A 57671-nucleotide genomic window follows, 5' to 3' on the forward strand; every position below is an offset into this window, starting at 1 on the left:
CACTAAGCTATGCGCGAAGCAACAGCCTTACGTTTTTGCACTTCTAATAGAATCGGCGTTTTTACTTTAAGATTTTCATCCAATTGTACCACTCTTGATTTTTCCAACGTATTCAGTGCACCATTAATATCAGCATGGATACATGTTCCTGCTTTACTTTGGTACAGACCACGCGTCATTCGTTTGCCACTAAAGTAATAATGGGTCCTATCATCCTTAGACCAAACTGGAACCGGATCTTTATCCAGAAAACTAGCTTTTGAAGTATAGCTTTCTTCTTGTTTTAAAAATCGGATGCCTTCTTTTACACATTTATTCTCAATTGCCACAATCAGTTTATGAAATGGGATTTGAACAAATTGTTGATTATTCTTTTTCCCCATACCAGATTTTTGTTTCCAACCAGCGTTATACCCTACGACAACCGTATCAATGTTAAATGCTTTCATCTTTTTGAACAACAGGCCTACAGTTTGTGAAATGTAACCATTTATTTGTCGTTCTCGTTTATGCCAAAGTACAGCCATTTTGTTCGTTACAACGCGTTTTGAAATTCCATTTTCTATATTTTTTTGCTGTAAATTACGTATCTTTTTGTTGAAGTACTGGTTAATAGATTTTAATTTCTTCCCATCCATTAAAAATGCATCCCCTGTATTCGTTACGCAACTTACTAATCTATCTACACCTAAATCGCAACTCAAAGCATTACTCGTGGTCGTAGATTGTTTCTTCATTTGAGATACGTGCATTTCATATGTGTAATGCACCTCAAAGAACCGACCTTTTTGCTTCGGTACAATCTCAATGTAGGAGATTTTTTTATTTCTTAAGTTTTTTGGCATACGTATTTGAATGGAACCGAATTTTTTTCTGAATGCAACACTCATTGGAATCACCCAATACCCGTTCTCATCCACTTTTGGAACTTGATAGATTTCAATAATTCGTTTGTCAGTCGAACGAGAATAATTCGGAAACTTAGGACGACCTGTGAAGGTTTCAGGTTTTTTCTTCCATTGTTCCAATGCCTTAAAAAAGCTTTTTACTTCTGTAAATAAGGCTCTACGAATAGCCTGCACAGAGTTTGATTGCATGCCCCAGTAGTTCATATCGGCTTGCATAGCAGTGTCCACTTCTTTTACAGTAGCTATATTGTTATGATTCAAGTAACTTTGTTTAATCGTATACAATCCAACATTTCGCAACGCTTTGGAACTATGTGACATACGTTGCAGTAAGCGGAATTCTTTAGCCGTGAGACAAGCTCGTCCGATATTTTGTTTCTGCGTGAATCGTTGCATAGTTTCTCTTTTCTTTTGTTTACGTAATACTTTCACTGCTTTCTTTCTAGCCATTGTTTTCACCACCTTTCTTAGAGAGTTCATTAAAATTATTAATTACTTTTGACAAATCAATACTTGGAACGAAACGGAACAAAATATGAATGTGGTCTTCAGCGTAATTCCTTTTGGTTCAAGTAACTGAATGATGATTATTATCCAATTTCGTTATCTTAAGATATATTCCCTCCTTATTTCCGACATATCGTAAGACAAAAGAAACAAATATTCTCCCTTGGAAAATTGTTATGGACGAAACCAAAGAGTTCAGCCTTATTGACTGACGGCAATTCATCTCCACCTGAATTGTTGGGTTTCACCCATAACACAAATCAGATGGAGTCTTCTTGCCGAAAAGGATAAAATTATTATGTAACAGTAGAAAGAGGCTTGTCCTCCTCTTTCTACTGTAGGGATTTAAATTAAGAACATCTTGGTACACCGAAAGCTAAGAATAAACCTGCTACTCCCGCTGTAATCGGTACTTTCAAAGTAATTACATCGTCCACTTTCGTTACTAAAAAGTAAGCATTACCTTCTTGTAACACACAATTCACTAACAATTGAAATTCCATTCAAATCTCCTCCTTTCAATCGATATACTATACTTTATGAAATCTCGTTAAAAACGTAATAGGAAATATATCTATTTTTCTTTATATATAAAATAAATGTTTATGAGTCTATTAAAAATACTAATTTTCTAAATTTATATAAATCGTGTAATATCCAATAAGTTCCTATATAATCAATAGTGAAAATCTTACAAATGGAGGTATAAAAATGGCGATTTTGAGTAATATTGGTGCAGCTTTATTTTTTATTGCTTTTATTCTTTTAATTTTATGTATCATTTCATTCTTTAAGAAAAATGGAAAAGCAAAACAATACGGTCGTCCTGCTGTTATTCTTTTTATGATTTCAATTCTCTTAACAGGAATGGGCACTACAAAATCTGAACACCCAGTCATCAATTTTTTTGCTACTTTAAGTTTCATTTTATTTATTTTCTTCCTAGTGCTAGCAATCTTATCTGTAATTAAAAAGACAGGTGTAGCAAAAAAACAATTTATTATCACTGCTATTTTATTTGTCATTTTTGTTGCATTATTAAGTATTTCAGCGCCTTCTTCTGAAAAGACGACAGCAACTAGTAAAAAAGTTGCTTCTAACAATGCAGAACAAAAAGAGAACGAGAAGAACAAAGAACTAGAAAAGAAAGAAGCGGACGAAAAGACTCAAAAACAAGAAGACGAGAAGCGTCTAGCCGAGGAACAAGCTCGTAAGCAAGAGGATGAAAAACGCCAAGCCGAAGAGCAAACTCGCAAACAACAAGAAGAGCAAAAACGTCTAGCTGATGAAGAGGCCCGTAAACAACAAGAAGAGCAAAAACGTCTAGCTGATGAAGAGGCCCGTAAACAACAAGAAGAACAAAAACGTCTAGCTGATGAACAAGCTCGTAAACAACAAGAGGAGCAAAAACGTCTAGCTGATGAACAAGCTCGTAAACAACAAGAAGAGCAAAAACGTCTAGCTGATGAACAAGCTCGTAAACAACAACAAGAAGAGCAAAAACGCCAGGCTGATGAACAGGCTCGTAAACAACAAGAGGAACAGAAAAAAGCACAGCAAGCTCAAACACAACCAGCTGCAAGTAACAATAGTAATGTAACTTACGCAAACTGTGCCGCAGTTAGAAGTGCCGGGAAAGCACCTTTATATAGAGATCAACCAGGATATAGTCGGAAACTAGATAGAGATGGCGATGGAGTTGCATGTGAATAATAATAGTAAAAAAGAAGCTTCTAGTAAGCTTCTTTTTTACTATTACGTATAGTTAGTACTCTTCCATTCTTGTAAGCCATATATCAATTCAAATTGGCATCTTTTTTTTTAAAAATGCTTGTAATATTAATCATTAACGGGATCAATACTCCAATTAATGATTTCAATATTTTTCACCTCCACTTTTCCTTTGACAAGAACATGTGGAATTAGGTGAAACATCCCGAATCTTCTACCCTTTTCATATTCCTCTCTGTAATATTCTTTTGTGCAGATATTTAATTGCTTTAATTCTCTATATTCATTAAAGTTGATGAATTCTATTTCACTTTCTTTTAATTCTCTATTTGGTCCACCCCAATTATGCTTTGAGTACTTGTATATTGCCATACACTGACCATTCAGTGCGCTAATAGGCATTTTATAAAATAGTTTATTTGTATGAATGTTTACTCCTATTTCCAACAATACTTTATAAATCTCATAAGGGTGCAGTGGTAAAAAATGCACAACATCATTCCATAAACATTCTAGTTTTGGTATTTTACGTGTTAATAAGTTCTCCCTTTGAGGATGATCTTTATATTTTTGTATATACTCACCGTATAAATTTGGATATACACTTTTCAATTCATTTAATGGGATTAAATATTCTCCTTTTAGTTCTTCTGGTACCATATGATAAATATATTCCATAAAAACCTCCTATAAAAGATATACTTCCTACTCAAAAGCGATCTTAGATTGACAGAAAATAAATTTGTAAACCATCTATATCATAATAATACTCTTTGAATAATTTCCCAACTCAAAAAACCTTCGCTATCGGTTCTGTAAAGTCCTCTGTTGAATAACAAGCCTATTATTCTCAAAACTGACACACTAAAAGTGATTTCAATCACTACATTGTTTTTCAATTATCACTATTCTTAATTTAGATATTACATTAAAACTTTATGGAGGCATTCATATGGAACATACATTTACTGAAACTTCAATTGTTGGTGAGATTGTTACACAATTTCCGAAAGCTAGTGATCTTTTTAAATCATATAGAATAGATTTTTGTTGTGGTGGTAATAAGCCGCTTATTGATGCAATTCATGAAAGAAATTTTTCGGCGGATGAAGTAATTACAGAGTTAAATACACTTTATCATAATGCGAAACGATTAAATGAATCTGAAATTGATTGGAAAAATGCTTCTTATCGCGAATTGATTGATTATGTGATTAATAAGCATCATCGTTATTTAAATGAAGAGTTACCGCAACTAAGTCCATATGTGATGAAAGTATTACGCGTTCATGGAGCGAATCAGCCTCACTTAGCTCAAATTCATAAGCTATTTCATGAACTTAAAATGGAATTAGAACAACATTTAATTAAAGAAGAAATGGAAGATTTTCCATTAATTTTAGAATTTGAACAAAATCCAACTGATGAAAACTATGCAAAGTTACTTCAAGTAGTAGATGAACTAGAAAATGAGCACAATCATGCTGGAAATATTATAAAAGAACTTCGTAAAGTGACAAATGACTTTACTCCTCCAGAAGGCGCTTGCGGCACTTATCGACTTGTTTACCAACGTCTTGAAGCTCTAGAGTCTGATTTATTTGAGCATATTCATTTAGAAAATAATATTTTATTTCCGCGTGCGATTACGAAAGCATAAATAAAAGCAGGATATGAGCATTTCTACTCATGTCCTGCTTTTTCATTACATGAATAACATTCACACTTCTCCCCTTCACATAAACCCGAATTTTAATAATTTGTGAATCATTATAGAAATGTGATAAATATCACATCTCCCCCTTTTTTGATTTTCTATAATAGAAATATAATCCTTTGTTCAACATTTCACATAAAAAGGGGAAACAAAAATGAAAAAACGTTTAGTTATGATCGGAAATGGTATGGCTGGCATTCGCTGTATGGAAGAAATCTTAAAACATGATAGTGATTCATATGAGATTACTATTTTTGGAGATGAACCGCATCCAAACTACAACCGCATTATGCTCTCTCATGTTTTACAAGGCAAAACAAATATGCAAGATATCATTATGAATGAATACAGTTGGTATGAAGAGAACGAAATAACTTTGTATACGAATGAAAGAGTTCAAAGTATTAACAGAAAAGAAAAAATTATTATTACAGAAAAGAATCGTATTGTTACATATGACAAACTCATTATAGCAACAGGTTCTAGTGCTTTTATTTTACCTGTTGAAGGTTCCACTCTTCCTGGTGTAACAGGATTTCGAACTATTGAAGATACACAATTTATGATCGATACCGCTAAAGAAAAGAAAAAGGCCGTTGTCATTGGTGGTGGGTTACTTGGTTTAGAGGCAGCAAGAGGTCTTATTGACTTAGGAATGGACGTGCATGTTGTTCATTTAATGCCTAGCTTAATGGAGCAACAACTAGATACGAAAGCAGCTTCTCTATTGCGTGAAGATTTAGAAGCACAAGGCATGAAGTTTCTAATGGAAAAGAAAACTGTAAAAATTCTTGGTACAGACCATGTTGAGGGCATTCAATTTGAAGATGGTGAAGTTGTAGATTGTGATTTAATCGTAATGGCTGTCGGAATACGACCAAATACGCAAATAGCAAAAGATGCTGGTCTAATTGTCAATCGCGGCATTGTAGTCAATGACTATATGCTAACAAACGATGAATCCATTTATGCAGTTGGCGAATGTGCGGAACATGATGGTATCGCATATGGACTTGTTGCCCCTCTTTATGAACAAGGTGCAATATTAGCTAAGCATATAACAAATTTACTAACGAATGGATATACGGGCAGTATCGTCGGTACGCAATTAAAAGTTGCTGGTTGTGATTTATTCTCTGCTGGCCAAATTTATGAAGATGATCAGACGAAAGCAATATCAATCTTTGATGAATGTAAACGCTCCTATAAAAAAGTTTTAATTCGTGATAATAAAGTCGTCGGTATCGTTTTATATGGTGACACAGCTGATGGTACACGCCTCTTTAGCATGTTAAAGAAAGTAGAAGATATTCAAGACTATACAGCCGCTTCCCTTCTTCACAAAGCTGGTGAAGAAAGTGAACTTGACGTTGTTACAATGAGTGCGGATGATACGATTTGTGGATGTAACGGTGTTACGAAAGGTACCATCGTTCATGCCATTTTAGAACAAGAGCTAACTACTTTTGAAGAAGTAAAAGGATGCACGAAAGCCGCTGGTTCTTGTGGTAAATGTCGTCCGCTTGTGGAACAAGTTTTATCTCATACACTCGGAGATGCTTTTGATGCTTCAGCGCAGTCTGCTGGTATGTGCGGATGTACAACTTTATCACGTGATGAAGTCGTAGCAGCCATTCACGAGAAAGGTTTAAAATCTCCAAAAGAAGTACGAAATGTTCTTGGTTTTGCACATGAAGACGGCTGTTCAAAATGTCGCCCTGCTTTGAACTATTATTTACGTATGGCGATTCCAGAAGAATATGAAGATGATAAATCATCCCGTTACGTTAATGAAAGAATGAATGGTAACATCCAGCACGATGGTACATTCTCTGTTATTCCACGTATGTATGGTGGCGTTACAACAGCAGATGATTTAATGAAAATTGCAGAAGTTGCGAAAAAATATGATGTTCCACTTGTGAAAATTACAGGTGCCAGCCGAATCGGCTTATACGGTGTTAAGAAACAAGATTTACCTAACGTATGGGCTGACTTACATATGACTTCCGGATATGCGTATTCAAAATCGCTTCGTAATGTAAAATCATGTGTCGGTTCTCGTTTCTGCCGTTTCGGTACGAAAGATTCATTAGGACTTGGTATGTTACTTGAACAATCGTTAGAAATGGTAGATACACCACATAAAATGAAGATGGGTGTAACGGGTTGTCCACGTAACTGTGCGGAAGTATTAACGAAAGATTTTGGCGTTGTATGTGTCGAAAATGGATACCAACTTTATATTGGCGGAAATGGTGGTACGGAAGTACGCGAAGCTGATTTTGTAATGATCGTCCCTACTGAAGATGATGTCCTTCGCATCGCTACAGCTTACATGCAATATTATCGTGAAACTGGTATTTACGGAGAGCGTACTGCCTACTGGACAGAACGTTTAGGATTCGATCACATAAAGGAAATACTTCAGGATGAAAGCATGGTTACTACGCTAAATGAACGCTTCCAAACAGCTCGTAGCACATATACGGAAGCATGGGGACAAGCACTAGAAACGAAGTCATTAAAAGCGATGTATGAAGTAGAAACTGTGAAATAAGGAGCTGTGATCTATATGATACAAACGAAAGAAAAAATAAAAGTTATGCGCGAGGAAGACCTTCCTATTCAAATCGGTAAAGAAGTAATAATGAAAGGTATGTCTATCGCCCTATTCCGCCTTTCAAATGGAGATATTCGAGCTGTAGAAAATCGTTGTCCTCATAAAAACGGACCGTTAGCAGAAGGAATTGTATCTGGAGAATTCGTCTTTTGTCCACTGCATGATTGGAAAATCTCATTAATATCAGGTGAAGTTCAAAAACCTGATGACGGCTGTATCCAAACTTACGAAGTAGAAGTTATTGATGGTGACATTTATTTATACATGTAATTTTCGAAAGGAAGCCTCCTCTGGCTTCCTTTTAAATAAAAATTGATGAGGTGCGATTATGAACGGATATGTATATTTAGTTGGTGCAGGACCAGGTGATGAAGGGCTTATTACAAAGAAAGCGATAGATTGTTTAAAGCGTGCAGATATTGTCTTATATGACCGTTTATTAAACCCTTCCTTTCTTCGTTATACAAAAGAAACATGTGAACTTATTTATTGTGGAAAAATGCCAAAGAATCATATTATGCGACAAGAAATGATTAACGTCCACCTCCTTCAATTTGCGAAAGAAGGAAAAATCGTTGTCCGATTAAAAGGCGGAGATCCATCTATTTTTGGCCGTGTTGGTGAAGAAGCAGAAACGTTAGCAGCAGCGAACATTCCATATGAAATTGTACCAGGTATTACATCTAGCATCGCTGCTAGTAGCTATGCAGGTATCCTCCTCACCCACCGTAACTACAGTAACAGCGTTACTTTATTAACCGGGCATGCGAAAGGTCCTTTAAGCGATCATGGAAAATTTAATTCATCCCATAATAGCGACACAATCGCCTACTACATGGGTATAAAAAACTTACCTACAATTTGCGAAAACTTACTACAAGCAGGAAAAAAAGATGATACACCAATAGCAGTCATTGAATGGGGTACAACTGGAAAGCAGCGCGTTGTCACAGGAACACTTTCAACCATTGTTCCTATCGTCAAAAACGAAAATATTTCTAATCCATCCATGACAATTGTTGGTGATGTCGTTTCCTTACGAGATCAAATAGCTTGGAAAGAGCATAAACCATTACATGGTAAAAAGGTTTTATTTGCATCCGCAACAAATAAAACCTTTTTAATGAAGCAAAAGTTACAAGAATCCGGTGCAGAAATATATCAAATTCCAACTTTCAAAAAGGAAGAATACACATTAACCTCTGAACAAATCAATGAAATTTTTAACGTTGATCGCCTTGTTTTTTGTTCAGCTGACAGTGTAGAAATATTGATGCGATCATGTAGTAAACATCAGAAAGATATCCGTTCCTTACAGGCGCAACTGCAGCATATGAACGTTGCCACTCAAGAAAAACTCATGCAATATGGGCTACTAAGTAAACAAGCAGAGTTCTCTTCCGATACTACTGTTTATTTAGGCAGAAATATTAATCGAATTGCTTTTATTCAAAAGAAAATTGGTGCCGGCTCCTATATGATGACTCATGCGTATACAATTGACCATCGTTTCGATGAAGTGCATTCTCGTATGCTTTCTGAATTCTCATGGGATAGTATTGTGTTTGAAGGGCGTGCCTCAATTGATACATTTTTATCAGAAATAAAACGCCTTGGCTTTAGCGATATCCTTACTCTCCCCTTCTCGTATACCGACATTTCAACTTTACACTATGCGAATAAAGTCGGATTTCATCATATAGATGAGCAATTACAAGAAATGATTATGAAGAAAGATTTGGTGCTGCGATGAAAGGTATTGTATATATTGGACACGGGAGTCGCCTGCAAGAAGGTAATGAACAATTCATTCACTTTATTCAATCTGTTATGAAAGAACGTAACGAAAGAATTCAAAAAATAGCTTTTTTAGAACTAACAACACCTACCATTTCGGATGCAGTTACAGAAACAATTCTAGAGGGCGCAACTGAAATAATGATTGTACCTGTTTTATTATTTGCAGCAGCTCACTATAAACGTGATATTCCTTTTGAATTAGAGCAGCTACAAAAGAAATATCCACAAATAACATTTTCAGTTGCATCACCCTTTAGTACACACCCACATATGGTGGAACTTGTAGTAAAAAGAATACGTGAAGCTACGCCAATGCAAGGTAGTAGTATTTTACTCGTAGGACGAGGTAGTAGTGATCCACAGCCGATATATGAGTTACAACAAATCGGAGCAGCTGTCGAACGAAAACTCGGTATGCCAGTATGTTGCTCCTTTTTAACGAAAGGAACGCCCTATTTTACTACTGAACTCAAGGCTATATCATCGACTGCGTCCCATGTATATGTCATGCCGTACCTTCTCTTTACCGGATTGTTGCTTCAAAAAATTAAATTGCATACGAAAAAATATGATCACGTTACGACTTGTAACTGCCTACAATTTGATCCATATATGAAATTAACATTGTTAGAACGAATGGAGGAATGTGTGTATGTATGACATGTACCCTCTTATACTTAATTTAAATAAAAAAGTGGTCGTTATTATTGGTGGCGGTAAAATTGCATATCGAAAAGCGTCTGGATTAAAAAATACAGGCGCTTTTGTCACCGTTATCAGCCCAGAAATTTGCGAGGAAATGAAGGAACTTTCTTATATTACCTGGAGGCAAAAAACCTTTAGTAATGATGATATTAAAAATGCTCACCTTATTTACGCAGCTACAAATCAACATGATGTAAATATGATGGTCAAACAGGCCGCTCATGATTTTCAATGGGTTAACGTTGTAAGTGATGGTACAGAATCATCGTTTCACACACCAGGTATCATCCGAAATGATAAATATGTTATAACGATTTCAACTTCAGGTAAGGATCCATCGTTTACGAAGCTTTTGAAGCAGGAATTTATATCTATACTTCCTAATCTTATAAAAAAGCTTTCTCGTACTCACAAATAATAATCTATTTCTTAGCTAAAATGGTAATTACCTTTGGACAAACGTTTTTTAGAAGCGTTTGTTCTTTTTATTTTGGTTTCTTTTTTGAATTAAGTCGCTTGATTATCAGACATAGTACAATTGTCAACGACACCTAATATATCAAAGACAGTTTTCCTCTTACATCGATGGGATTTCCATCCATCATTTACCGCCTCAAATCCATTCGGTTTTAAACGTATATTCAAAACAACATATATGACAAATAAATAACGACAGTTACTGTAATAATGCTGAAAAGTGTTGAAAATAAAACGATTTGCGCATGTAGTTCAGGCTCTATTTGATACTCCATAGCAATGGTTGATGTATTTCTTGAAGTAGGAAAAGAACTTGCAATAAATAATGATTGCGCAACAATTCCATTAATGTTTAATAAGTAGATCATGGCAAGTGCTAATAATGGTCCCATCAATAATCTTCCAATTAGAGCCCATGTTATGACTCGATGGAAAAAATTAAGCTTAATATTGGATAATTGCGCTCCTAGCAATATGAGTGCTATGGCAACAAAACTATTCGCAAGCTGATTAAGAGGTAGAAAGATAGAATTAGGTATTTGAATTGTAAAAGATTGAAAGAGAACCCCTAATATGAGTGCATGAAATACAGGCAGTCTTAGAAATGATTGAATAATACTTCCGATTGTTTTTGTCGCTGATAGTAAGTTATATATCCCATACGAATAAGTTAAAAGATTCTGGAAAATCACAATAAAAATTTGAATGGAAACCCCCACTGGATTGTGACTGAAAATCAATTGACTGACTGGTAATCCATAATTACCGGAATTCATTAACGAAATACTATTTTTTAGAGCTGCACTTTCTCCTTTTTCTAACTTTAATGTTTTTGAAATGAAATGACTTACTAGCATTAGACTCAGACTATACAGCATTAAATAATACATGATCTGGAGCAACAAACCTGTTTCTATACTAATATCATATATATTCAAAAATACAGCCGCTGGCATCAAGCAATAATTAATAAGTGTAGATAGCTGCTTTAAGTTAAATTGGAACTTCCTTTGTAAGATTGCACCAATTAGCATCAATATTAATATTGGTAATATTACGTCTAATATAATGAAAATAAACATTTAATACCTCATTCTACATATATTTTAGTTGGATTAAACGCTCTCTTTTCTTTAACATATCAATTATGACTCACAAAGAAAATTATGGATTATTTATAAAAATTCATAATTTTATCTTATCGACCTAAACTGTATTCTTTATTTTAAGTGTACTTTTTCACAATATCCATTAGCCTTACCCAAAAATCTGGGCCTAAAAAATATGCATTTTTTCCTTATTATAGGTACCTCTATATGTTTTTTTAATTTCGGAACATTTCAAGCTATTGATATATTTTTTATACATATTAATAGCTAGCTTTTAGAAAGGCGCGACTATTTATCGATTCGTTAGCGACCAATAGTCATCGTTTCATTCAAAAGTTATTATTTTCGTTCTCGATATATTCCGACAAAGGCAACGTCCCTGTCTAGTACGCTAAACGTGTAAGAGGCGAAGTACCTTTAGTTACTCATTCCTTTAAAGTTCCTCATTGTGGAATTCGATTTAATTTTATACATTTATCGCTTAATTTCTTTATCTGTAGGCAAAACAATCGCAGCTATTATATAAAGTAACACCGTAAATCCACTAGTAAAAAAGGCTGATAATGCAGTTACTATACGAAGGATACTAACATCAATTCCATACTTATCGCTTAAACCACCTAATACACCGGATACTTGTTTATCTTTAGTGGACTTATATAATTTTTTCATCTAAACACCCCGATCCAATTAAATATTTGTATGCTAGAAATTAGTTTGATCTTTGTTTTTGAGCTAACTTGCCCTTTAATTGAATAACATCTGATATCTATATTTTAACATAAAATCCCATAAGGCTTCTGGTTTTCATTTTAATACCACATTATTTTAGAAAACAAGCATTTGTTAAGATAGCAATATAACATATTGAAGCCTATTACTAAAAGAACCATCCTAGATTACTTTAGGATGGTTCTTTTTCTTTATTAATGATTCTTTAACATCACTAACAGCTTTTCTTGACTATACATCCACACTGTAATGATTAAACAAGCAAGTGCGACTTCTGATAATGCCATAAATCCAATTGCATAATGACCTGTTAGTTGGAATAGTAAAGTTAAAATTAATGGCGGGAAGAACCCTCCTAGTCCACCTAAAGCTGAAACGAGTCCATTTACAATACCAGCTTGCTCTGAGAAGTACATGGGAACGAGTTTGAAGATTGTACCATTACCAATCCCTGCACAAAATGCGACTAGTAGGCAACCAAATGTATACACGTTCATACTAGGCATAAATGATAAGATAATACCTGAAAGTGTTAAACCGATAAATACGAAGATTAATATTTTAAACGGGTTAAACTTATCACCAAGCCAACCACCAATCGGACGCATCATTGTTGCGAGTACAATGAATCCGGCTGTCCGCATACCTGCATCTACTTTTTCTAATCCGAAGTGAGATACTAAAAAGTTTGGTAAGTATACTGTAAATGCGACAAATGATCCGAATGTTAAAAAGTAAAAGATACATAAAAACCAAAGTTTTTCATTTTTATATACACCTTTTATTTGTTCCATTAATGGTGTATTCACCTTTTTCTCCTTACGATCGCCTAATAAAAAGTTCATAAGTGCAAATGCTGCAAGTAAAATTAAATAACACTGTACTGTCGTTCTCCAGCCAACTGAAGTTGCAATGACAGGTGCTAAAAACGAAGTAATTGCTGTTCCGGCGTTACCGACACCGTAAATACCATTTACAAAACCGTGACTCTCTTTCGGAAAGTATTTCGGTAAAGAAGTTACACCTACAGAGAATACGGCTCCGCCGATCCCGACAAATAATCCACCAATAATTAAATCCATCATTGAATTGGCAACACTAATATAAAAGACAGGAAATAATAATAGAATAAAACTAATAAAGAATAATTTTCTTGCTCCGAAACGATTTGTCCAATAACCAATTGGAATACGAAGAACAGAACCTAAAATAACCGGTACTGCTGTTACCATTGAAATTTGTCCCGCAGTTAATGGAATATCCGCTTTAATATAAGGCATTAATGATGATAAAATGACCCATACCATAAAACCGATAACTAGATTAGAAGTTTGTAAACTTAATTGAAAATTAGGACTTTTCATCCTGTTCCCTCCTATGTATGCATAGTTATATTCATTCCCTCCAGCCTAATCACGTCCTAACATGATTAGGCTGAAAAGAATCAACCACCACTTACTGGCGGAATCATTGCTATAACATCGCCAGTTTGAATGATGTCATCCTCATTTGCATACTCTTCATTGATAGCAACCATGATCTCGCTTGAAATCGCTACGTTGTATTTTTTAGTGAGCACTTCCTTTAGTTCAGCAACCGTAATATTTTCACAATCTATGTGTAATACTGGCTTACTTACTTCTTCTTGTAAATGTGCAAATAATAGTACTTCAATCATATGCTCATCTCCTTTCCAGGCTCACCATTTGCATACACTACCTTCTCTAACTGATCACCAATCCATGATTCACCATCTTCCCAGAACTCTTTCTTCCAAATGGGAACAATTTGTTTTATACGCTCCATAATATATTCGTTCGCCTCATAGGCAGCCTTCCGGTGTGGTGTAGAAACAGCGACGACAACAGCAAGGTCAGAAATTTGTAATGTACCAATGCGGTGTGTAATAGCGACAGATGTCCCAGGCCACTTCTCTTTTACTTCGGTGCCAATTTTCTCAAGTTGTTTTTCTGCCATTGTTTTATATGCTACATACTCTAAATATAGCGTACGACGGCCTTTCGTAAATTCCCTCACAGTACCAATGAAAGTAGTAACTGCGCCGCACTCACGACGAACTACTTTATTTGTAACTTCTTCAATTGAAATAGGTGTATCAATTACTTCATAATACGTATGTGTCATCTTGCACCTCTGATCTTTGTATAAGTTAGCAATCTATTTTTCTATTACTTATATGATCGAAACTGTTCTTCCCACGGCCACTCACTTCCGGCACTTGATTCTAGTAACAGTACCGAAACAGTTATTCCTGCTTCAAATCCTCTCGTTCCGCCTGGCAAGACGATACATGCATTCGCCTCTGCAAGTGAAGAAATAGCACTAGATTTATCTAAACCAACTGGTGTAGCTTGCAATTTTCCATCTATAATTACCACTCTTCCTCTTACAAAACGAGTAAATGGGTTTGCTTTCGAAAAGTCTTTCTGTAAAATTGCGTCTGTACGAAATACGTGCGGATCTTGTCTATGCAAGTATGTTCGAATGACTGGGCGAACAAATAATTCACAACCGACATAACAAGCAGAAGGATTACCAGATAGACCAAATAGTAGTTTTCCTTCTACCTCAGCTACAGTTGTCACACTTCCTGGTCGCATCGCTATTTTGTTAAAAAGTACATTAGCTTGTAATCTCTCATAAATAGCAGGTAAATAGTCATAGTCTCCTACCGAAACGCCACCAGTTGTAATTAATATATCGACTTCTTTCATCGCTTTTTTCACAGTGTTATAACACGTCTCTAAATCATCAGCGAATTGTCCATAATACCGTACAACCCCGCCCGCTCGTTCAATTTGAGCAGCAATCATATAGGAGTTACTATTTCGAATCTTCCCTGGCTTTAATTGTTCATGTACTTCAAGCAGTTCACTCCCTGTCGTTACAATTCCAATAACTGGCTGTTTTACAACATGGACTGCACTATAACCAAACGTAGCAAGAAGTGCTGCTACTCCAGGATTAATAACAGTCCCTTTCCTCACAAGAATGCTATTTTGTTTTACATCTTCTCCTTTAAAAGAAATGTTATCCCCAGAAGAGAAAGAGCGTTTTAATACCATATAAGTCTTTTCGTTTTCTTCAAACCCTTCCGTTAGTTCTAACATAACAACTGCATTACACCCTTTCGGGATTGCGGCACCTGTCATAATACGTACAGCTTGAAATGCTTTCACTTCTTCTGTAAAAACAAAACCTGCTCCAATTTCGCCAATCACTTCAAACTTAATGAAATTACTGCTACTTGCTTCTTTTGTATCTTCCGCTCGAATTGCAAACCCGTCGTATGGAGAGCGATCAAAATGCGGAACGTCATAATCTGCAATAACATCTTCTCCAAGCGTTCTACCGTAGCTTTCTATAAGAGAAACCTTTTCTATTTCACCCTGGTAGGCATATTCCATTACACGTGCAACTGCTTCTGCCACTGGAATTGGTATACGTTTTTCTAACATTCTTTTTCACCTCATTTTAATAAGCAGAAACTCTCTTTCTCTTCATCCTATATATTTTGCGTATAATCGTTTTGCTATGTTCACATCATTTGTTCCATGAATAAATGCCCTACCATCTGTAAATAAAACGAAACGATATTCATCAATTAGAAATGATAGTAAGTAAAGCGTTTTTTGGACATGTACACTTTTTTGTAATCGTTTTTGAATTTCGTTTAAATTAAGATCTCTCTTTATTCCTGAACGGATTTGAACTGTATTCCGTCCGCATAGCACTTCCGTTTTCATCTGCGCTTCAAATGCTAGACTTGGATACGTTCGTGATGTCCCACAAGATGGACATGTACTTTTTTTCTGTCTATTTACTTTTAATGAGAGATGTTGATTGTTCCAAATATCAAATGATAACATCGTACCTCTGAGCGACTCATAATCATCCACCAATATTTTCATCGCCTCTGTCACTTGATGAGCAACGACCATCTGTACAGCTGGCTGAATAATTCCGGCTGTATCACATGTTGCACCGCCCATAGGATGATCCATTAGACAGCGAAAACATGGTGTTTCCCCAGGAAGAATTGTATACGTTACACCGTAACTCCCAATACATCCGCCGTATATCCAAGGTATATTCTCTTTTTGTGAAATGTCATTTATAAGTAGACGCGTATCGAAATTGTCGGTCGCATCTATTATGAGATTCACTTCTTTTATTAACCCTTCTATCTCTTGCATCGTGACATCTGTTACAACTGGTACAATTTCCACTTCAGAATTAATCTTTCTTAAATGTTCTGTCGCTGCAATTGCTTTCGGTTTGCACTGCTGTGCATCTTCTTCTGTATATAACTGTTGCCGCTGTAAATTACTCCATTCGACGTAGTCACGATCGGCAATTGTTAATTTCCCAATTCCCATCCTAACGAGCGCTTCTGCATTCGCAGCCCCTAGTGCACCCGCACCGATTAGGAGCACATGCTTTTCTCTCATTTTTCTTTGTCCTATTTCACCAATCCCAGAAAACAATACTTGCCTTGAATATCGCTCTTGCATAGAGAATCCTCCTTTCGCTATCCGCCAATGTATGACATTTCAACTTTTGGACGTTTATTTGTACTTTCCGCCGTTCTTTCATCTGAATATCGATCTGCTCTATATCGCCACGTATGTTGTAAAATTTTTAATAGTGATGCATCAGAAATATTTTCTCGAAGAAGCGCTCGTAAATCCGTTCCTTTCGTTCCAAATAGGCACGTAAAAAACTTGCCGTCTGCCGAAATACGAGCTCTCGTACAAGAAGAACAAAATGACTCTGATACTGAAGTAATAAATCCAACTTCTGAATCGCTCCCTACATATCGATACAATTTCGCAACTTCTCCAAAGTAACGAGGTGGAACAGGCTCAATTGGATATACTCGATTAATCTTCTCTATTAATTGTTCCTTCGTAATAACTTGTTCAAAATTCCATCCGTTCGTACTGCCTACATCCATAAACTCGATAAAACGGAGCTGGGTTTCTTGTTCTTTAAAATAACGGGCCATATGAAGGATTTGACTATCATTCATTCCTTTTTTTACGACCATATTTACCTTTACTTCTAATCCAGCAGCCTTTGCTGCTTCAATTCCTTTCAGTACAGGTTTTGTACTTACATTTCTTCCGTTAATTTTTTTGAAGGCGTGGTCCTCTATCGCATCTAAACTAATATTTACACGTTTTAATCCCGCCTCTTTTAGCGCCTTAGCGTGTTTTGCTAAATGAATACCGTTTGTTGTGAGCCCAATGTCTTTTAAACCTTCTAACTTTGTAAGTCTTGCGATTAACTGCGGTAAGTCTTTACGCAATAAAGGTTCGCCGCCAGTAAGCCTAATTTTATTGACTCCCATACTTATAAACAGTCTTGCTAATCTTTCTATTTCATCGAACGTTAATAAAAACTCTTCTTGTAAAAAAGCGTAATCAGGCCCGAACACTTCAGCAGGCATACAATATGTGCACCTAAAATTACAACGATCAATAACTGAAATACGTAAATCTTGAAGTGGCCGTTCTAAAGAATCTTTCATTTTCTCGTGCATCTATATCCCTTCTTTTCTGCTGCAATCCTTAGTAAGCTTTCAATTTTTTATTTGCCTTTATTATAAAAAATAAGCTACACATTCAATGTGACTTTTCTCACATCACTTTCCCCATTCAAAAATTCTTCACAAATCTGTTCGAATTTTGTTCACATCTTCAGCCCCTACTCCTTACGGTCATTGAAATTTCACTTTTTTTCAAAAATATCTCTTGCATTTTCATCATAATTACATTCAAAATAAGAAATATATTGTTAACGAGAAGAAAGGTGATCGCTGTGGCAAACAGTATGACATTATCTCAAGATTTAAAGGAATTACTTGCATCTGTTGAATATAAAATGCAAATTAAAAAAGGAAGTTTTATTTTTCAAGAAGGTATGGAGGCAACCGAACTCTATATCATCCACACAGGAAAAGTACAAATTAGTAAATTAAGTGCTGATGGGCAGGAATTGACACTCCGCATTTGTTCGGCATATGACATTATTGGAGAATTAACATTGTTCACGGACAATGCGAAGTATTTATTAAATTCAAAATGCCTTGAAGATGTGGAAGTAGGCGTTATAAAGCGTGAAGCATTAGAAAAAGAATTACTCCAAAAGCCGGCACTTGTATTTGAATTTATGAAATGGATTAGTGAACATTTAAGAAGAATGCAGACGAAGTTTCGAGATTTAGTATTACATGGCAAAAAAGGTGCCCTGTATTCTACTCTCATTCGAATGACAAATAGTTATGGTGTGTTAAAAGAAAATGGTATTCTCATCGATTTACCTTTAACGAATCAAGAACTTGCTAATTTCTGTGCAACTTCACGTGAAAGTGTAAATCGAATGTTAAATGAATTAAAAAAGCAAGGTACACTTTCTATTCATAAAGGAAAGATTACAATCCACGATTTACAATTTTTAAAACGTGAAATTGCTTGTGAAGATTGCTCTGCTTCTGTTTGTAGCATTGATTAGCATCTTATTTAAGTACTTATACTTATAAAGAAAGCCGAGGTCTCCAATTAGATCTCGGCTTTCTTTATAAGTTACTAAACATATAGAACAAAATTATTTTTTCAATTCATTTGGAATACGTCTTCTGTAAATTACATAACTACGGCTTACGTATTTAATTGGAGCACTAAATACATGTACTAGTCTAGTAAATGGCCATACTGCGAATAGACCCATACCTGCAATTATATGAATTTTAAACCATACTGGCACTTCCGTCATATACTCAACTTTCGGTTGAAAAATAAAGAGACTTCGGAACCAAGGACCGATCGTTGTACGATAATCAAACCCTTTTGAGTCAATGTTTAAAAATGTTGAAGAAAGTCCTGCTAGCATTACGATAAGTAATAATATAAGCGCAATATAATCTCCCTTTGTACTCGTTGCAATGATACGTTTTACTGTTACGCGGCGGTACGTTAATATAATTAAACCGATAATAGAAGCAATACCAGCCGGAAGTCCAAAACTAATTGCCATTATGTGATACATATGCTCAGAAATACCTATTGAACGGTATACAGCTTCTGGAATTAAAATCCCCATGACATGACCGCCAATTACGAACATAATCCCAAAATGGAATAGTAGACTTCCGATTCGGAGCATTTTCTTTTCTAATAGTTCACTAGATTTTGATGTCCATCCAAATTGATCATAGTTGTATCTGAAAATATGTCCACCGATAAAGATTGTAAAAATGATATAGGGAAACAATACCCATAGAAATTGATCCATCATTTTGACAACTCTCCTTTCTAATTTGTCTGTACACCCCATGTATCGATAGCGAGTAGAACAGCCGCAAGAATTGGTTCATACATACTATCTGCTTCTTTTAACTGAACGTGTAATGCTTGTATGTTTTCCTTGTATTTACTCATAATTGGTTCACTGTCTTGCTCATTTGCATTTGCAAAAAACTCTAGTAAAAGAGGTAAATAATCAGGTAGTTCTTTATCTGTTACTTCAAAACCAGATTTTTTATAATGCTGCTTTAACTCTAGTAATTCAATACCTCTTTCTCTTTGTTCACCAGTGTTCATATACGTTAAATACATATTAGTCTTTTTACCAAAATCAAATGTATATACGTAACTATCAATAAGTTGATCGTTCGTTTTATTTAGTACTTGTTCTATAAATGTTGTAAGTGGAGCTCTAACTTCGTCCTGCTCAATTGCTTCAACCTCTTCTTGTAATTCAACTAAAGCTTCTCTCCACCCGATTTCCGGGTAGGAGAGAAGGAATGAAGAACACGAAAAAGCAGTTTGTAAACTTTGTTTCATATTTTTCCGCCCCCATTATTTAAGAAATTGTCATACAAGATCCTGGGCCACCTGCGAAGGATAAACCACAGCTTCCTTGTTCGTTATATAAATCTGCAACTTGTTCGCGGTGAGACGTTGGGATTACGAAGCGATCTTTATATTTTGCAATCGCAAGAAGTCGATACATATCTTCTACATCCTGTTTCGTTAAACCGATTTCTTTTAATACAGCTTCATTTGGTTCTTTATTAATTTGAAGTGCTCTCATATGTGTTCGCATAACAGCCATTTTTTTCAATGTAAGACGAATATGTGATTCATCTCCTGCAGTGAGTAAATTCGCTAAATATTGAATTGGAATACGCATATTATCAATAGCAGGGAAAATTTCTTCTGCTTTCCAGTTACTACCTTTTCCCTCCACCATGTTCATAATCGGGCTAAGCGGCGGGATATACCAAACCATCGGCATAGTACGATACTCCGGGTGAAGAGGTAGAGCGATTTTCCAATCAATAATCATTTTATAGATTGGTGACTGTTGTGCCGCTTTAATCCATTCTTCAGGAATCCCTTGCTTTTTCGCTTCAGCTGCTACTTCTGGATCATTTGGATCTAAGAAAACCGTAAGCTGAGATTCATATAAATCTGTTTCATTTTCAACAGAAGCCGCTTCTTTTACTTTGTCAGCGTCATATAGCATTACCCCAATGTATCGAATACGCCCTACACATGTTTCCGAACAAATTGTAGGCATACCCGCTTCAATACGAGGGAAACACATTGTACATTTTTCAGCTTTATTCGTTTGCCAGTTAAAGTACACTTTTTTATATGGACAAGAAGATACGCAGAATCTCCATGCACGACATGCATTTTGATCGACAAGAACAATCCCATCTTCTTCACGTTTATACATCGCACCAGATGGACAAGAGGATACACAAGATGGATTCATACAATGTTCGCATATGCGCGGTAAATACATCATAAAGACATTTTCAAAATCTGTTTTAATTTCTTCTTCCATTTTCTTTACGTTCGGATCTTGTAATCCTGTTATATGTCCACCAGCTAAATCATCTTCCCAGTTTGGACCCCATTCAATTTTGTCGATAAATTCACCCGTAATTGCTGATTTCGGACGAGCAACTGGCTGATGCTTACGCTGCGGACTATTTGTTAACGTTTCATAATCATAGTTCCAAGGTTCAAAGTAATCATCAATGGTTGGTTGATCTGGATTATGGAAAATATTCATAAGGCGCTTCATTTTCGAACCGGATTTCAGCTGAATTTCACCATTTTTCAATTCCCAGCCGCCTTTATATTTCTCCTGATCTTCCCATTGTTTCGGATAACCAATACCAGGTTTCGTTTCTACGTTATTGAAGTACATATATTCAGCACCTGGACGATTTGTCCAGGTGTTTTTGCATGTTACACTACAAGTATGGCAGCCGATGCATTTATCTAGGTTCATTACCATTCCGACTTGTGCTTTAATCTTCAAGCCAATCTACCTCCTTCAGTTTACGAATTACTACGTTTAGGTCACGCTGATTACCAGTCGGACCATAATAGTTAAATCCATAGCTTAATTGGCCATATCCACCAATCATATGTGTCGGTTTTACGTGAATACGAGTTGGACTATTATGCGTTCCCCCGCGGTTACTTGTTAATTTCGTACCAGGTACGTTTATATGACGATCTTGCGCATGGTGCATAAACGCCATTCCTCTCGGTATACGATGCGTTACAACAGCACGTGCTACAACAACACCGTTACGGTTAAAGCACTCGATCCAATCATTATCCGCAACGCCAGCTTCTTCAGCATCCTCTTTATTCATCCAAACGGTTGGACCACCTCTAAACAGCGTTAACATCGGTAATGAATCGAAATACATACTATGAATTGACCACTTATTATGCGGCGTTAAATAATTTAATGTAATCTCTTTTCCTTCTACTTCAGGTCGTGATTTACGGAACGGTTTATGTTGCAGAATTGGTTTAAATGTAGCCATCGTTTCACCAAATTCTTTCATCATGTCATGATCTAAATAGAAAGATTGTCGTCCAGTGATTGTTCTCCAAGGAATAAGGCGTTCCACATTTGTTGTAAATGGTGAGTAACGGCGTCCACCTTTTTCTGAACCTGTAAAGGCCGGAGAAGTAATTACCGTTTTTGGCTGCGCTGTAATTTGTTCAAATGTGAAGCATTCTTCTTCACGTTCTTCTGCTAAATCACGCAGTTTTAAATCCGTTTGTTTTTCAAGTGCTTCCCATGCTTTTACAGCCATATGACCGTTTGTTGTAGAAGAAAGTGTTAATACCGCTTCGGCAGCATTAATTGCTTCTTTTATGTCTGGGCAACCTTTCGCAATAGAATCCGTTCGAACGACTCCTAATCGGCTCTTTAATTGCTCATATTCTTTTTCTGCAGACCAAGAAATCCCTTTCGTACCAATCGGTTGTTTTCCGGTATTTGGTCCTAGCGCAGTCATTTTGTCATAAATCGTTTTATAATCCCTTTCGACAACATGAATTTGCGGCATCGTTTTACCCGGAATTGGTTCACACTCACCTTTACTCCAGTCTTTAATTTTGCCAAGTGGTTGCGCTAATTCTTGCGGTGTATCGTGAAGAAGTGGTGTTGCAACAACTTCTTTCATTGGTTCAAGATCGATTTTCTTCGCTAAATCAGACACAGCTTTAGAAAGAGAAGTGAAAATGTCCCAGTCAGAGCGTGCTTCCCACGGTGAACCGATTGCTGGATTAAATGGATGTACAAATGGATGCATATCTGTACTACTTAAATCATGCTTTTCATACCAAGTTGAAGTTGGTAAGACGATATCAGAATAAAGCGCTGTTCCAGCCATACGGAAATCTAAGTTAATGAGTAAATCAAGCTTCCCTTCTGGCGCTTCTTCATGCCACTTTATTTCTTCTGGTCGTAACGAATCACTATCGTCATTCATTAATCCATTCGTTGTACCTAACAAATGCTTTAAGAAATACTCGTGACCTTTACCAGAACTTGAAATTAAGTTTGCACGCCATACGAATAAGTTGCGCGGGAAGTTATTTTTATTATCAGGATCTTCAATTGCGAATTTCAGTTCTTTATTTTTTAATTTTTGCGCAACGTATTTTCCGATTTCTTCTTGCGTTGTTGCACCAGCAGCAACAGCTTCTTTATATAATTCAATTCCATTTTTCTCGAATGTTGGATACGAGGGTAACCAGCCAAGCCTTGCTGCTAATACGTTGTAATCACCGTGATGTTGATAACGAGAATTGCCTTCAACTGGTGATGCTAAATGTCCAACTGGTGTATCTTCATAGCGCCATTGATCAGTTACGAAATAGAAGAAAGATGTACCGTTTTGTAATTTCGGTGGCCCTTGCCAATCTTTTGCCATCGCGATTGTTTGCCATCCTTCCGCTGGTCGCAATTTTTCTTGACCAACATAATGCGCCCAACCACCGCCGTTTACACCTTGCGCTCCGACGAGAAGTACAAGATTTAAAACGGCGCGATAAATCGTATCAGAGTTAAACCAATGGTTAATACCAGCTCCCATAATAATCATTGAGCGACCATTCGTATCAACAGCATTTTGTGCGAACTCACGAGCGATTTGAATAATAAGTTCTCGTTTCACTCCTGTCATTTTTTCTTGCCATGCAGGTGTAAACGGTACGTCATCATTGAAATCTTTCGGTTCTTGTCCGCCGAGTCCTCGGTTCACGCCGTAATTCGCTAACGTTAAGTCGTATACAGTTGTAACGAACACTTCACCTTCTTCTGTCATAACCTTTTTCACTGGAATTGTACGTTCTAATATTGTATTTCCATCATCAGAGAAGTACGGAATTTGTACAGTTTGAACACTATCTTCCATTCCAAGTAAAGAAAGACGCGGATTAATCTTTTCACCGGTTTCTTCATCTTCTAAACGTAAGTTCCATTTCTTTTCGTTATCCCAACGTGACCCCATTGTACCGTGAGGTGTTGCAAAATCATTCGTGTTCTCGTTCCAAAGTACAGGTTTCCATTCTCCTAACTTCGTTTCGCGTCCAATATCAGAAGCATTTAAGAATCGATCAGCAACGAATTGGTCTCCTTTTTGTTTCAATGTGACGAAGAAAGGAAAATCAGTATATTGCTTTGCATAGTTTGTGAAGTATTCCACTTGATTATCTACGTAAAATTCTTGTAAGATTACGTGCCCCATTGCCATCGCAAGTGCACCATCTGTACCTTGTTTCACACTAATCCAATCATCCGCAAACTTTGTAGATTCAGCGAAGTCAGGACTGACAGAAACGACTTTCGTTCCTTTATATCGAACCTCTGCTAAAAAGTGTGCATCTGGTGTTCTCGTCATCGGTACATTTGAACCCCACGTCATAATGTAACCAGAGTTATACCAATCGCTACTTTCTGGTACATCTGTTTGATCACCCCAAATTTGCGGAGAAGCTGGTGGTAAATCTGCGTACCAATCATAGAAGCTAAGCATCGGTCCACCCATAAGTTGCATAAAGCGACTACCAGCTGCATGACTTAACATCGACATAGCTGGAATTGGTGAGAAACCAACATTTCGGTCTGGACCGTATTTCATAACTGTGTATAGTAAAGAAGCTGAAACGAGTTGTAACACTTCATCCCAATTCGCACGAATGAATCCCCCTTTACCACGCGCCTGCTTATACGTACGTGCCTTTTCAGGGTTTTCCACAATGCTCTTCCAAGCATCTAATGGTGACTCGTTATTTTGCAGTTCCTCTTGCCACATATTCCAAAGAACACCACGTACATACGGATATTTCACACGAAGTGGACTGTAAATGTACCAAGAGAAACTTGCTCCACGTGGGCATCCTCGCGGTTCAAAATCAGGCATATCAGGACCTGTAGTCGGATAGTTAAGTTCCTGCCCTTCCCAAGTTACAATTCCATCTTTCACATATATATTCCAGCTACATGAACCAGTACAGTTCACGCCGTGTGTAGAACGAATTACTTTATCATGCTGCCAACGCTTTCTGTACACATTCTCCCATTCGCGATCTTCATATGTTTCTTGTGTATGATTATCGTTATAACGATCTATTGGTGAAAAATATTTTAAACGTCTCATTAGTGCTGAAGATTTCTTCTTCATACTGTTCACTCCTTTAATACGTCTCTCTTACATACCCTTACTATAAGAGAGGTTGTAAAATACAGATGTGACATTTCGCACAGTTCAAGAGATTGTCAAAATTTCAGTAAAAAATAATTTTGTGAGAAAATCTTTTGTTCCGTTGTGAAGATTTATGGTTAATCTTAATTATTAGGAGAATAGTATTTTGAGGGATCGACTATTTTGCAAAAGAAAAAACGCAGGAGATATTCCTACGTTTTTCTTTATAAATATATGAAACAGAGTTTTGAATTTTCTCTTCACGATATTATTTTATATCAAGACATATTTCACATTAAACTACAAATCATTATTTACCATATTGCCCTTAGTTACGGAAACAATTATACTAGATGTAATCAGAATAAATAATCTGAATATTCTTAGAATTAAAGATAAAATCTTTATACCCGTAATTAGATTGATACATTCTATTTTCCACTAAATAGATTAAAAAACGATAATAACATTAGGAGGATTACGATGCACCAGCTTGATTCATTACATCCCATTATAGAAAAAATAATTAATAATATTGAAAAGTTAATGGTCGGAAAGCGAAAAGAAACGATCTTAGCTTTGACAGCTCTGTTAGCGGAAGGTCATGTACTATTAGAAGATGTTCCTGGCGTTGGGAAAACAATGTTAGTTCGCGCTCTTTCTAAATCTATTGATGCTGATTACAAGCGCATTCAATTCACACCTGATTTACTGCCGTCAGATGTAACAGGTGTTTCTATTTATAATCCGAAAGAGCTCCAATTTGAGTTCAAACCTGGACCAATCATGGGGAATTTTATACTTGCTGATGAAATTAATCGTACATCTCCCAAAACACAATCTGCCTTACTTGAAAGTATGGAAGAAGGCAATATTACAATAGATGGCAGGACAAGACCGTTGCCAAAACCGTTCTTTGTAATGGCTACACAGAATCCGGTCGAATATGAGGGAACATACCCTTTACCAGAAGCACAGCTCGATCGTTTCTTATTGAAACTAAAAATGGGATATCCTACACAAGAAGAAGAATTTGAAATTTTAAACAGGATGGAAAAAACAAATCCCCTCTCCCATTTACAAGCTATTACAACAATAGAAGAATTACTTTATTTACAACAGAGCGTACGGGAAATAAGTATGGACAAAGCAATCAAACATTACATTGTAAAGCTTGTTAGTCAGACTCGTTCTTATAGTTCTATACAGCTTGGTGCAAGTCCACGTGGCTCGATTGCTTTAATGAAAGCTTCACAAGCATATGCATTCATCCATGGCAGAAATTATGTTATTCCAGACGATGTTAAATTTTTAGCTCCTTACGTATTAGCTCACAGACTCATTCTAAAAATGGAGGCAAAATTTGAAGGAATTACAGGAGAACAAGTTATCACAAAAATCGTTGCGCGAACTACCGTACCTACTCAAAGGAAGATGAACCTTTGATGAAACGGATACTACGAACACTCTATCATTTTACTAAGTTATCACTCATTCCGTTATGCCTAGTCTTAACATTTGTATACGCTATGCTTCAAGGAGGATTTGTAAGTTGGTTTTTGTTTTACAGTATGATTCCTATTGGACTTTATTCACTACTGCTTCCCTTCTATGCTTTACGGAACGCCGAGGTAAAACGAATAACAAATCAAGACGAATATGTAGCAGGAGAACCATTTTTAAGTACGATTACAATAAAAAGAAGTTTTCCTTTTCCCTTACTTTATTTAATTATAGAAGATGTACTGCCATCACAATTTACAAATTGTAAACAAATAAAGATGAATAAAGTAATACTCTTTCCAGGATTGAAACGAAATATTTCGTTTCAATATGCAATTGATACAATCCCTAGAGGAGAGCACTCTTTTTCAAGCGTACGTGTCAAAACTGGTGATTTATTCGGTATGATGGAGAAAGAAATAACTTTTTCAGTTCCAGATACATTTTTAGTCTATCCCCAGTATGTAGATATAACATATCGACAAATGGAAAATCATTTCGAACAAGGAGCACTTTCAGCAAATATAAATTTAGTAAAAGACTCTACCATTTCTGTCGGTGTGAGAGACTATAAACCTGGTGACCGCTTTTCATGGATTGATTGGAAAGCAACTGCCCGAACAAACAACATTATGACGAAAGAGTTTGAACAACAGCGCAGCCATAATATTATGATATTCATGGACAGAACCCCATCCCCTCTATTCGAATCAGTCGTCACATTTACCGCCTCTATTGTCAGGTCTGTCTTGAAGCAAAATTCACCAGCGTCATTCGTATCTGTCGGAAAAGAACGAACTTTTTTCCCTTTAGACAATGGAGATAGTCAGTTGCATCAAATCTTTTGTCATTTAGCGAAAGTACAAGCGGACAGTGCATTCCCGCTCTCCCGGAGTGTAGAAATGGAATTAAGAAAAATTTATGAGCCCGTCACGATTATACTCGTAACAAGCGATCTTTCTCCCGATATTCAAAAGGCGGCTGACTTTGCTGCTATTAAAAATAGAAAATTAATGGTGTTTGTCGTAAAAGAAAAAGCAAATCAACTCTCACATCGAGAACTCAGTATTCTAGAAACTCTACAAAAACGAAAAATATTTGTAAAAGCGGTTTATGAAAACCACTATACAAACGTATTTTTTGAGGTGAGCAAATGATAACATTACAAACAAAAAAACAATGGGATATGAACAGATTTTTCATGCATGCATGCGCATTTCTACTTTTACTAGAATGGCTAAGACCCCTCATAGGTATTACAAACGTAGGTAGATTAGATATTTTTGTAATATTTATAGGGATTTGCTTCACTCTCTCTTTTTTTCAAACAAAGTGGCAGATTCCAATAAAGATCATCACAATTTTATTCATTATTCATTTCCTATATTATAAAAATGCTTTTATAAATCCATCTTGGCTAACGAAATTTTTTACTGATATTTCTCTAAATTCCTCCCTGTTATTTAAGGGGAATTTACTAGATATCTCTCCAGTTTTTCCAACACTTTTATTTTTTTTATCATTTTGGTTTTTGAGTGCTTTCATTTCTTTTTGGATGATTCATAGAAAGCGCGGTTTGTTATTTCTTATATTGACTATTATTTATATCACCGTTTTTCATAACTTACATTTATACAATGCAAACTTCGCTATTATTCGTACTGTTGTCATCGGCTTTTTTATGCTTAGCCTTCTTCGCATAGAACGAATAAAAGAGATGGAACACTTACAAAATTATGCTAAAGAAATCTCAAAATTACTTAGACCTCTTACAGTGTTTATTGTATTGTCAGCAACCATCGCATACTTCGCACCAAAATTTGGTCCTCAATGGCCCAACCCAATGGATTTTTTAAAATTCAACACATCCGAAGCAAGTAAACAGCAAGAAGTTTCTAAAATTGGGTATGGTTTAGATGACTCGAGATTAGGTGGTCCTTTTAAGGCTGATCCTACAATTGTTTTCACAGTACAAACGCAAAACAAACAATATTGGAGAGTTGAAACGAAAGATTTTTATACTGGAAAAGGATGGGAGGTTTCTGAAAATCAAAAAAAGATTTCTTTTAAAAATAAAAACGACGTCTTGAGCTGGTACGAACAAAATACAAAAACGGAGACAACAAAGTCAACAATTAACATGCAAAAAAGTTATCCTCACCTTACCTATCCAGCAGGGTTAATATCAGTTGAGGCTTCTTCAGATGCATCATACAGCGTTAATCCATTTTCTGAAAAAATCTATACGATGGACGGAGACTCCTCCACTACTTTACATTCATATAAAGTAACGTATGAGGTCCCCGAGTTTTCCATAGAAAAATTGAAAGCTGTAAAAACGAATGAAGGCCAAGAAACAAATCCTTACTTCATGACAAAGTACACACAACTTCCCGAATCATTACCGCAGCGAGTAAAAGACTTAGCTGCTAATCTAACAAATGATAAAGACAACCGATATGAGAAAGTATTAGCTATTGAAAACTACTTTACCGACCATTCTTTCGTATATGAAACAACGAATGTGTTGTTCCCTGCCAAAAACCAAGATTATGTAGATCAATTTCTTTTTGATACAAAAAGCGGATACTGTAATAATTTCTCAACATCTATGATCGTGTTACTTCGTTCTGCCGGGATTCCTGCTCGCTGGGTAAAAGGGTATACGGAAGGAACTCTTGATAATACGCTTGCCTCTGCAGAAGGTGAGGATGTTTATAAAATCGCGAACGATAACGCACACTCTTGGGTCGAAGTATACTTCCCTGGATACGGATGGATTCCATTCGAACCAACAAAAGGATTTACTAATCCCTATAATTTTACAAATAATACTCCTGCTCCCACAATACAAAATAGCGAAGAAACTAATTCTCAAAACGCGCAAATGCACCAAAGAAACAATGAAGCAAAGCTCAAAAGTTTAATAGAAGATACAGAAGAAGCTCCTACTAAAAAGATTACAAATGCTAAAAATGTATTTTCTTGGTGGTACGTATTCCTCTCTTCGATACTAATTAGTATTATAGGATATACTCTCTTCGCTACTAGAATGAAATGGATTACATTTTTTATCATTCTTTTCTATAAATACCGAAAAGATGATGCTGTTTATAGCAAAGCTTATGGCGCACTTTTAAAACAATTTGCGCGAATCGGTATACGACGAGGTGAAAGTCAAACATTCCGAGAATATGCTCTCCACATCGATACACTTTACAACTCGAATGATATGCAACAACTTACTTTCAGTTATGAGAACGCTATGTATCAAAAGGGACAGGCTACAGTAGAATGGAAAAAATCCGTACACTTATGGGAAGTGCTTATGAAAAAAGCAGCTTCTCCGCCTAAATCAAATGACTTCCATTCAGCGATTTAATCTTGATAATGTGAGTTAAATAAAAGAAAAAGCCTCAAAGAACAACATTGTTCTTTGAGGCTTTTTTTAATATAGTGAAACTTTAATCAGTGGGGGTTTTGTTCATCCCCCACTGATTATTAGTTGAACCAATCGGGCTTTTACGGGCAGTTGATCCCCCACCTAACTTCTTTGCTTTCACTGAATTTTGAGCTGGGGGTCTTACTGCCCGTTAATGCGGGATAAAGTGAAACTTCTAGTTATTACCCAAGTACCTTCTCAATCTCAGCCTCTAAATCCACCGGCTTCGTTTGCGGCGCAAAACGCCCTACTACTTTCCCGTCTTTTCCGATTAGAAACTTAGTAAAGTTCCATTTCACTGCTTTCATACCGAGTAAACCTGGTGCTTGTTCTGTCATGTATGTATAAAGCGGATGTGCCTTATCACCTTTCACATCAACCTTTGCAAACATCGGGAAATTCACACCGTAGTTTAACTCACAAAAACTAGTAATATCTGCTTCTGTACCTGGTTCTTGTCCTCCGAATTGATTACAAGGGAAACCGAGTATTTCTAGTCCTTGGTCTTTATATTTATCATATACTTCTTGTAAACCTTTATATTGCGGTGTAAAACCACACTTGCTAGCTACATTTACAATAAGAAGTGCTTTTCCTTCGTAATCTTTTAACGACTTATCTTCTCCTGTTATCGTTTTAGCTGAAAAATCATAAACTGTCATGGTCCTTGCCCCTCTCTTCACTATCATTCTATGTTTATACTATACTACATTCGTGAATATACAGCTCTTATTACGTATTCTCCTCCGAAATGAGAGCGCTTTATTTCTGTTCAAAAATTCGACACAAAATACTAGACTTTTATGTTGGAAAGTTTTACAATTAAATTGTGGACAAAATGTGACAGTTTATATTCCATTATAAAAGAAAAGGATGGTGTTCATTATGAAAACTGCACAACATGAAACGATTTCAAATCGCGAGTTTTATTTCGTACTATATATGATGTTATTGTATGTGATTGGCTGGATAATCGATGTAAATGGTTTATTTTTAAGCTCCTACTTTAATTTAGCAGGAGAGATTATGCTGCCAATCGTTGGTGGCATAGTTGGACTGTTCGTTATGTCTATCAATAAAGAACAAACGAAATAATAACACTTTAAAAAGGCAGAAGACGAGCTTTCGTTTTCTGCTTTTTTCTATTTTAGCGTATAATAGAAACATACAGTAAATAAGGAGTGGTAATGATGAAAAAAGTAGAGCAATTATCTTCTCACCTATATCTTATTGATGATTTCGATTTACAACATAATGAACGAACTGGTACGTACGTTTTATTAGGTGACGATATTACTTTAATTGAAACTTGTGCAGCCCCTTCTCTTCCGTATATTTTAGACGGCTTACAACAATTACATATTGATTTAAACGATGTAAAAAACATTATCGTAACACACGTTCATTTAGATCATGCCGGGGCTGCTGGTTTAATGATGGAAAAGTGCCCAAATGCTACTTTATATGTGCATTCTCGCGGTGCTCGTCATATGATTGATCCAACAAAACTCATTTTAGGCGCAAAAGCTGTATACAAAGAAGATTTCGATAAACTGTTTGATCCCATTCTTCCTATAGAAGAAGAACGTGTTCGTATTGTACAACATGGTGATACATTACAAATTGCCGAAGACCGCATCCTTACATTTTACGATACACCGGGACATGCGAAGCACCATATTAGCATTCACGATTCATTAACAAACGGCATTTTTACTGGCGATACAATTGGCATTTATTATAGAGAACTCGCAGACGTTGGTATAGAACTATATCTCCCATCAACGTCTCCTTCACAATTCCAACCAGATGCGATGATTGCTTCAAAAAATCACATTCAAAGTATGAATGTAGATACTATTTATTTCGGTCATTACGGTGCATCATCTAATGTTACAGAAGTATATAACCAGCTTGAACATTGGCTACCTATTTTCGTTCATACTGGTAAAGAGGTCTTTGAACAGTATAATGATTTCGATGAAGCGACTAAAGCTTTACAAACTGTATTAATGGATAAGATCTCTTCCCACCTTACAAAGTTAAACGTTCCATCAGATCATTCCGTTTATAACATTTTACATCTAGACATAGAAATTAGTGCGATGGGCATTATTGATTATTTCACGAAGCAAGAAAAAGCAAAACCCACTATTAACTAACCGTAAAAGAAGAGATATACAACAGTAGTTATTGTATATCTCTTTTTTCTTTGAATATATCTTTAATAAAGGATGGTGGAATACAATGCAAAAAGTGATGTTATACCTCTGTTTTACATTATTTATCGTCTTATTATTATTTGTCGGAGTGAAAATTCAATTTTATTTAGATACAGACGCCCAGGTAAACTTTAACGTATATCCAAGATTATTCTACTTTACACTCTTCCCTCTTATCGTTGGCATATTATTACGATTCCTTCAATCGATTAATCGCGAAACGAGTAAACAAAGCTGGAGCTTTCAACCAGATAAGTTTATCGCAATTACAGTGCCTACAATATTAATTTCCTTTTCTCCAGCTCTACTCTTTTCACCGCTTGGCCAATATTTACCTTATTTAGCTAATATTATTCTTATAAATACAACCTTTGTTACGATAATTAGTTTAATAGCTGGTTATTCCCTTTTAGATTGTTTTATACAAAAAGATAATGCAACTATGAAAAAATATAATTGAGTACTCTATTGAATCTTGCAAGCCAAGGTTTGTACTTCCTTGGCTTGTTGTTAGAATAATTGCATTCCAGTATAATACAGTAATCGAATAAAATTTAGAGGAATGATACAATGTTTTTTCAACTTTTTCTACTAGCAATCATTATGTCTTTCATCAGTGGTCGGCTAATTGGTACAAAACTAAATTTCTTCAAACAAGCAAGTGCGGCCACTTTAGGTGTTTCAATTACGTCAGCTATGTATTGGTTTTTATTCTTACGCTATCAAGATGAATCGATTATCGGTGTTGATAGATATTTTTGGCTAGGAAGCTCATTAATCGTATCAATGCTTTGTTACCTAGTTTTTGAACTATTTGATCCTATTAAGCGTGGCGAAATGGATGAGCTAGTAATAGAAAGCCGAAATCCTATTTCAAAATTCTTCGCTAAGATTGGTAGACAAAAAAGATATATGCGCGTCTCTTCTATTGCAATAAAGCACGGGATGGGAAAATATTTAGCATTAAAGCGCTCGCCAGAAGCAGATCGTAAGCTCGCCACTTCACTTCGAAATACACTAGAAGAATGCGGTGGTGTATTTATTAAATTCGGACAAGTTTTATCAACTCGATCTGATTTATTACCATCTGTTTTTATTCACGAGTTATGTAACCTTCAGGAAAATGTAACACGTTTATCACAAAAACAAGTGGAAGAGATATTGATAAAGGAACTACATATACCAAAAGATGAAATTTTCAGCTTCTTTGAAATGGAACCGTTAGCTGCCGCCTCTATTGGACAAGTACATAAAGCAAAGCTAAAAGAAAGCGACCAGGATGTCGTCGTTAAACTACTACGGCCTAATATTTCTGAAACAATTAAACGTGACTTAGATATTTTAATTCACTTTGCTTTATGGATTTCCAACAAATCAACTTGGGCTAAAAACATCGGCTTTCTTGATTTAGCACATGGCTTCTCTACCGCAATGAAAGAAGAAATTGATTTCAAAATCGAGGCTCGTAACTTCGAACAAGTGTCTGATTCACTAAAAAATAGTGAAACGAAAGTAAAAATACCGAAAGTATATCAAGAATACAGTAATTCAAAAATACTTGTGCTTGAATTTTTGGATGGGGTAAGTGTTAAAAGCGGGTCAGCTTTATTAAATGAATTACAAATTGATACGAAAAAAGTACAACGACAACTCTTCGATTGTATTTTAGAGCAAATTTTCTTTAAAGGTATTTTCCATGCAGATCCTCATCCAGGTAACGTATATATTCTCCGTGATGGCACTCCTGCATTACTTGATTTCGGCTCTGTCGGACGATTAGGAACACTACAACAAGATGCATTCAAGCGACTGCTTATCGGCTTTGAGCGCAAAAATTCATATGTCTTGCTTGATGGACTGCTTCAATTAGTTGAAAAGAAACCAAATGTTGATAAAGAAGGATTAGAACAAGCTATCAGTCAATTATTAATCCAAAGTACGTATGTTTCTACAAATAGTTCTGAAGAATTCATGCAAGGATTATTTCAAATAATCGCTGAGTTTGAATTGGCTTTTTATCCAATGGTTGCAGGAGCTTTCCGCTCTTTAATTACGCTAGAAGGAACGATGCTACAACTAAATCCCGAATTCAATTTAATGAACGAAGCGAAACGCTTTGCGAAAGATCATGCAGCTAGTTTTATGCCGGTTAACAATTATTCTAGTCTAAAAGAAGCTGCAACAAACGAATTACTCTCTATGTTACCTGCCATACGACGCATTCCTAGAAAACTAGATGATTTAAGTTCAAAACTAGAAAACGGAGAATTATCTGTAAAAGTCGGCTTTTTCTCTGACGAAACAAATGCATCATTCATTACTACGTTTATCTCGCAATTCCTCATTGCATTTATTGGAACTGCATTTGGTGGGATTTCAGTAGGCGTATTGCATTTAGCAAACAATGCGAAAGAGCCAAATAATCAATTTTTAAGTGTCGTTGGTTACGGTGGTTTATTTATAAGTGCGATATTACTTGTAAGAGTCGCTATTCATGCGGTAAGGAAATTTAAATAATAATAAAATGAGTATACAATCACATAGATTGTATACTCGTTTTTTATTGTTTACTTATTCAATATATACTAGGAAATTTATGTTAAACTAAAGAAAATCGTGTACTAAGTTAAATGCCATTTCAACTAAGGGAGCATTATTATGTATAAACTTTTTGGATTCTCGTGTCTAATGTTTCTCGCAAGTATATGTTCTTTCTTTATTTTAAGAGGGCCTAATGCAAATTTAACTTTAATTGTTGCGATTCTAGCTCCCCTTTCATTACTCGGAATTATTTTTGCGATAGCATCAAAAAATTGGTTATTCGGAATAGTTGGCACTGCATTAAATGGCGTAATACTAGTAGTTGTATATTTTCTATTGCTAGCAAAAGGAATAGGTGGTTAATACAATTAATAAAGCTCACAGCTAAAGCTATGAGCTTTCCTACTTATCGTACTTTTTCGTCTACATACTCCATAAACTGCTCCGCTTTAATAAATCTTTCTTTGTATGCCTCAGGTACTTCGTTTACTGTTATCCCACCACTTGATTTCGTTTTTACTAATACGGTTTGATATGACATTAATGCTTCCATATATTGTTCATACTCTTCAGGAGTTAATACTTCTTTACTAGATTTATGGCCATTTAATTTATCAAAATATGGCTGAAGCTCCATCTCTACTTTTTTCATTTCTTCTTTTTTAACTGGTGATAATTGATCGTAATCAATATTACCGTTCGAATCTCCGTACTCAAGCTTAGCATTTGTTAATTTTTTTAGTTCTTTTGTAAACTCTTCATATTCCTTTGCACCCATTTCATCTTTCGCTTGTGACAACTTTGCATTAAAACGCATATACGCTTCTAATGTCATCGCTCCGGCATGTTTTTTTAAATTCTCAAAAGATCCGTATATACCATCTGCCATGATAGATTGATAAGCAAAACCCGTCGTAGGGATTAAAAATGCTGCTGCAAGCACTCCTGCGATAAGGCGTTTCTTCACCTTACTTCCCCCGCGCTTCATTTTTATTTGAACGATTATTTTTTCTTTTAACTCCGGCGGGGCTACAACCCCCTTCGCTTCTTCTTGTATAGATTCTCTAACTCTACAATCTAAACTCATTTCACATTCCCTACCTCTCCTAAAAAGATTTCTTCTACTTGCTCTTTTTGACGTAGTTTCCTTAAGGCCGCATGAATTCTAGATTTCACAGTACCAAGTGGAATATGTAATATTTTTGCTACTTCTTCTTGTGAGTAGTCGTGTAAGTATCTTAAAATAATTACTTGTTTCAATTTATACGGTAATTTATGAATGAGTTCGACTAGTTTTTGGTTTGATATTTTACTTACAACATCGTTTGAAAAATCAATTTGTACTGGTTTTCTTTGCTCTTCTGCTTTTTTTATAATTCGTAGTCGCATCCACCTCTTTCTTCTATAAGAATGAATTTGTTTAATCGCAAGTCCAATTAACCAAGGACGAAATGGCTTCTCGCTATCATACTTACGAAGCGATTCATATAGCTGTATGTATATTTCTTGAACGACATCATCTACATCCGTTTTATCATCTATTAAGAAATGCGCGGTTTTATACACTTCTTGAATCGTTGTATCATACAATTCGCTATACGCTTCTTTATTGCCCGATAAAGTTAATTGGATTAAATCCATATACACTGTTTCATCCTTCATATACCACCCCTCCTTTGTCTTACACTATATATTGGCAAGTAATTGATATTTCGTTCGATTTTTTCAAAAAAGTTTTTCATATAAATTAATATAATAATTCAATGGGTTCATAAACTTCACTTATAACCATGCATAACAATTATATAATTTTCCAATTCCTAATGAAGATTTAAAATGATTTATATAGTCAAATTTAGGAGGATATATGATGAAAGCTATCGTTGTAACGTCGTTCGGTGGTCCTGAAGTGATGAAATATACAGATGTGGATATGCCCGCTATTTCAGAAAATCAAGTTTTGATTCGCGTTGTTGCTACTAGTATAAATTTCGCCGATATTAAATCCCGTTATGGTAAAAAAGGAAATAAAGCACTACCTTTTATACCAGGGATAGATGCAACTGGTGTGGTAGAACGAGTCGGTTCTCATGTAAAAAATATTTATCCTGGACAACGTGTCATTGCTTTTCCTCAAAATGGCTCTTACGCAGAATACGTTGTCGCAAACGAAAACCTAACTTTTTCTTTACCCCATGAAGTCGATTTTCAAACTGCAGCGGCATGCCCTATCGTATCTTTCACAAGCTATAATTTACTTGCAAATGTAGCAAGGCTTCAACTAGGCGAGTCGGTTCTCATTCATGCAGCGGCTGGTGGAATTGGTACAACAGCAATTCAAATCGCTAAACTATTAGGAGCTGGAACTGTTATCGGTACTGTCGGAAATGAATCGAAAAGTAAAATCGCTTTAGATGCTGGAGCTGATTATGTTATTTGTCATCAAGATGAGGATTTTGTAGAGAAAGTCAATGAGCTGACAAATGGTGAAGGGGTCGATGTAATTTTAGATTCTATTTCTGGAACAGTTTCGGAAAAAAGTTTAAAATGTCTTGCTTATTATGGTCGCCTCGTTCATTTCGGAAATGCAAGCGGTAAAATTGGTAACTTTCAAACGAAAGATTTACACGCAAGTTGTCGCTCTATACTCGGTTTTAGCTTTGGTACTACACGAAAAAAACGTCCCGAACTACTCCAAGAAACTGCAAATGAAGTTTTCCGTTATTTACGTGACGGAAGTTTGCAAATTAAGGCTACGAAATCTTTTCCACTTCAAGATGCAGGGAAAGCACATGAATGGGTCGAAAGTAGAAAAAGTACAGGGAAAGTCATACTAACTGTTCAGTCCCCTTCCTGAAATGAATACTTGGAACCGAGGTGTCATTCATGGGATCACGAATTATGCATGCTATTATCGCTAACAGGATTGCCGAAAAATTATCTATTCAAGATAAAACTTCTTTCATACTTGGAGGTGTAGCCCCTGATGCTGTTCATTCAACAGAAGAAAAAGGCGCTTCACACTTTTACGCTGGCACAACGAAAAACTATACGAGAAGGATAGATTTCAATTCTTTTTTTCAAAAATATAAAGTTCATATGGATTCCCCTTTTCTCTTAGGTTATTACACCCATCTCATTGCCGATGATAATTGGCTAAGTGGCTTTTTTCTACCTTGGCTAAAAAATAGAATAGAAAATGACGAAACGATTGCACCTATGTACTATAACGATTTTAAATTGTTAAATGCAAAGTTGCTTCATCATTACGATAAAGAACAACAACTCTTCTCTCTTCTCAATCAAGAGGTTCACATTATGGATATTGAAGAGGTTTCTAAAGAAAACGTATTAGCTTTTCGAAAGTATCTTTTTGAAGATATGTTGTATCCAGAGCAACATTTGCATGAGGACTTACAAGTGTTTACGTTTAATCAAATCGTTGGTTATATTGAGACAGCTATTGAAAAGGGCGTATTTTATATTAATCAACTCTCTAATGAAAAATCCCCTTCAAACATGTAATCCCCCTCAATATATTTGAGGGGGATTTTCACATAGTGATATTATTATTTGTTCTTTTCCATAACCGCAAAATAATTCCCTTCACTATCCGCAAAGTTAAATACTTTACCAGAAGGCATAGTTACCATTTCGCCAACAGTAACATTTTTATTTTTTAAATCTGTATATAATTGATCAAGATTTTCTGAGAAGAACATTAAAGATGGTGTACCAAGATTTAATTCTGGGCTCATTTTAGAAATCACTTCTTTATTATGTAATATAATGCTCGTTTCTGCATCGCTTTTCGGAGCGATTTCAATCCATCTCATTCCTTGCTTGTTATCTTCCTCTGCTACTACATGAAACCCTACCTTTTCCGTCCAAAAGTTTACTGCCTCATCTTGATTATTTACATATAACATAATTTGTCCAACTTTATGAATCATTGTATTTCCCCCTAATGGTTTTTATATTCTATGTAGGTTTCTACAGGTACTATTATTATTCCTTTTTCATTCAATTACAATCAAAAAGACGTAACTACAAATAGTTACGTCTTTCCCATTCTTTATCTAGGCTTTTTCTTCCCGGTAAACGCTGGTTTCTTTTTCTTTGGTGCTTTCGGTTTCGTTTCTACAAACGATCCGTTGAACATTTCTTGCTTCGTAAATACGATGCCTAGTTTTTTTGCAAATTGAAGTAATTTACGCTCTTCTTGTTGTGTTACAAGAGAAACGACAGTTCCTTCTTTACCCATACGTCCTGTACGTCCTGAGCGGTGAATATATTGGTCTACTGTGTCTGGTAACTCCAAGTGGATTACATGTGTTAAATCATCAATATCAATACCGCGTGCTGCAATATCAGTAGCAAGTAGAATTTCTAATTTCCCGCCGCGGAAAGCACGCATCGTTGCTTCACGCTCTTGCTTACCTGCTTCTGCATGAAGAGCTGCTGCTTTCATTTTACGGAACTGCAATTTCTGAGTAATTTCATCTAAACGGAATGGGTCATTTAAGAAAGCAACTGCTTTTACATCGCCCATATGCATAATTCTTCTTACGTAATCATTTTTTTCGCGTCGCTCACAAATGATATACGTATGCTCAACTAAGCTTTTTGACTCTGCACGTGTTACACGTACCACTTGTGGTTCAACTGCTAAATCACGTGCCGCGTCTTCTGCAGCTTTGGTAATTGTCGCTGAGAAGAATACTAATTGACGGTCGCGCATCGTTGATTTAATTACATCTTGTACTGCGCCCATCATCTTTTGTTTTACAATTTGATCAAATTCATCAAATACAATTGTTTTCACTTCATGCATTTTTAGCTTTTTCATACGAATTAATTCTAAAATACGTCCTGGTGAACCGACAATTACTCTCGGATGTTTCTTTAATTTTTCAACTTGGCGCTTAATATCTGCACCACCAATTAAAGATGCACCTGAAATTTCAGTTCCTGCTGTAAACTTTTGAACCTCTTCATGAATTTGCATAACAAGCTCACGTGTTGGCGCTAAAACAACAACTTGTGGTTGTTTTACTTCAGGATTAATTTTATGTAAAAGGGGTAATAAGTACGCTAATGTTTTTCCTGTTCCAGTTGGAGATTCAGCTATAACGTCTTGTCCTTCTAAAATAGTTGGAATCGCTTGTTTTTGAATTTCAGTTAATTCTTTAAAACCAGCCTTCTCCCAAGCTTGTTGTAAAAATGGTTGCATATCTTTTATCATTTGTTTTTCTCCTTTATCTCTATTTTTGAAGAAAATGTTGTATTGTTCGCACCGTTTCTATCATGTGTGAAATAACAGCTATTAAATCATCAACATGGTCTTCTGTAATCGCTTTTTGAAATAGAACCTCTACCTTATTATGATATGAAATCGCTTGCTTATTATATTCGTATGAAAGTTTTTGCGTAATCATTCTTTCTTTTCCCCATATAGAATGCATGAAAGTTTCAATTTCTTCGCACACTACCTCTGGCTTTTCTATCGGGAATGAAAATGCTAACTTCATTTCACAACCTGGTGTAAATTGTGGTACTTCCAATATTTCACCAGATAAGTTCTTTGCATCTACAGATAGTGAAAATGTTGCTTCTACTAACTGTTCGAACGGCTCTGTTAATTGAAATGAAATATTGTATATACGACTTAATGAGGCAAGGTCCATCATATCTTTTCGATCTGTTACAAGAATATCTCCATGTAAATCAAAATCATATACAGCACCTTCTACGATTACTTTTAAATTATCAAAAGCAGTTGGATCAAACATAATTTCCTCCAAAAAACAGGCGCCTTTCGATGGAAAGGCGCCACTTGATGTATATATAGTTTACAGATAAACGAGATGAATTACAACCTTTTAGAATAAACCTACTGCTTTTCCATCTTCATTTACGTCCATTTGTAGTGCTGCTGGCTGTTTTGGAAGGCCTGGCATTGTTAGCATTGTTCCTGTTAACGCAACGATAAATCCTGCACCAATTGATGGTTTCAGCTCACGAATTGTAACGATAAAGTCTGATGGACGACCTAATTTTGTTGCATCGTCAGAAAGAGAGTATTGTGTTTTCGCCATACAAATTGGTAGGTTACTCCATCCTTCTCCTTCATATTGAGCTAATTGCTTACGTGCTTTCGGAGCAAATTCAATATCTTTTGCGCCGTACACTTTTTGAGCAATTGTACGGATTTTTTCTTCTAATGGTAATTCTAATTCATAAAGTGGTGCGTAGTTGTTCTCACCTTTTTCGATTTCTTTTAACACTTTTTCAGCAAGGTCAACTCCGCCTTGGCCACCCTTCTCCCAAACTTCCGTTAAGGATACTGCATAGCCACGCTCATTGCACCACTCTTGTAAGTATGCAACTTCTGCATCTGTATCTGTAATGAATTTATTAATTGCAATTACGAAAGGCACACCGAAGCTTTGAATTGTTTCAACATGCTTCTGTAAGTTTTCCATACCTTTTGCTAATGCGTCTACATTTTCTTCTTTTAATTGATCTTTTGCTACGCCACCATGCATTTTAAGCGCACGAATAGTCGCAACAATAACAACTGCTTCTGGTTTAATGCCAGCTGCACGAGCTTTAATATCTAAAAACTTCTCTGCACCTAAATCAGCACCGAATCCAGCTTCTGTAATAACATAATCACCTAATTTTGCTGCCATTGTTGTAGCGATAACACTATTACAACCGTGAGCAATATTCGCAAATGGTCCGCCGTGAATGATAGCTGGTGTATTTTCTAACGTTTGTACTAAGTTTGGTTTTAATGCATCTTTTAATAATAATGTTAACGCACCTTCTACACCTAAATCTTTAACCGTTACAGGTTGATTTGCAAAGTTATAAGCAACTACGATGCGAGATAGACGCGCTTTTAAATCTTGAATATCTGTTGCAAGGCAGAATACCGCCATAATTTCAGATGCTACTGTAATATCAAAACCGTCTTCACGTGGTACACCTTGAACTGGTCCACCAAGACCAATTACTACGTTACGAAGGGCACGATCATTTAAGTCAACACAGCGTTTCCAAACGATTTTACGTGTATCAATTCCAAGTGTGTTTCCTTGTTGGATATGATTATCAATAAACGCTGCTAACGCGTTATTAGCAGTTGTGATTGCATGGATATCTCCAGTAAAGTGAAGGTTAATGTCTTCCATAGGTACTACCTGTGAAAAACCACCACCTGCTGCTCCGCCTTTTAGTCCCATCGTTGGTCCAAGAGATGGTTCGCGAAGTGCAATTACTGTCTTCTTACCAATTTTATTAAAAGCTTGACCTAAACCAACTGTTACTGTTGATTTACCTTCTCCAGCTGGAGTTGGGTTAATCGCTGTTACTAAAACAACTTTACCGTCTTTCTCGTTCTGTAAGCGCTTAAAAATGTCAAGAGATAACTTACCTTTATAATGCCCGTATGGCTCTAATTCATCTTCTAAAATATTTAATTCAGCTGCAATTTCTTGAATCTTCTTCATACTCGCTTCTTGTGCGATTTCAATGTCGGATTTAACTGTTGTAGTAGTTGTCATATACCCTAGTCCCCCTTTAATTGGTTCTGATGATATTGTATCAGTTTTTTGTATTTTCTGCACTTATTTACCTCCTAAAAATTCTTTCATTTCTTTATGCGTTTTTTAACATAAATACCCATAAGAATGTTAACGATTGTTGTAACTCGATAGGTAGTTGACCTAGCATCTTCTCATTTACTCCGCGCTTATATACACCGATGCCATCTACCACTTCAAAACCTTGTTCTTTCGCTAACTGTTCAAATTCCCATGGCATCATCGTGTTACAAACAACGTCTTTGCCGTATAAACGAGGATAACTGTTCTCTCGAGGCTTGGCTGTCGGTCCTAAAATTGCAATACATGCATACCCATCACTTTTTAAAACGCGCTTTATCTCATTTAATGCTCGTAATGGCTCCTCGGTCCATTCTAAAGAGTTAATTGCCATAATTGATTCAAATTGCTCATTTTCAAATGGTAAGGAAGAAAGATCTCCTTTTATAAAAGATAAATTCGGTCCTTCTCCACGCTCCTTCCCTTTTTGAATCATTACTTCTGATAAATCTACTCCAACTGCTTTATAGCCCGCGCGACTTAATTTATATGTACCGTATCCATCCCCACAACCAACATCAAGCACCTGAGCTTCTTTCTTCACATACTGTTCAAAAAATGGAATAATTGTACTTCTGCTCCCGCTGTCCCACATCTCCTGACTATTCTGAGTCCAAAATTCTGCACTACTATCCCATTTTTTCTCTGCTGATTCATGCCAATTAAATTTCGTCATACATTTCCCTGCCTTCACGTTTTATCACTCATTTCATTCTACATCATTTTCCAAAATTCCTGTTTATCTTCATTAGGAGATGTACAAGCTAATAATGGAATCTTTATTCTCCAATTTTTGCTTTACTTGGGTTTAACTCATACTCATGTTCTTCTCTTTATGTAAGATACTATAGGTACACCCAATTGAAAGAGAGGGATGTACATGCGAAGAAAGAGAAATCATCATTTTAAAAGTGGTGAAAAAAACGAAGAGTATGCAGCTGAAATATCACCAGCTGGCATTCCGATTAGACATAAGCGTAAAGAAATTGCAAATGAAATAGAAGGTACAAATACCGGTGCAATGGTAGGCTATGTCGCTTTATTTCTTTCGCTTTTCTCAATTGCATTTTATCCGGTTACACTCGGCTCTCTTGCGATTTTAGTCGGCTTATTAGCTGTCAATTTCGGAGCAAGAACACTTGGATATACTGCAATTGGTTTTGGAAGTTTTTCTGTTTTATTTACTTTACTCTATCCGCTTGCTTTGTCAGCGTTTTAAAAAAAACACACCAAGTTATACTTGGTGTGTTCATTCGTGATACAACATAATATGACCGCATCCACAGCAATGTTTCGCTGTAATTTCTTGAAACACTGGATAATTCTCTTCATCCCGATGCTCAATAAACACCTTTTCAAATCGATACATATTTTGTGCATATGCCCAATCTTGTTTCGTACGTGCATACAAAGTGGAGGAAAAAAACTCCTCACCACCGCAAACGATACATGTATTTTTCATTACTACCCCTCCTATGCTTGTCTTACTTCATCTATATGAACATAAGCATAAGAAAAAGACCTTCTATTACTAGAAAGTCTTCTCTGAAACAAAAAGAAATGTACCAAACATTCCTACTCCGCTATATTCTTTCGTAACATCAGCTTCTGTTTTAAATGTTTGCTTTACAGTCATAAAGAATACACCATTTCGTGCATCTGTACTTTCAAATTTTAATTTTTCTTTTTTACCATCTACATTTTGTGTGCATTCAAAACTACTCTCATCACATTTCAATGCATACTTATCCTCTACATACACTTTAAAATCTGATTCTTTCGGACAAGTAATAAGTAAAATCGCCACGAGAATAATACTTACAATACCCACAATTGTATAATATTTCTTCATTTGTACTCCTTTCAAATGACAAGAAAACTTGACTTCATGCGCCAAGTTTTCTTAGTCCACAACCCATTGCCATTCTTGTTCTTTCTTATCAAAAATGAGCCAACCTGTCTCTGTTGCTTCTTCTTTCAATTCATCGATATTATCTAGTACCTCATCCGTACTTTCATACGAACCAACTACATATACCGGAATTTCAAGACCCCTTCTTGACTCAATTTTCCCTGCTAGATCAATATAAAGACCATCTTCCATTAATGGAATAAGCCCCATGATCAATTCTTTCGAAATTGCTGGGAAAATTTTTGATTTTTGGAACAAAGAAAAACGTTTCTTACCGAAAGCACCGAGTTTATAAGGAATGACTTTACTTAACATGCCTACAAAATCAGCAATTCTACGATAATACACTTTGTTGTACCATCCATCATCATGTGAAAAATAAACAAATCTATTTTTCAATAGCGGAAAGAACGTTCTTGCAAGTGGTTCTTTTTTGTGAGCCAAATATAAAAGCTCTGCAATTTCTTTTGGCTCTAGTTCATCTAAATCGCTTGCATCATCAAAATCAACCCAACAAAATTCATCAAATTCATCAATCTCTGCTTGAATTAACTTATGTATATTTTCTTCCTCAACATATTCAAATAAAGTATGATAGTGAAAATCTGTCCATTCAAAGTTGTGCTTCAAAAGCAACACTTGATGAAGCGGTGAAGGGATGTTACTTGCAAACTCTTTAAACGTAATACCTGATGTAATAAAACAATGACCCCGACGATTACCATTAATATATATCATATTCTTTACTTGGTCAGATCCTCCAGACAAAGCACCTAGCCACCTTCGTTTTATATGTTTCAATTCTATAGCATATTTTAACATGAAAAATTTTAGAAACATAGAAAAAAATTCAAAAACTATTTACAATTTCATGTGTTTTATTACATAGTGATTACAAGAAAAAACACCTGCTCGTGAGCAGGCGTTTTTAAAGGATTTCATCTGGGTTTTGAGGATGATGATTTCCCTCTTTCTTTTCATCTTTTTGGAACATCGATTGAATTTTATCAATTGTTTGTGGAGCTAATTCAATCATTTTTTCTGCTAAATGTGTCGCATTTTGTAGATGCAGAATATTTACTCCATCTTTATTCACTACAAGAAATGCTACTGGTGTAATAGAAACACCACCCGCGCTACCGCCACCAAATGCAGGGTTACCATTCGCTCTTTGTCCATCATTCGTTTGGAAATCAGAACCTCCTGCTCCAAACCCGAACGCAACTTTAGAAACCGTTAACACCACACCACCGTCAGCCGTTTGAACAGGCTCTCCAACAATCGTATTTACATCGACCATTTCTTTTAAATTTTCCATTGCCGCTTTCATTAATCCTTGAATTGGATGATCCACCGTTCATAACCTCCTTTGTCATATCTTTCCTAGTTTTTCCGAAAGTTGGTGAACTAAACATAAAATTTTATATTGATATTAAAAATATTTTTTATAATCTCCGCAGAGACAAAAAACACCCTTTGAATTGTAAGGATGTCTCTAACAATTCAAAGGGCACTTCAAATTTGATATTTTTTATTTTTCCATGCAAGATAATTAAGTATATAAAATAACGGATTTGAAGAATGAAAATAATTAATATATATAGTGTAAATCTTCGTATCTTAGATTTACAAGTTGTTGCACGTAACCTTTTTTGTGCCACTTCATATTAAATAACTCTATTATTTCCCCTCATATTCTCACTTCAAGGTCATAATTACCTGTCTTTCAACAAAACCAAACTCTTCATACATCTCTTTCGCAAAATTTCCAGCAAATACATTCAAACGAATTTCCGAATAATTTTTTTGTAATTCCTTAATACCAGCCCCCATTAACTTTCTTGACAACCCTTTCCCGCGGTACTCTGGAAAAACATACAATTCGTATATAAATCCTAGTTTTTCATGAGAAAAATAGTCCGTATTTTCCCCTATTAATATCCATCCCATTACATTGTTTTTTTCTTTAACGACTAAATAATATGCTCCCTTTTCTACAATCGGCTTTGTAATTTCAATCGCTTTCTCTCTACTTAACTGACAATTTCCCCTCGTACCTTCAAAAAGCGATTGAGCTGCATATTGTATTATTTCTTCCGTTTCTTCCCGATTTGCCTTTTCTATCATTTTTCACAACTCTCCTCTTTAATAGGCATTAATATTGCTCGTTCAAGTTCCTCCGACTCAATTACCATTGCCAGCAATCCCTTTTCCGTACTCGTTTCATGAAATTCGCCCTTCTCCCAAAACACAGCTTGTCCCGCTTCCACCTTCACTTTTTCTTTATCTGCTCCGCATACATATCCTTCTCCGTCCACAATAAGAAGCAGTTGCGATACAACTGCTTCATGATATCCAATTATTCCATTCTCTTGTAAATGCATAGCACCGATATGCACAATTCCTTTATGGTTTAATATTTTCGACATTATAAAATCAGATTGAAATGCTGATATGTGTTTTCCTACTTTTTCACTAAAATCAAATATCTTCATTTCTAGTCCTCCTTATACGTATAAAACCATCCTTACTGTCTGCATCATATGTCCTTCAAAATCTTCTTCAAATTCCTCTAATTGCGCAAAACCTTTCGCTTCATAAAAACGTTTTCCTTTTTCATTCGCTGCTTCTACATGAATATATAATTTCCGAATTCCTTTTAATGCCGTTAACCCTTTTTGTAATAAGGCACTTCCGATCCCTTTCCCTTGCTGATCTGGTAACAAATAAATCGCGCCTAATTCTGCTTCGTTTTGCAGTCTAACAGGTGAAAAATTCGCAAAGCCAATTACTTCTCCCTCTTCTTCCGCAACGAATAAATGTGTATTTTCGAGACGGTATTTCATTTTTTCATCAGAATAAGCCTCGTCTAAGAAACTGTCTTGAATCTTTCTCGGAATAATACCTTCGTACGTATCATGCCAAGCTATTTTCGCTACTGATTGTACAGCGTGAATGTCTTCTTGCTTCATTTCTCTAATTACATATGTCATCTCGATGTCTCCATTCTCTTAAAATTATATTCTGCTAATATACTAGAAGAAATGGCAGAACCATTTTCATAATTTACTTTAATTAATTTTAATTTCTCAATTGATGCTGTTGCATAATCAAATTTTTCATATATATGTTCCATTACACTTAAAAAATGATTTACATGTAACTTATTTGCAATTGTACAATGCGGAACCCATTTTCCTGGTACATAATATGAATTTAAATTATCATGAAAAGTTTTAAATTTATCATGATAAGAATGATGAAGTTTTAACAATTCATCTGTAATAGTCGGTGCTAAAAAGATCGTTCCGTTAGTAGGAAAAATTCCTACAGAAGGAAAAGTTATCCCAGCCATATTCTCTTGAACAGCTACAAATCCCTCTAATTTCTCCGTGTATAAATGAACATCTAACTCATTGTAGTCAGCTAATGTAATATGAGGTTCTACTCCGGCTAATTGATTCGTGCCAATGATATTTGTTATTTCATTTTGCAATTCTATTATTTTATTAGTAAACACACGATCAAATGTAGCAATAATAGCGTACATACTTCCTCACCCCTTCGTTACATGTAGCGCTTCCCATTCTTCACGAATCATTCCCATTCGAATAGAATCATAGTATGTTCCGTTATAATAACGGCATTTGCGCATTCTACCTTCTAAAGTCATTCCTATTTTCTCCGCTACCTTCATCATTCGTTCATTACCAGACCAAGTCGTGATTCCTACCCTACCAATTTCCATCTTTTCAAATAGTAAATCTCGATATAACGTTAACGTTTCTGTACCGTAGCCACCATTCCAGTAATTTGGATTATAAATAACAAGCCCCATCTCCAACCAACGCGTCGGTTTATATTCCCAATAAAACCCGACTGTCCCTATAATTTGACCGTTATGTTCTATAATTAAATTGGATAGAGGTTCTTCTTTTAAACGCGTTTGCATCCTCTCTTTATAAGACGGGTATTCTTGCATTGAGAACGGGAAATATGGCGCATCCCATTTTTTCCATTCTGGATTTTCTTCTTTAAATACAAGATTCCATAATGTCTTTATATCTAATTCTTCAATTGTACGAATTGTAACTTTATCCCCTTTTACTATTACGTTTTGCATAATTTCCTCCTACATCTCTCTTTATTTCATATATAATTATAATATTTTTTCAGAAAAATCAAAACGAATATCGATTATAAAAAGATAATAAAAAATAGAAGGCTCCATACCTCCTATTTCATCTTTTCTATCTCAACTAAAATACCTTTCTCTATCCAGCCTTCTACTCCATCTCTTTTAATTAAATCATATCCTGAACATCTGTTATCAATGAGAGAAACAATGTCCCCTTTTCTTACGCTTATTTGTGCACAAGAAATATCAGTTTTCACTGTGTATTCACCTGAATCAAGTTGCCTAATATATTCATTTTTCACAGAGAGTAATTTATTCGTTTCTCTTTGCTTACATACCGTATAATCTTTCATCTTCTGCATAGGCTCTATGTAATAATACGGATATGTCACCCCGCCCTGCATTTCTGAGTTTGCATTAAAATCTGCTATCACTTCAAACACTGGAAAATAGTCTACATATGTATAAGAAAACGTATCGCCTGCTCTTGTCCTCTGAATGATAAATGCGTTTAATTGTCCTGCTTCTTTAATCGCATTTCCACCGTCAATCGCAATAATCTTTTTCTTGCTATCAATAACTGGATTATTAGATGGTGCTTCATCAGAATAGTTTACAACAGGCCAATGACCGACAACTACATACTTATTTGCGCTATGTGATTTATTGAAAAACTCCGGTATTGCTATCGCATTTTTTCGTTTCGTTTCATACCAATCTTCTCTATCTTCAAGGCCAGCATGTACAAAGATATAATCTTCTGTTTCAATAGCAGTTGGCAATTCTGTTAGCCATTTTATTTCTTTTGAAAAATGGCCCATCAATATGTTTTTCAGTTCACAAATATCACTTTCTTCATTAATAGAAACGTTCAATTGACCTAGCCACTCATTAAAAATTGTATTCTTTCGCGTACATAAATAATGTATTAGCGCAGGGTTTTCATTTACAAGCGCTTCTACTACAACTTCACAATTACCTTCAATTACATACACGTTTGGCTTACTAACTACAAGATCCATCACATAGTTTACAACGCCGATGCTGTCTCTTCCTTTCTCACAAAGATCGCCATTAATAATTAAATAATCCTCATCTTGAAAATTAACTTTATGTAGTAGTTCCTTAAAAAGATCTAATTCTCCATGAATATCAGAAATAATGATGACTCTTACATCATTTGGTATAGACAATTTCTTTATTTTTTCCAAGTATAAACGCTCCTAACATTCTCTAAATTCAATATTCCCTTGTTAATTTCTAATATTCGACAAATTATATTACTAAACCTGTTCCTAGCTCAGATCTGAAAAAGAAAATAGGCTCCATATATTTTCGCACACGGAACCTACTTAGTATTATAACTCTTTATAAAAAGAATAACTTACCTTATCATAGCCCTCTCTTTCGTAAAAACGATGTGCTTCAATTCTTGGAAACGCGGATGTTAGAACGATAGAACCGCACCCTTTTTCTTTCCCCCATTTTTCTACATAGGACAGCAGAACCTTACCATAACCTTTTGATCTGTGAGCTTCCGCAGTTACAAGGTCATATACGAAAACATGTTTCTCATTATAAAAATTCGTACAAATTGCTACACCGGCCAGACTCACAGCTTCATCCTCTTCATTACGTAGCGCCAATAGTTTATAATTTTCTTCTTTCATTTTTTGAAATAAAGAACTCGCTTCTTCTCTTGAAAGCTTCGTTCGTAATTGCTGTAATACTGGGAATACATCATGTAAGTCTGCCTCTGTTACTACCGCTCTAATATTCATTATGAACCTCCCCTTACTATTTATAAAATTTTCTAAATGTTATATCATCATTATAGAAAGCGACTGCCCTTAGCTTAAGTGACAGTTCTATTCTTTTTTATAAGGCCAGTATAAAAAGGAGCGTCTATAAATGGATCTGACTATCCCATTAGTATTAAAAAGTAAAACACCCATTTACTTACAAATTTATGAATATATAAAACGAGAAATCTCTCATGGGTCACTATGTGCCGGTACACGCCTACCTTCTCACAGAAATTTAGCTATGCAACTTAATGTGAGCCGTATTACAGTTGAATCTGCTTATCAACAATTACTAGCTGAAGGGTATGTAGAAAGCAAACCGAAACGCGGGATTTTTGTTGCAGAAGTTGATATCGATGTCATTCAAAAGAAACAGCAAATTGCATCAAACAGTGCTAACAATACAGAAAGCAAACAGTATGATTATGATTGTAGTCAAGGACTTATTGATCAAAAAGCTTTTCCGATAACAAACTGGAAAAGAGCAATACAAGAAACTTTATTTCAGTATGAAAATGAATTATTTGCTAAAGAAGATTCACAAGGTGAGCTCGTTCTACGAGAACATATTTCAAAGTATTTATATCATGCTCGCGGGGTACATTCTTCACCTGATCAAATTATTATCGGAGCAGGTACGCAGCCTCTTCTTTGGCTACTACTTCAACTGCTTGGTCAAAAAAAAGAATACGGAATCGAAAATCCTGGTTTTCACCGTATTCCTGCTATGATTCAAAGTTCTGGCCTTCCTGTTCATCCTATCCCTTTAGATGATAAAGGAATTCAAATTTCCGCTTTACGTAAATCGGGTTCCAATGTAGCGTATGTCACTCCATCTCACCAATTTCCACTTGGAATCATTATGCCGTTATCTAGAAGACTCGAGTTATTAAAATGGGCGAATGATTGTAAGGGGTATATTATTGAAGATGATTACGACGGGGAATTCCGCTATATAGGAAAACCTATTCCTTCTTTACAAGGACTAGATGCAAATGAACGTGTTATTTATATGGGGACTTTCTCGAAATCCTTTTTACCTTCTTTACGAATGGGATATATCGTTTTACCACCTCATCTATTAGGAGCTTATCAAGAACTTGGTGGTATGTTTAAACAAACAGTTTCTACGCTGCAACAACTTACCTTTGCCACCTTCATTCAAAATGGTGACTGGGAACGTCATATTAACCGAAGCCGCACGTTATATAAAAGAAAACATATTTCTTTAATTAAATCTATTACAAACGAAATGGGACATAACGTTCATGTACTTGGTGAACAATCTGGACTTCATATCGTACTTCACGTTCATAACGGGATGAATGAACAAGAACTTATTTATGCGGCCGCAAAAGAACGTATTAAGTTATACCCTCTCTCCACATACGATTCTGTTCATAATAAAAGAGAAGAATCGTATGTATTACTCGGTTTTGGCAGTATTCCAGAGGATTGTATCGAAACTGTTGTCCAATTACTGAAAAAAGCCTGGTTCTCTAAATAAAAATAGCTCCACGTAAGTTATACTTACGTGGAGCTATTTCCACACACTATTTTTCTGATCTCGCAGTCCTTCCCGGACGCTTAACACCAGTTGTTTCTGTTGAATAGGAAGCTTCAATGATAGCAGTTGGATCTACAGAGAGAACGAGATCTTTCATTTTCGGATAAATGAAACGGTTTGTAATACAATAAATGATTCTCTTTTCTTCTCCTAAAAAACCACCTTCTCCATGTAGATACGTAACAGATAATTGCAATTCTTTCATAAGTAGATCGCCTATTTCTTTATTTTTACCAGAAATAATCATAACGCTCTTTCCTTGATTTATACCATCTAATATGAAATCAATCATCTTCGTAACAATATAGAAAATTGCTAATGAGAACATCGCTTGTTCGATTGAAAATAAAATCGCTACAAATGTGAAAATAACTGCATTTACCGCAAGTAAAAATGTACTAATCGGTACTTTAAAGTGTTTGTTCATCCAAACTGCTAACATTTCTGATCCGTCTATTGCTCCACCCATTTTAACAACGATCCCAACGCCAATTCCAAACAATACTCCGCCATAAAGTACAATTAATAGTTCAGAAGTTGTAATCGCAGGAAATGGTTTTAAATAAATTAATCCGAGTGTTGTAACTACATTTGCATAAGATGTACGGATGAAGAACTTCTTCCCCATTACTTTTGCGGTAAATAGCAGGATAGGAATATTAAGTCCTAAAAACACTCCGTACAGCGGTAATCCAGCAACTTTATTTGCCATGATAGCAATGGCCGTTACCCCGCCATCTACTAATCCATTAGGTGCTAAAATAAGTTCTAATGAACCCGCTACAATAATCGATCCAATTGTTAATAATATGTATTCAAATAACCTTTTCATTCATTACCCCCAAAACTTATATATTTTCTTAGTATTATTTTAACGTAATTTTACTACTAATTCAAAGATATGAGTTTATATACACAAAAGTTTCACCTTTACAGTGATTTTTTATGTAATTTTTTTACAAAAACACACTTACATATTACAGTAAGTGTGCTCCAAACATTTATTTAAGTTTTGAGTATGAATTCATTTTCATTTTTAATATTTCATCAACTGCCCTATTATATCCACCAGCATTTCGAAGTGACTCTCCAACTTTACGACTATTTTCCTTAAACCTTACATCATTCGTGACTTTCTCTACAGCTTCACGTAACAATTCAGAAGTTAATTCTTTACGATTAAGCCTTATTCCAGCCCCTACTTCATTCACTCGTTTCGCAACTAAAGGCTGATCTCCTGTTACCGGAATTACAACTAACGGAACACCGTAATATAGTGCTTCACTCGAACTATTCATGCCACCGTGTGTCACGAATACATCAGCATACTGTAACACTTCTAATTGCGGCACATAATTAAACAATTTAAAGTTATTCGGAATGTTTTCAAATTGACTTATATTTATCTTCTTACCAACAACCAATATAACTGTCGCTTCTGCATCTTTAAATGCTTCAAAACATTTTTCATATAGCTCAGGTTGTTCATTAAAAACTGTTCCCATAGAAATGAAAATCAATTTTTTATCTTTTAAATCTTCCATAGGAAAACTGCCTACTTCTTTACGCATAGCAATGGATGGGCCGACAAACTTATACGATTCATCGAATACATCTGAACGTGGTTGATATTCCTTTGAAGTATATACAATAGTAATATCACCAGGATGATTCATAATATCATACATACTATTACATTTCATTCCATACTGTTTATTCCATTTTTCTATTCCCGCTAAACAAGATTGATACAATGGATTCGTTTCATCTACTTTTCTTGATTCATGTTCATCGTTAAAAGTAATATATTGATTAAAAGCAAACGTTGTACAAGAAGAAACGCTAGGTAATTTTAAAGCATTGGCTATAATACGTCCTACCGGAAAATGATTATCGTATATCATGTAATCGTACTTTTCCCCTTTTGTTTCTTCTACAATTTGAGTAACAATACGCTCTGATGCTTCAATCATATGAGATAGCATCGTCAAAGGACTCCCGCCTTCATTTACTCGCTCCATAATATTAATTTGAGAGAGGAAATTCTCAAACACTCGGAATTCTGCACCTGTTGCTTCAATCTTCTTTCTATAATCTTCAATACAATACGAAACAACTGTCTCTCCTCGCCGAATTAACTCACTTACAATAGCTAAAGTCGGATTTATATGACCTTCTCCAGGGAAATTTATTACGAGTACATTTGCCATCATATTCTCTCCTATCTAATATTATTAATAATTAATTATGTTAATTAATTTAATACTATTATAAAGGAATCTATTCTACTTATTCATATTTTTCTCTTCATTTTATTATTGAGAAATATTTTTCATAACCTACATTATAACTCTCATAAAAGCACGCTTAACTCTTCATTTACTGAAAAATACGAGATTTACATTAAAGTATTTTTATAGATTTATCAACAGAATATTATTTTGATAATTCATACAAAACTAGAAAAATAAAATTTCCATACTTATTTCTCACCATAAATTTATTTAAGTTCTATGTTTTCCACATCATTATCCTCTTAGTACATATTCTGTTATATAATGAATTTATAGAATTTACAGAAAAAGGAGCAACTTCATGCTACAACAACTATTCACTTCACCTATTTTATCTGTTCAAACTTTACACCCAGGTTATGAAGACCATGCAAGCGATGTGTTTCTCGTCCGAACAGAAGGTGCAGAAGTTATCGTTCGTTCTTCTAAAATGGATGAAGAACCAAATAATGATTTTTGGTGGGGGTGTAAAAACCTATTTGGAATGGATCCAAGGAACGTACATCATATAGAAGCTGTGCATACATTGCTGCAAGAACATACTAACCTTCCTATCCCAGCAATATTAGAAAAACATATTTTAAATGGGCGTGAATTCGTTGTAGCCGAAAAGTTAGTAGGTAACACAGTTCAATCTTTTATCGGGCAACCAGATTCTATTTTATTCAGTCTAGGAAAAGGGCTTGCAGAAATACATACATTCAAAGCCGATTACATAGGAAATGTGTCAGGTTCCTTCCAAATTACACTAGATGAATTCCAATCACACATTTTAAATGTGAGTAAAGAGCTTGTGAATATGTTTTATTCCGATAATGAACACATACAAAATGTATTTCCTACTTTTGAATCACAACTTTCTTCCTTACCAGCACCAAAGAAATCAACGCTCGTTTTAATTGATATGGACCCTACTCAGTTTTTATCAGATGGTACAACTATTACAGGTTTAGTAGATACAGAAGCCTACGCAGTTGCTCCAAGGGAGTTTGATTTTATCGGCTTAGAATATATATTTACTGAAAAAGAGGCTCATGCTTTTAAACTAGGTTACGAAACCATCATGCCCATTCCTGACCTTGCAGAATGTAGATCTCCCTATCGATATTTGTACCGATTATTATCTGTTCAGGGCAGCGTGGAGTTAAAAAAGTGGCTAAGTCATCCATCCTATTTTTAAATATGAATGCGAGGGATTATGAAATGAATATTGAACGAAAGAAATCTTTAACTACGAACGAAATTCAGCAAATGAAAGATTTAGCTCATATTTGTGGGCAACACGATCAAATTGATTACTCTTCAGATTTACATGTAAACTTTTTAACTGCTCGTAACAATGAAGAGATATATGATTTCCTATTTTATGATAATACTCAATTAATTGGTGTATTAAGTATGTATGACTTTGAAAGACCGACAAAACTGGAGTTACTAGGGTTTGTTCATCCGAACTATAGGAAACAACATATAGGCACTACTCTTCTACAAACCGCAATGAAAGAAATACGAACAAGAGAGGCAAATGAAGCTCTTCTTATTATGAATGGAGATTCTATTTCTGGGAAAGAATTTGCAAAACGTTTGAAGTTACCTTATTTATATAGTGAATATAGTATGGCGTTCAAAACAAAAGAAGGGCCAAAAACAACAAAGCATACTATACAGCTTACTCTTGCATCTTCAGAATCACTTCTTGATCTTATTGAACTTTCCAGTAAAGCTTTTGGAGATTCAGTAGAAAATACCGCTACATGGTTACAAAAAATGATGAGTTCACCTTCTCATCAAGTTTACAGTGCTCTTATCGACGACAAAGTGATAGGAACGATTACAGTTTCTGAGCATGAGCAATCTACTACACTATCAGGCTTCGCCGTTCATCCTTCTTATCAAGGTAAAGGATACGGAAAAGATATTCTTAGTTATATGGTACATACCCTTATTTCAGAAGGAATATCAACAATTGAATTAGACGTCGAAACGAAAAATAACAATGCTTTAAAACTATATACACAATGTGGTTTTGAAATAAAAACGAAGCATGATTATTATAATGTAATGAATCTTGATGTGAATACATATGTCTAAAAAACTAATTTATTCTGATTATGATATTTTCGCATCCATTTATAATAAACATTGGGGGCATTACGCTGAACACTCCTATCTACTTTTGGAAAAACTCGTTTTACAATATGCACCACCTCATTCTCATATTTTAGATCTTTGCTGCGGGACTGGTCACCTTACTAAGAAATTAATTGATAATACTTTTGTAGTAACTGGTATAGATGGTTCTGTTCAAATGATTGAATACGCACGTCAAAACGCGCCAGACGCAACCTTTATCGTCGATGATGCTCGTTATTTCAATATAAATGAACAATTTCACTATGTTATCTCTACCGGTGATAGCTTAAACCATATTTTAAAATTAGATGAATTAAAAAATGTTTTTCGTAATGTTTACTCCGTATTACATAGCGAAGGTACATTCGTATTTGATATGAATATGGAGAAAGGTTTTCTTGAAAATTGGATTGCTTCATTTCATATTTCAGCGGAAGAATATGTATGTACGATTGACTCTACCTATGATAACGAAAATAAAAAAGCAATAATGAACTTTATACTATTTAAACATGATCTAGATAATGCTTGGACAAGAAGTGACTTTTCTTTTGAGGAAGCTTGTTATTCCAATGAAGAAATAATTTCTTCGTTGGAATCTGTAGGTTTTAAGAACATTCAAATACACGGTACAAATAGAGCATTTTTCATTTGTCAAAAATAAAAAAACTGAATCATAACGATTCAGTTTTTTCTTAGTATATTTACGACAGCAGCCGTTTCATTATTTTCTTTATACACTCGCGGGATTCTTCTGTCTAGCATACATGTAACTTCATAGTTAATGGTACCTAACATATCTGCGATTTCTTCTACTGCAATGTTTTCTTCGCCTTGTTTACCGTAGAATACTACTTCATCCCCAACCTGTACTGGCATTGCTTTTGAAACGTCTAACATGAGCTGATCCATACAAACACGGCCAATAACAGGTACTCGAACTCCATTTATTAATGCATGCCCTTTATTAGATAACTGACGATTATAGCCATCAGCATAGCCAATCGGTACAGTTGCAATCCATTCTTCACCCGTCGTTACATACGTATTCCCATAACTTACACCGCGATTCTTCTTC

The 57671-nt window shown here is 35.5% G+C and carries 61 protein-coding genes (1 of these 61 running past the window's edge); 23 read left to right on the plus strand and 38 right to left on the minus strand.

Features of this window, described 5'->3' with window-relative positions:
• Positions 1–2 precede the first annotated feature (2 nt).
• The 3 genes from BAQ44_RS10600 to exsG all read right to left on the minus strand — a co-directional run bounded on the left by BAQ44_RS10600 (position 3) and on the right by exsG (position 1918).
• On the minus strand, positions 3–1358 hold the full coding sequence (locus BAQ44_RS10600) for an RNA-guided endonuclease TnpB family protein (protein ID WP_071721633.1): 1356 nt from the start codon (positions 1356–1358) through the stop codon (positions 3–5).
• The gene (locus tag BAQ44_RS31795) at positions 1351–1440 is read right to left on the minus strand and encodes a hypothetical protein (RefSeq protein WP_161491756.1); all 90 of its coding nucleotides are present in this window, start codon (positions 1438–1440) and stop codon (positions 1351–1353) included. The genes BAQ44_RS10600 and BAQ44_RS31795 overlap by 8 nt, the downstream gene beginning before the upstream one ends.
• A 325-nt stretch (positions 1441–1765) precedes the next feature.
• Positions 1766–1918: an exosporium protein ExsG gene (exsG, locus tag BAQ44_RS10610; RefSeq protein WP_000395675.1), complete on the minus strand. Its 153-nt coding sequence runs from the start codon at positions 1916–1918 to the stop codon at positions 1766–1768.
• A gap of 208 nt (positions 1919–2126) precedes the next feature.
• Here exsG and BAQ44_RS10615 point away from each other — a divergent pair, with 208 nt between their 5' ends.
• Positions 2127–3128, plus strand: coding sequence for an excalibur calcium-binding domain-containing protein (locus tag BAQ44_RS10615; protein WP_071721634.1), 1002 nt, complete (start codon positions 2127–2129; stop codon positions 3126–3128).
• A gap of 126 nt (positions 3129–3254) precedes the next feature.
• Here BAQ44_RS10615 and BAQ44_RS10620 read toward each other — a convergent pair whose 3' ends face one another.
• Complete coding sequence (locus tag BAQ44_RS10620) at positions 3255–3824, minus strand: group-specific protein (RefSeq protein WP_071721635.1); 570 nt, start codon at positions 3822–3824, stop codon at positions 3255–3257.
• 274 nt (positions 3825–4098) lie between these two features.
• On the opposite strand from BAQ44_RS10620, the gene ric reads away from it, so the two are divergent.
• The 6 genes from ric (at position 4099) to BAQ44_RS10650 (ending at position 10409) form a co-directional block, all read left to right on the plus strand.
• Complete coding sequence (ric, locus tag BAQ44_RS10625; RefSeq protein WP_071721636.1) at positions 4099–4806, plus strand: iron-sulfur cluster repair di-iron protein; 708 nt, start codon at positions 4099–4101, stop codon at positions 4804–4806.
• Between the two features lie 211 nt (positions 4807–5017).
• Positions 5018–7423, plus strand: a complete 2406-nt coding sequence (nirB, locus tag BAQ44_RS10630) for an NADPH-nitrite reductase large subunit (protein ID WP_071721637.1) — start codon at positions 5018–5020, stop codon at positions 7421–7423.
• 15 nt (positions 7424–7438) lie between these two features.
• The gene (gene nirD, locus BAQ44_RS10635; protein ID WP_071721638.1) at positions 7439–7756 is read left to right on the plus strand and encodes a nitrite reductase small subunit NirD; all 318 of its coding nucleotides are present in this window, start codon (positions 7439–7441) and stop codon (positions 7754–7756) included.
• 58 nt (positions 7757–7814) lie between these two features.
• Positions 7815–9239 (plus strand): uroporphyrin-III C-methyltransferase, encoded by a 1425-nt coding sequence (locus BAQ44_RS10640; RefSeq protein WP_071721639.1) that lies wholly within the window; start codon positions 7815–7817, stop codon positions 9237–9239.
• A complete protein-coding gene (locus BAQ44_RS10645; RefSeq protein WP_071721640.1) occupies positions 9236–9946 on the plus strand; it encodes a sirohydrochlorin chelatase in 711 nt (236 codons plus the stop codon). Before BAQ44_RS10640 ends, BAQ44_RS10645 begins: the two co-directional genes overlap by 4 nt.
• Entirely contained in the window at positions 9939–10409 is a 471-nt protein-coding gene (locus tag BAQ44_RS10650; protein WP_071721641.1) for a precorrin-2 dehydrogenase, read from the plus strand. The genes BAQ44_RS10645 and BAQ44_RS10650 overlap by 8 nt, the downstream gene beginning before the upstream one ends.
• Before the next feature lie 223 nt (positions 10410–10632).
• Here the strand turns inward: BAQ44_RS10650 and BAQ44_RS10655 are convergent, their stop codons facing one another.
• The 8 genes from BAQ44_RS10655 to moaA form a co-directional block, all read right to left on the minus strand.
• A complete protein-coding gene (locus tag BAQ44_RS10655; RefSeq protein ID WP_063261679.1) occupies positions 10633–11550 on the minus strand; it encodes an AEC family transporter in 918 nt (305 codons plus the stop codon).
• A 501-nt stretch (positions 11551–12051) separates the two neighbouring features.
• Positions 12052–12249 (minus strand): PspC domain-containing protein, encoded by a 198-nt coding sequence (locus BAQ44_RS10660; RefSeq protein WP_063261680.1) that lies wholly within the window; start codon positions 12247–12249, stop codon positions 12052–12054.
• A 254-nt stretch (positions 12250–12503) separates the two neighbouring features.
• The gene (narK, locus tag BAQ44_RS10665) at positions 12504–13673 is read right to left on the minus strand and encodes a nitrate transporter NarK (protein WP_071721642.1); all 1170 of its coding nucleotides are present in this window, start codon (positions 13671–13673) and stop codon (positions 12504–12506) included.
• Positions 13674–13753: 80 nt separating this feature from the next.
• On the minus strand, positions 13754–13987 hold the full coding sequence (gene moaD, locus BAQ44_RS10670; RefSeq protein WP_071721643.1) for a molybdopterin converting factor subunit 1: 234 nt from the start codon (positions 13985–13987) through the stop codon (positions 13754–13756).
• Positions 13984–14454, minus strand: coding sequence for a molybdenum cofactor biosynthesis protein MoaE (locus BAQ44_RS10675; protein ID WP_071721644.1), 471 nt, complete (start codon positions 14452–14454; stop codon positions 13984–13986). Before BAQ44_RS10675 ends, moaD begins: the two co-directional genes overlap by 4 nt.
• 44 nt (positions 14455–14498) lie before the next feature.
• The gene (locus BAQ44_RS10680) at positions 14499–15788 is read right to left on the minus strand and encodes a molybdopterin molybdotransferase MoeA (protein ID WP_071721645.1); all 1290 of its coding nucleotides are present in this window, start codon (positions 15786–15788) and stop codon (positions 14499–14501) included.
• Between the two features lie 42 nt (positions 15789–15830).
• A complete protein-coding gene (locus BAQ44_RS10685) occupies positions 15831–16844 on the minus strand; it encodes a molybdopterin-synthase adenylyltransferase MoeB (RefSeq protein ID WP_071721646.1) in 1014 nt (337 codons plus the stop codon).
• 17 nt (positions 16845–16861) lie between these two features.
• A complete protein-coding gene (gene moaA / locus BAQ44_RS10690) occupies positions 16862–17875 on the minus strand; it encodes a GTP 3',8-cyclase MoaA (RefSeq protein WP_071721647.1) in 1014 nt (337 codons plus the stop codon).
• Positions 17876–18153: 278 nt separating this feature from the next.
• Between moaA and BAQ44_RS10695 the strand changes: the two genes are divergently transcribed.
• Positions 18154–18846: a Crp/Fnr family transcriptional regulator gene (locus tag BAQ44_RS10695; protein ID WP_071721648.1), complete on the plus strand. Its 693-nt coding sequence runs from the start codon at positions 18154–18156 to the stop codon at positions 18844–18846.
• A 93-nt stretch (positions 18847–18939) separates the two neighbouring features.
• On the opposite strand, the gene narI is transcribed toward BAQ44_RS10695, so the two are convergent.
• Genes narI through BAQ44_RS10715 form a run of 4 tightly spaced genes read right to left on the minus strand, consistent with a single transcriptional unit; the run spans position 18940 to position 25345 of the window.
• Positions 18940–19629 (minus strand): respiratory nitrate reductase subunit gamma, encoded by a 690-nt coding sequence (gene narI / locus BAQ44_RS10700; protein WP_071721649.1) that lies wholly within the window; start codon positions 19627–19629, stop codon positions 18940–18942.
• 17 nt (positions 19630–19646) lie between these two features.
• Positions 19647–20177 (minus strand): nitrate reductase molybdenum cofactor assembly chaperone, encoded by a 531-nt coding sequence (gene narJ / locus BAQ44_RS10705; RefSeq protein ID WP_071721650.1) that lies wholly within the window; start codon positions 20175–20177, stop codon positions 19647–19649.
• 19 nt (positions 20178–20196) lie between these two features.
• A complete protein-coding gene (gene narH, locus BAQ44_RS10710; protein ID WP_071721651.1) occupies positions 20197–21672 on the minus strand; it encodes a nitrate reductase subunit beta in 1476 nt (491 codons plus the stop codon).
• Positions 21662–25345: a nitrate reductase subunit alpha gene (locus BAQ44_RS10715; RefSeq protein WP_071721652.1), complete on the minus strand. Its 3684-nt coding sequence runs from the start codon at positions 25343–25345 to the stop codon at positions 21662–21664. Before BAQ44_RS10715 ends, narH begins: the two co-directional genes overlap by 11 nt.
• A 504-nt stretch (positions 25346–25849) precedes the next feature.
• Between BAQ44_RS10715 and BAQ44_RS10720 the strand changes: the two genes are divergently transcribed.
• From BAQ44_RS10720 to BAQ44_RS10730, 3 genes are read left to right on the plus strand one after another with little or no spacing between them, the layout of a single operon-like run.
• Positions 25850–26812, plus strand: a complete 963-nt coding sequence (locus BAQ44_RS10720; protein WP_000553993.1) for an AAA family ATPase — start codon at positions 25850–25852, stop codon at positions 26810–26812.
• Positions 26812–28026 (plus strand): DUF58 domain-containing protein, encoded by a 1215-nt coding sequence (locus BAQ44_RS10725; protein ID WP_071721653.1) that lies wholly within the window; start codon positions 26812–26814, stop codon positions 28024–28026. The genes BAQ44_RS10720 and BAQ44_RS10725 overlap by 1 nt, the downstream gene beginning before the upstream one ends.
• Positions 28023–30251 (plus strand): transglutaminase TgpA family protein, encoded by a 2229-nt coding sequence (locus BAQ44_RS10730; protein ID WP_071721654.1) that lies wholly within the window; start codon positions 28023–28025, stop codon positions 30249–30251. Before BAQ44_RS10725 ends, BAQ44_RS10730 begins: the two co-directional genes overlap by 4 nt.
• Positions 30252–30493: 242 nt before the next feature.
• Here the strand turns inward: BAQ44_RS10730 and bsaA are convergent, their stop codons facing one another.
• Positions 30494–30973, minus strand: coding sequence for a glutathione peroxidase (gene bsaA / locus BAQ44_RS10735; RefSeq protein WP_061678599.1), 480 nt, complete (start codon positions 30971–30973; stop codon positions 30494–30496).
• A 223-nt stretch (positions 30974–31196) separates the two neighbouring features.
• Here bsaA and BAQ44_RS10740 point away from each other — a divergent pair, with 223 nt between their 5' ends.
• From BAQ44_RS10740 to BAQ44_RS10760, 5 genes are all read left to right on the plus strand, one after another.
• Positions 31197–31406: a DUF3925 family protein gene (locus BAQ44_RS10740; RefSeq protein ID WP_048540955.1), complete on the plus strand. Its 210-nt coding sequence runs from the start codon at positions 31197–31199 to the stop codon at positions 31404–31406.
• A gap of 95 nt (positions 31407–31501) precedes the next feature.
• The gene (locus tag BAQ44_RS10745) at positions 31502–32473 is read left to right on the plus strand and encodes an MBL fold metallo-hydrolase (protein WP_071721655.1); all 972 of its coding nucleotides are present in this window, start codon (positions 31502–31504) and stop codon (positions 32471–32473) included.
• Between the two features lie 85 nt (positions 32474–32558).
• Positions 32559–32993, plus strand: a complete 435-nt coding sequence (locus BAQ44_RS10750; protein WP_071721656.1) for a hypothetical protein — start codon at positions 32559–32561, stop codon at positions 32991–32993.
• Between the two features lie 110 nt (positions 32994–33103).
• Positions 33104–35050, plus strand: a complete 1947-nt coding sequence (locus BAQ44_RS10755; RefSeq protein WP_071721657.1) for an ABC1 kinase family protein — start codon at positions 33104–33106, stop codon at positions 35048–35050.
• A gap of 141 nt (positions 35051–35191) precedes the next feature.
• A complete protein-coding gene (locus BAQ44_RS10760; RefSeq protein WP_063261698.1) occupies positions 35192–35437 on the plus strand; it encodes a hypothetical protein in 246 nt (81 codons plus the stop codon).
• Positions 35438–35480: 43 nt separating this feature from the next.
• Here the strand turns inward: BAQ44_RS10760 and BAQ44_RS10765 are convergent, their stop codons facing one another.
• Positions 35481–36161 carry a DUF3600 domain-containing protein gene (locus BAQ44_RS10765; protein WP_063261699.1) on the minus strand — a complete coding sequence of 227 codons (681 nt, stop codon included), beginning with the start codon at positions 36159–36161 and terminating at the stop codon, positions 35481–35483.
• The gene (locus BAQ44_RS10770) at positions 36158–36736 is read right to left on the minus strand and encodes a sigma-70 family RNA polymerase sigma factor (protein WP_071721658.1); all 579 of its coding nucleotides are present in this window, start codon (positions 36734–36736) and stop codon (positions 36158–36160) included. The genes BAQ44_RS10765 and BAQ44_RS10770 overlap by 4 nt, the downstream gene beginning before the upstream one ends.
• A 208-nt stretch (positions 36737–36944) precedes the next feature.
• On the opposite strand from BAQ44_RS10770, the gene BAQ44_RS10775 reads away from it, so the two are divergent.
• Both BAQ44_RS10775 and BAQ44_RS10780 read left to right on the plus strand, forming a co-directional pair.
• On the plus strand, positions 36945–37931 hold the full coding sequence (locus BAQ44_RS10775) for a quinone oxidoreductase family protein (protein WP_071721659.1): 987 nt from the start codon (positions 36945–36947) through the stop codon (positions 37929–37931).
• A 29-nt stretch (positions 37932–37960) separates the two neighbouring features.
• Positions 37961–38599 (plus strand): zinc dependent phospholipase C family protein, encoded by a 639-nt coding sequence (locus BAQ44_RS10780; protein ID WP_071721660.1) that lies wholly within the window; start codon positions 37961–37963, stop codon positions 38597–38599.
• 44 nt (positions 38600–38643) lie between these two features.
• Here the strand turns inward: BAQ44_RS10780 and BAQ44_RS10785 are convergent, their stop codons facing one another.
• From BAQ44_RS10785 to BAQ44_RS10805, 5 genes are all read right to left on the minus strand, one after another.
• Positions 38644–39027 carry a VOC family protein gene (locus tag BAQ44_RS10785; protein ID WP_063261703.1) on the minus strand — a complete coding sequence of 128 codons (384 nt, stop codon included), beginning with the start codon at positions 39025–39027 and terminating at the stop codon, positions 38644–38646.
• A gap of 122 nt (positions 39028–39149) precedes the next feature.
• Positions 39150–40319, minus strand: coding sequence for a DEAD/DEAH box helicase (locus BAQ44_RS10790; RefSeq protein WP_061678608.1), 1170 nt, complete (start codon positions 40317–40319; stop codon positions 39150–39152).
• 19 nt (positions 40320–40338) lie between these two features.
• A complete protein-coding gene (locus tag BAQ44_RS10795) occupies positions 40339–40866 on the minus strand; it encodes a hypothetical protein (RefSeq protein WP_061678609.1) in 528 nt (175 codons plus the stop codon).
• A 90-nt stretch (positions 40867–40956) separates the two neighbouring features.
• Positions 40957–42645 carry a formate--tetrahydrofolate ligase gene (locus tag BAQ44_RS10800; RefSeq protein WP_012644371.1) on the minus strand — a complete coding sequence of 563 codons (1689 nt, stop codon included), beginning with the start codon at positions 42643–42645 and terminating at the stop codon, positions 40957–40959.
• A 94-nt stretch (positions 42646–42739) separates the two neighbouring features.
• A complete protein-coding gene (locus BAQ44_RS10805) occupies positions 42740–43420 on the minus strand; it encodes a class I SAM-dependent methyltransferase (protein WP_071721661.1) in 681 nt (226 codons plus the stop codon).
• Between the two features lie 204 nt (positions 43421–43624).
• Here BAQ44_RS10805 and BAQ44_RS10810 point away from each other — a divergent pair, with 204 nt between their 5' ends.
• Positions 43625–43963 (plus strand): hypothetical protein, encoded by a 339-nt coding sequence (locus tag BAQ44_RS10810; protein WP_001253201.1) that lies wholly within the window; start codon positions 43625–43627, stop codon positions 43961–43963.
• A 30-nt stretch (positions 43964–43993) separates the two neighbouring features.
• Here BAQ44_RS10810 and BAQ44_RS10815 read toward each other — a convergent pair whose 3' ends face one another.
• The 11 genes from BAQ44_RS10815 to BAQ44_RS10865 all read right to left on the minus strand — a co-directional run bounded on the left by BAQ44_RS10815 (position 43994) and on the right by BAQ44_RS10865 (position 50575).
• Positions 43994–44206, minus strand: a complete 213-nt coding sequence (locus BAQ44_RS10815; RefSeq protein ID WP_000798748.1) for a hypothetical protein — start codon at positions 44204–44206, stop codon at positions 43994–43996.
• A gap of 69 nt (positions 44207–44275) precedes the next feature.
• Positions 44276–44596, minus strand: coding sequence for a hypothetical protein (locus tag BAQ44_RS10820; RefSeq protein ID WP_061678611.1), 321 nt, complete (start codon positions 44594–44596; stop codon positions 44276–44278).
• Between the two features lie 51 nt (positions 44597–44647).
• Entirely contained in the window at positions 44648–45424 is a 777-nt protein-coding gene (locus tag BAQ44_RS10825) for a hypothetical protein (RefSeq protein ID WP_061678612.1), read from the minus strand.
• Between the two features lie 160 nt (positions 45425–45584).
• Positions 45585–46010: a GerW family sporulation protein gene (ytfJ, locus tag BAQ44_RS10830; protein ID WP_000349987.1), complete on the minus strand. Its 426-nt coding sequence runs from the start codon at positions 46008–46010 to the stop codon at positions 45585–45587.
• Positions 46011–46354: 344 nt separating this feature from the next.
• Positions 46355–46783 (minus strand): GNAT family N-acetyltransferase, encoded by a 429-nt coding sequence (locus BAQ44_RS10835; protein WP_071721662.1) that lies wholly within the window; start codon positions 46781–46783, stop codon positions 46355–46357.
• Positions 46780–47151, minus strand: a complete 372-nt coding sequence (locus BAQ44_RS10840) for a cupin domain-containing protein (RefSeq protein WP_071721663.1) — start codon at positions 47149–47151, stop codon at positions 46780–46782. The genes BAQ44_RS10835 and BAQ44_RS10840 overlap by 4 nt, the downstream gene beginning before the upstream one ends.
• A 12-nt stretch (positions 47152–47163) precedes the next feature.
• Positions 47164–47649 (minus strand): GNAT family N-acetyltransferase, encoded by a 486-nt coding sequence (locus BAQ44_RS10845; RefSeq protein ID WP_063261365.1) that lies wholly within the window; start codon positions 47647–47649, stop codon positions 47164–47166.
• Positions 47646–48206, minus strand: coding sequence for a 2'-5' RNA ligase family protein (locus BAQ44_RS10850; RefSeq protein ID WP_071721664.1), 561 nt, complete (start codon positions 48204–48206; stop codon positions 47646–47648). The genes BAQ44_RS10845 and BAQ44_RS10850 overlap by 4 nt, the downstream gene beginning before the upstream one ends.
• Before the next feature lie 6 nt (positions 48207–48212).
• Complete coding sequence (locus tag BAQ44_RS10855; protein ID WP_071721665.1) at positions 48213–48779, minus strand: GNAT family N-acetyltransferase; 567 nt, start codon at positions 48777–48779, stop codon at positions 48213–48215.
• A gap of 113 nt (positions 48780–48892) precedes the next feature.
• Positions 48893–50005 carry a metallophosphoesterase gene (locus BAQ44_RS10860; protein WP_071721666.1) on the minus strand — a complete coding sequence of 371 codons (1113 nt, stop codon included), beginning with the start codon at positions 50003–50005 and terminating at the stop codon, positions 48893–48895.
• 147 nt (positions 50006–50152) lie between these two features.
• Positions 50153–50575 (minus strand): GNAT family N-acetyltransferase, encoded by a 423-nt coding sequence (locus BAQ44_RS10865; protein ID WP_071721667.1) that lies wholly within the window; start codon positions 50573–50575, stop codon positions 50153–50155.
• A gap of 130 nt (positions 50576–50705) precedes the next feature.
• Between BAQ44_RS10865 and pdxR the strand changes: the two genes are divergently transcribed.
• The gene (gene pdxR, locus BAQ44_RS10870; RefSeq protein ID WP_071721668.1) at positions 50706–52106 is read left to right on the plus strand and encodes a MocR-like pyridoxine biosynthesis transcription factor PdxR; all 1401 of its coding nucleotides are present in this window, start codon (positions 50706–50708) and stop codon (positions 52104–52106) included.
• 46 nt (positions 52107–52152) lie between these two features.
• Here the strand turns inward: pdxR and BAQ44_RS10875 are convergent, their stop codons facing one another.
• On the minus strand, positions 52153–52998 hold the full coding sequence (locus BAQ44_RS10875; protein ID WP_061676411.1) for a YitT family protein: 846 nt from the start codon (positions 52996–52998) through the stop codon (positions 52153–52155).
• A 169-nt stretch (positions 52999–53167) separates the two neighbouring features.
• Positions 53168–54376, minus strand: coding sequence for a macrolide family glycosyltransferase (locus BAQ44_RS10880; RefSeq protein ID WP_071721669.1), 1209 nt, complete (start codon positions 54374–54376; stop codon positions 53168–53170).
• A gap of 385 nt (positions 54377–54761) precedes the next feature.
• On the opposite strand from BAQ44_RS10880, the gene BAQ44_RS10885 reads away from it, so the two are divergent.
• The 3 genes from BAQ44_RS10885 to BAQ44_RS10895 are packed head-to-tail and all read left to right on the plus strand — an operon-like array spanning position 54762 to position 57257.
• Positions 54762–55640 (plus strand): nitrate reductase, encoded by an 879-nt coding sequence (locus tag BAQ44_RS10885; RefSeq protein WP_071721670.1) that lies wholly within the window; start codon positions 54762–54764, stop codon positions 55638–55640.
• 23 nt (positions 55641–55663) lie between these two features.
• Entirely contained in the window at positions 55664–56551 is an 888-nt protein-coding gene (locus BAQ44_RS10890) for a GNAT family N-acetyltransferase (RefSeq protein WP_063261369.1), read from the plus strand.
• A complete protein-coding gene (locus tag BAQ44_RS10895; protein WP_063261359.1) occupies positions 56544–57257 on the plus strand; it encodes a class I SAM-dependent methyltransferase in 714 nt (237 codons plus the stop codon). The genes BAQ44_RS10890 and BAQ44_RS10895 overlap by 8 nt, the downstream gene beginning before the upstream one ends.
• Before the next feature lie 20 nt (positions 57258–57277).
• Here BAQ44_RS10895 and alr read toward each other — a convergent pair whose 3' ends face one another.
• Positions 57278–57671 carry the end of an alanine racemase gene (gene alr, locus BAQ44_RS10900; RefSeq protein WP_061676495.1) on the minus strand. Its footprint extends 782 nt past the window's final position, so 394 of the gene's 1176 nt are visible here — the last part of the coding sequence; the start codon falls outside the window, past its right edge; the stop codon is at positions 57278–57280.

Source organism: Bacillus mobilis, assembly GCF_001884045.1.
Lineage (GTDB): Bacteria > Bacillota > Bacilli > Bacillales > Bacillaceae_G > Bacillus_A > Bacillus_A mobilis.

What these genes read in the sequence shown, in the direction of transcription:
- BAQ44_RS10600 (WP_071721633.1), bottom strand. Translation starts at nt 1,358, where the DNA reads ATGGCTAGAAAGAAAGCAGTGAAAGTATTACGTAAACAAAAGAAAAGA.
- exsG (WP_000395675.1), bottom strand. Translation starts at nt 1,918, where the DNA reads ATGGAATTTCAATTGTTAGTGAATTGTGTGTTACAAGAAGGTAATGCT.
- BAQ44_RS10615 (WP_071721634.1), top strand. Translation starts at nt 2,127, where the DNA reads ATGGCGATTTTGAGTAATATTGGTGCAGCTTTATTTTTTATTGCTTTT.
- BAQ44_RS10620 (WP_071721635.1), bottom strand. Translation starts at nt 3,824, where the DNA reads ATGGAATATATTTATCATATGGTACCAGAAGAACTAAAAGGAGAATAT.
- ric (WP_071721636.1), top strand. Translation starts at nt 4,099, where the DNA reads ATGGAACATACATTTACTGAAACTTCAATTGTTGGTGAGATTGTTACA.
- nirB (WP_071721637.1), top strand. Translation starts at nt 5,018, where the DNA reads ATGAAAAAACGTTTAGTTATGATCGGAAATGGTATGGCTGGCATTCGC.
- nirD (WP_071721638.1), top strand. Translation starts at nt 7,439, where the DNA reads ATGATACAAACGAAAGAAAAAATAAAAGTTATGCGCGAGGAAGACCTT.
- BAQ44_RS10640 (WP_071721639.1), top strand. Translation starts at nt 7,815, where the DNA reads ATGAACGGATATGTATATTTAGTTGGTGCAGGACCAGGTGATGAAGGG.
- BAQ44_RS10645 (WP_071721640.1), top strand. Translation starts at nt 9,236, where the DNA reads ATGAAAGGTATTGTATATATTGGACACGGGAGTCGCCTGCAAGAAGGT.
- BAQ44_RS10650 (WP_071721641.1), top strand. Translation starts at nt 9,939, where the DNA reads ATGTATGACATGTACCCTCTTATACTTAATTTAAATAAAAAAGTGGTC.
- BAQ44_RS10655 (WP_063261679.1), bottom strand. Translation starts at nt 11,550, where the DNA reads ATGTTTATTTTCATTATATTAGACGTAATATTACCAATATTAATATTG.
- BAQ44_RS10660 (WP_063261680.1), bottom strand. Translation starts at nt 12,249, where the DNA reads ATGAAAAAATTATATAAGTCCACTAAAGATAAACAAGTATCCGGTGTA.
- narK (WP_071721642.1), bottom strand. Translation starts at nt 13,673, where the DNA reads ATGAAAAGTCCTAATTTTCAATTAAGTTTACAAACTTCTAATCTAGTT.
- moaD (WP_071721643.1), bottom strand. Translation starts at nt 13,987, where the DNA reads ATGATTGAAGTACTATTATTTGCACATTTACAAGAAGAAGTAAGTAAG.
- BAQ44_RS10675 (WP_071721644.1), bottom strand. Translation starts at nt 14,454, where the DNA reads ATGACACATACGTATTATGAAGTAATTGATACACCTATTTCAATTGAA.
- BAQ44_RS10680 (WP_071721645.1), bottom strand. Translation starts at nt 15,788, where the DNA reads ATGTTAGAAAAACGTATACCAATTCCAGTGGCAGAAGCAGTTGCACGT.
- BAQ44_RS10685 (WP_071721646.1), bottom strand. Translation starts at nt 16,844, where the DNA reads ATGCAAGAGCGATATTCAAGGCAAGTATTGTTTTCTGGGATTGGTGAA.
- moaA (WP_071721647.1), bottom strand. Translation starts at nt 17,875, where the DNA reads ATGCACGAGAAAATGAAAGATTCTTTAGAACGGCCACTTCAAGATTTA.
- narI (WP_071721649.1), bottom strand. Translation starts at nt 19,629, where the DNA reads ATGATGGATCAATTTCTATGGGTATTGTTTCCCTATATCATTTTTACA.
- narJ (WP_071721650.1), bottom strand. Translation starts at nt 20,177, where the DNA reads ATGAAACAAAGTTTACAAACTGCTTTTTCGTGTTCTTCATTCCTTCTC.
- BAQ44_RS10715 (WP_071721652.1), bottom strand. Translation starts at nt 25,345, where the DNA reads ATGAAGAAGAAATCTTCAGCACTAATGAGACGTTTAAAATATTTTTCA.
- BAQ44_RS10720 (WP_000553993.1), top strand. Translation starts at nt 25,850, where the DNA reads ATGCACCAGCTTGATTCATTACATCCCATTATAGAAAAAATAATTAAT.
- BAQ44_RS10725 (WP_071721653.1), top strand. Translation starts at nt 26,812, where the DNA reads ATGAAACGGATACTACGAACACTCTATCATTTTACTAAGTTATCACTC.
- BAQ44_RS10730 (WP_071721654.1), top strand. Translation starts at nt 28,023, where the DNA reads ATGATAACATTACAAACAAAAAAACAATGGGATATGAACAGATTTTTC.
- bsaA (WP_061678599.1), bottom strand. Translation starts at nt 30,973, where the DNA reads ATGACAGTTTATGATTTTTCAGCTAAAACGATAACAGGAGAAGATAAG.
- BAQ44_RS10740 (WP_048540955.1), top strand. Translation starts at nt 31,197, where the DNA reads ATGAAAACTGCACAACATGAAACGATTTCAAATCGCGAGTTTTATTTC.
- BAQ44_RS10745 (WP_071721655.1), top strand. Translation starts at nt 31,502, where the DNA reads ATGAAAAAAGTAGAGCAATTATCTTCTCACCTATATCTTATTGATGAT.
- BAQ44_RS10750 (WP_071721656.1), top strand. Translation starts at nt 32,559, where the DNA reads ATGCAAAAAGTGATGTTATACCTCTGTTTTACATTATTTATCGTCTTA.
- BAQ44_RS10755 (WP_071721657.1), top strand. Translation starts at nt 33,104, where the DNA reads ATGTTTTTTCAACTTTTTCTACTAGCAATCATTATGTCTTTCATCAGT.
- BAQ44_RS10760 (WP_063261698.1), top strand. Translation starts at nt 35,192, where the DNA reads ATGTATAAACTTTTTGGATTCTCGTGTCTAATGTTTCTCGCAAGTATA.
- BAQ44_RS10765 (WP_063261699.1), bottom strand. Translation starts at nt 36,161, where the DNA reads ATGAGTTTAGATTGTAGAGTTAGAGAATCTATACAAGAAGAAGCGAAG.
- BAQ44_RS10770 (WP_071721658.1), bottom strand. Translation starts at nt 36,736, where the DNA reads ATGAAGGATGAAACAGTGTATATGGATTTAATCCAATTAACTTTATCG.
- BAQ44_RS10775 (WP_071721659.1), top strand. Translation starts at nt 36,945, where the DNA reads ATGAAAGCTATCGTTGTAACGTCGTTCGGTGGTCCTGAAGTGATGAAA.
- BAQ44_RS10780 (WP_071721660.1), top strand. Translation starts at nt 37,961, where the DNA reads ATGGGATCACGAATTATGCATGCTATTATCGCTAACAGGATTGCCGAA.
- BAQ44_RS10785 (WP_063261703.1), bottom strand. Translation starts at nt 39,027, where the DNA reads ATGATTCATAAAGTTGGACAAATTATGTTATATGTAAATAATCAAGAT.
- BAQ44_RS10790 (WP_061678608.1), bottom strand. Translation starts at nt 40,319, where the DNA reads ATGATAAAAGATATGCAACCATTTTTACAACAAGCTTGGGAGAAGGCT.
- BAQ44_RS10795 (WP_061678609.1), bottom strand. Translation starts at nt 40,866, where the DNA reads ATGTTTGATCCAACTGCTTTTGATAATTTAAAAGTAATCGTAGAAGGT.
- BAQ44_RS10800 (WP_012644371.1), bottom strand. Translation starts at nt 42,645, where the DNA reads ATGACAACTACTACAACAGTTAAATCCGACATTGAAATCGCACAAGAA.
- BAQ44_RS10805 (WP_071721661.1), bottom strand. Translation starts at nt 43,420, where the DNA reads ATGACGAAATTTAATTGGCATGAATCAGCAGAGAAAAAATGGGATAGT.
- BAQ44_RS10810 (WP_001253201.1), top strand. Translation starts at nt 43,625, where the DNA reads ATGCGAAGAAAGAGAAATCATCATTTTAAAAGTGGTGAAAAAAACGAA.
- BAQ44_RS10815 (WP_000798748.1), bottom strand. Translation starts at nt 44,206, where the DNA reads ATGAAAAATACATGTATCGTTTGCGGTGGTGAGGAGTTTTTTTCCTCC.
- BAQ44_RS10820 (WP_061678611.1), bottom strand. Translation starts at nt 44,596, where the DNA reads ATGAAGAAATATTATACAATTGTGGGTATTGTAAGTATTATTCTCGTG.
- BAQ44_RS10835 (WP_071721662.1), bottom strand. Translation starts at nt 46,783, where the DNA reads ATGATAGAAAAGGCAAATCGGGAAGAAACGGAAGAAATAATACAATAT.
- BAQ44_RS10840 (WP_071721663.1), bottom strand. Translation starts at nt 47,151, where the DNA reads ATGAAGATATTTGATTTTAGTGAAAAAGTAGGAAAACACATATCAGCA.
- BAQ44_RS10845 (WP_063261365.1), bottom strand. Translation starts at nt 47,649, where the DNA reads ATGACATATGTAATTAGAGAAATGAAGCAAGAAGACATTCACGCTGTA.
- BAQ44_RS10850 (WP_071721664.1), bottom strand. Translation starts at nt 48,206, where the DNA reads ATGTACGCTATTATTGCTACATTTGATCGTGTGTTTACTAATAAAATA.
- BAQ44_RS10855 (WP_071721665.1), bottom strand. Translation starts at nt 48,779, where the DNA reads ATGCAAAACGTAATAGTAAAAGGGGATAAAGTTACAATTCGTACAATT.
- BAQ44_RS10865 (WP_071721667.1), bottom strand. Translation starts at nt 50,575, where the DNA reads ATGAATATTAGAGCGGTAGTAACAGAGGCAGACTTACATGATGTATTC.
- pdxR (WP_071721668.1), top strand. Translation starts at nt 50,706, where the DNA reads ATGGATCTGACTATCCCATTAGTATTAAAAAGTAAAACACCCATTTAC.
- BAQ44_RS10875 (WP_061676411.1), bottom strand. Translation starts at nt 52,998, where the DNA reads ATGAAAAGGTTATTTGAATACATATTATTAACAATTGGATCGATTATT.
- BAQ44_RS10880 (WP_071721669.1), bottom strand. Translation starts at nt 54,376, where the DNA reads ATGGCAAATGTACTCGTAATAAATTTCCCTGGAGAAGGTCATATAAAT.
- BAQ44_RS10885 (WP_071721670.1), top strand. Translation starts at nt 54,762, where the DNA reads ATGCTACAACAACTATTCACTTCACCTATTTTATCTGTTCAAACTTTA.
- BAQ44_RS10890 (WP_063261369.1), top strand. Translation starts at nt 55,664, where the DNA reads ATGAATATTGAACGAAAGAAATCTTTAACTACGAACGAAATTCAGCAA.
- BAQ44_RS10895 (WP_063261359.1), top strand. Translation starts at nt 56,544, where the DNA reads ATGTCTAAAAAACTAATTTATTCTGATTATGATATTTTCGCATCCATT.